Here is a 51,689-nt window from a genome sequence, read left to right on the forward strand (position 1 = left end):
CCAGCGGCTTTCACCTGCATGAGTACACCAGCGGCGAACTGTGTGCGTTGCTGCGCGAGTGCGGCTTCGTCGCGATCCGGCAACTGGTCGGCGCTCGGGGGCGCTATGTGCCGTTGCCGCCGTGGCTCGGCGGCGCCCTGGAGCGCCTGCTAGCACCACTGCCGATGCAATGGCGAAGACGGCTCGGCGAGCTGCCGATCCTGCGCATGATGCTCCATCGCCTGATGGTCATCGCACGCACGCCTGCCTGACATGTTCACCCGTCGCCCACGGGGCGTGTCAACTCGGCGAGATGGCTTTCGAGGGCGGCGATGATCGCCGGCCAGGCATAGGCCTGCACATCGCTGCGCGCGCGTTGACGCAGTCGGGCGCGCAACTCGGCGTCTTCACTCACCGCCTGGATCGCCTGCGCCAAGGCGCGGCTGTCGCCAGGCTCGACCAGCAGGCCGTTTTCGCCGTCCCGTACCAGGTCGGGTATGCCGGCGTTGCGGCTGGCAATGACGACCAACCCCGCCGCCATCGCCTCCAGCAGTACGTTCGGCAGTCCTTCGTTACGCAGCGAGGGCAAAACCACGATGCCGGCTTGCGCCAGCCACGCGGGCACCTGCTCGGGCGCCGTTCGCCCCGCGAATTGAATACACGCAATACCTCGCGCCGCGGCTTGCAGTCGCTCGCGCTCCGGACCGTCGCCGACGATGGTCAAGCGCGCACCGGGACAACAACGCATCGCCTCGAGCAGATGGATGACGCCCTTGTCGGCGGCCAGACGACCGACGTAGAGCAACTCCGTGCGGTCGCCCGTCGCGGATGGCGCGGCGAGCTCGACGCCGTTGCCGATAACGCAGGATTTTGCCGCCACGTCGGCGGCGAGCCGGGCATGGCCGGCACTGCGCAGCGCCGCCTGCATTTGCTCGCCGAGGCGCGCGGTCTGCACGGCGATGCGATCGGCCCGGCGATAGACCCACGGCGCCAGCCAGCGTGCCTGTCGGCTGCCGACGAAATCGAATTCAACCTCGGAACGGATCCACACCAGCGTCGGTAGCGACCACCAGCGACCGGCGATGACCGCGATCAAGCCGTCGATGACGCTCTGGTAGGCAACGAGCACGTCGAGTGCATGGCGGCGCGCAGCCAATGCGCGCAGCGACCCGACCAGGTCGGCCACGAACCGCAGACCGCGGCGTCGCGCCGTGCAGCGTCTTACCACCAGGCAGCGTGGACGGTTCCGCAGTGACTCCGGCACGGTGGCGCTGCGGGTGAACAGCGTCACCTCGTGACGCTCGGCGAGACGTGCGGCGGCGCCCATGGCCTGGGTCTCGGCGCCTCCGAGCACCTCCGGAGGCAGGCCCGCGACGAGAATTCCAATTTTCATGAAGCTGCTGACTGGTTCACAATTATTAACGCCCGGATGACGGCCGGTCGTGCTGAAATCTTCAAACTTCAGGCCGCGCCTGATCGCGCGTGTTGGCAACTCCACGGCACTGACCAAGTATGGACGATAGCGCTATGAGCAAGAAATCGGATGTTGCGCGGTCATGGCGCCTGTCGGCGCTCGCCGCCCTCTTCCTGTTCGCCGCCCCGTCGACCTTCGCCGCCCCGGTCGGCATCGGCTTCAAAGGCCTGCTCGAAGATGGCGGCAAGTTCCTTGGTTACATCATCTACGGTGATCAGGACGTCGACAGCATCACCCCCGCCACCCCCACCGGCGTGGACGGCCGCGGACGTTACACGGGCGGCTTCTGGCAGGTCGACGTGAAGGGTGGCAGCACGACGGTCGACGCCAGCTTGAGCAATCTGAGCGGAGGGCGGGCGCCGGTGGAAACCGTGCAATCGGCCGCCTTGATCTCGTTGCTGACCCTCGGGCCGGAAAGCGGCGAACTACCGCGCCTGGAATTGTTGTTCGAGGCACGGCCCGATTACGACGCTGATGTGCAACCCACCGTGCTCGACATCGTCGACTTTTATGCATCGTTCACCGACGGCTTGCACGTCGCCTTCAGCCGTTACCAGGACCGCTTCGGCGTATCGAGCAACGTGGTGGCTGACAGCATCGAGATTTTTGACGCGACTCACCTGTTGCCCACGACCAGCGTTCCGCTGCCGGCGCCGCTGGCGCTGCTGGCCGCGGCGTGCGGCTTGCTCGCGCCCCTGGGCGCCCGCCGCAAGCCGGGCCGCGCGCACGCCTGAACGATACGGCGGCGCCGACGCACCGAGCCGAGCGACGGCAGTCCGTCACTCGCGCCACGCGCCTCGGCTTCGCAGCCCGCTCCACGCACTCATAGCATGCGCCCCGCCGGCAAAACCACGCGGCTGCTGTGGGTCACCTACGATTTTCCGCCGCGCCAGGCGGCCGGCGCATTTCGCCCGGTCAAGCTATACAAGTACCTCGACAAGTCCCGCCTCAGCATCGACTTCCTGACCAGCCGCGCCGAGTCCTTCGCCAGCGGCGAGCAGCTGCTGGAGGATCTCGAGCCCGCACCGACGGTGTGGCGCGCCGGTGGCCTGCCACTCGATCGCTTGTTCGAGAAACCGAAGCGCGTGCTGGCACGTGTGGGACTGGCGCGCGCCGAGGGGCGCAGCCTGTGGGAACGCATTGCCTATCGCGTGGTATTGGCCTGCGCGTTTCCGGACAAGCACGCATGGTGGGGCCTGCGTGCGGCCGTACGCGCCGTGATGCTGCACGCGCGGCGACGCTTCGATGCGGTTTACACGACCTCCCATCCCGAAAGTGCTCATCTGCCAGGCCTGTTGCTCAAGCGCCTGGGAGTGCCGTGGATTGTCGATTACCGCTATGGCGGCCCGCTGTGGACGACCACGCTCACCGTCGGTCGCCGCTCGGTATGGGGTGCGGCCCGTGAGATAGCCTACCAGCGCCGGGTACTCGAGCGCGCCGATTTCGTCATCGTGCAAAGCGACACCATCCGCAACGATTTCATCGCCCGCTTCGGGCTCGCTCCCGAGCGCATCGTGGCGCTGCCCAATGGTTACGATGAAGAGGGCTTCCGCGAGTACGGCACACAACAAGCGCCGTTTGCGCGCGCGCCGGGCGAACTGCATCTGTTGCATGTGGGCGGCGACTGGTACCCCGACGCCGGGCACGTCGCCAACCTGCTCGATCTATGCCGACGACTGGCGGCCGACATCGGCGCGGACGTGGTAATACACGCGGTAGGTGTCGATATCCTGCGCGATGACCTGCCGCCGCCCGGCAGTGGCTGCCGTTACGTTCATCACGGCCACCGCCCGCACCGCGAGGTGATTGGCTATCTCGCGGCCTGCGACGCCTTCATTCTCTCGACCATGGCCGACACCGACAGCGGCCGCTCGATCACCGGTTTTCTACCCGCCAAGCTGTGGGAATACCTGCGCGCTGGCAAGGCCATCCTGTGGATGGGCCCGCAGGATGACGCCTGGCGTTACGCCGAGGAGTGTGGCGCGGTAATCTACCTGGGCTCGCTCGGCAGTCCGCGCGTGTTGCCGGCAACCGAGGTCCGCGCGGCGATCGCGGCGGGCGCTCGCAATCAGCAACGAGCCCATGAGCATGATTGGCGCTCGCGCGCGGCGGCGTTCGATGACATCGTGGCGCGGGTGTTGTTTTGATGCACGGGCATTGCCCCGGAGGACTGCCATGCTCGACACATCACCGCCGCTGTCCGCGAGCCTTGCCACGGGTGCGCGCCTGACAATGCTGCTGTGCATGGCGCTGCTCGGGGCGACGCCGGTGCAGGCGGACTCGAGCAACGCGGGCACCGAAGCGGCGCTGCCGGTGTTCCCTGGCGCGGTGGGATTCGGCACCCATACGCGCGCCGGCCGCGGCGGGCGCGTGATCGCCGTGACCTCGCTCGCCAACGATGGCCCCGGCACTCTGCGCGCCGCACTCGAAGCCAGCGGTCCACGCATCGTGGTGTTCAGGGTCGGCGGCGTGATCACCTTGACCGACAAGCTGTATATCCGCTCGCCTTTCGTCACGGTCGCCGGCCAGACGGCGCCGGGGGACGGCATTACCTTGCGCAACTTCGGCCTGGTCATCGTCACCAACGATGTGCTGATTCGCCACCTGCGTATCCGACCGGGGGATGAAGGCGATATCGACGCCTCGGCCAATGACGCCGTCGAGATCCTGGGCAATCGCGACAACGATGATGTCAGCGGCGCCTATAACGTGGTGCTCGACCATGTATCGTTGAGCTGGGCAGAGGACGAAGTGGTCAGCACCTGGTTTGGCGCGCATGACATCACGCTGTCGTGGTCCATCGTCAGCGAAGGCTTGAACCGCTCGCGCCATCACAAGGGCGAGCACAGCAGCGGCATGGTGATTGGCTATTACTCCGAGCGGGTCTCGGTCCACCACAACCTGTTCGCGCACAACCATTCGCGTAACCCGCTGTACAAGTTCGGCGGCCTGCACGAGTTCACCGACAACGTGGTTTACAACTGGGGGGCGCTCTCGACCGACATCCTGGAAGGTGGGCCGGTCGCACGCATCAATGTTCTACGCAATACCTACCTGCCGGGGCCGGCCACCACCTTGCGCCAGGAAATGCTGATCGAAACGCGCGACGAAGAATACGCGCCCAAGGTTCATGTCGCGGCGAATGTCGGCCCCAACCTGCCGGCGCCCGATGAACGCCCGTGGGACGGCATGTTCGCCAACTTCTCACGGCAGGTGGCCGCCGCGCACTACCGGGCCATCGAGCCCCATGCCACGCCGCTGCTCGACGCCGCGACCCATGCCGATGCCGGGCCGGTATTGACGGACGCCGGCGCCTCGCTGCCACGACGTGATGCGATCGACGCACGCATCATCGAGGACGTGAAGCAACAACGTGGCCGCATCATCGACTCACCGCGCCAGGTTGGAGGATATGCCAGCGTACAGCCGGCCGCCGCCGAGCCCGATGGCGATGACGATGGCATGCCGGACGCATGGGAAACCGCCCATGGGCTGGCGCCCGCCGACGCGTCCGATGGAAACGGCGACCGCGATGGCGATGGCTACACCAATGTCGAGGAATACCTGAACGCGTCGTCGCCGTGAGCGTCGCTCACCAGGCGAGCGTCTCGAGCACGGCATTCTGTCTGCTCGTGCTTTCGATGAGGCGTGCGGCGCGGCGCAGCAGGTCAGGCGCCGCCACGGCCGTCGGCCACACCGAACGGGCGTCAAGGGCGCGCGTGAATACCCGCGCGCCCTTGACGTGAACGTCTCGATAGAAATCCACGGTAAGCGCCTCTGACGGCGCGCCGCCCAGGTGCAAACGTCCCCAGCGCGGCAGGGCCTGGAACAAGATATCGGCGACCAGCGCACTGCCACTCACGTCGATGGCCGCGAATCCCGGTTTGTCCTGCTGGAGACTTTGAATGCGGCTGTGCGCCTCGCGCGGGTCGTGCGGCGACACCCATTCGCCACCGGCGAACCTCGGTGCGGCCGCCGCCAGGGTTACGACCGGCAGCGCGCCATGCCAATGCGCGGTGAGGGCAAGCAGCGCGGCAAACGGCGTGTCACCACTCACCACCGCCACCTCGCCGAGTTCGAGTTGCAAATCCTGCCAGGCGCCGAGCGCGGCCAGCAGCGGCGGCAGGGCCAGGGCCGCACCATCATCAAGATGCTCGGGCGGCGACAGGCAGTCCGCGGCAGCGACGCTGACAACCTGCCCTGGGGTGGCCTGTGCGACATCGCCGAGCGCCAGCACCCGCATGCCTGGCCGCCACTCGCTCGCGCCGTGCGCATCGACCACGCGCGCCAACGCGTAGTCACCAAAGCCGCTGGTCGCGCGGCACCGGCGCATCGTCTCCACGGGCGTGACGCGCACAGCAAGCGGCGCGCGACTGTCAGTCATGGGGATAGCGCGGCACCGGCAGCGCGCGCTGTTCGTCCATCGCACGCAGCACCGTGGTGATGAACGCGAGGTTGTCCCAGCCGTCCTGGGGAGTGATGGGCGGCGGCGCACCGGCGCGTACCGCCTGCGCAAAGCCTCGCACCCATTCACCGGTCCAGTTGACGGTCGGAAACTTGGTCAGCCGATGCCAGCGCCCGGGTTTGCGCCCGTCGATCACACGGCTCGAATAGACGTGCAGATCGTCGCCGTCCAGGCGCAGCGAACCATGCGTTCCCCAGATGCGGTCCTCGGCGACATTTCCGCCGCGGCGAATGGTGGTGCCGCAGATCGTGCCGATCGCGCCGTTGTCCATGCGACAACTGATACTGACGCTGTCCTCCACTTCGGTCGGCGAGCCGAGGGTCGCGTACTCGGCATAGGTTCTCGCCGCCTTGAGACCGGTGATGAAGTAGACGTAGTCGATGACGTGGCACAGGTTCATGAACAGAAAGCCGGCGCCGGCCTTTTCGCGGCTGGTGCGCCAGTCGTCGGGCGAATTGCTGCGCGCGCCGTACCAGTAACCGAACTCGCGATAGGAATGGGTGCTGAGTTCGATGCCGGTGATGTCACCCAGTGCGCCCTTCGCCACCAGTTCGCGCGCGGCACGAATGCGCGGCAGGTAGCGGAAACTGAAATTGACCGTGAGCGCGACGCCATGCTCGCGGCAGGCGGTGACGATGGCGTCGGCCTCCTCCATGGTGTTGGCGAAAGGCTTTTCCAACATCACGTGCTTGCCGGCGGCGGCCGCGGCCAGCGTCATGTCGCGATGAAGATGGTGCGGCACCGACAACAGCACCGCTTCCACGGACGGGTCGGCCAAGGCCTGCTCATAGCTGGCATAGGCCTGCGCGGAGACGCCGCTCGCCACCTCCTGGGCGACGCGCGGATTGGCGTCGAAAACGCCGACGATGCGGGCTTCGGCCATGCGCGCGGCGGACCGGGCATTGTGACTGCCGATCGCGCCTGCACCCACAATCGCTATCTTCAGGGGCTCCATGTTGCTGACCTCGATGATGGGCGTGGCCGGTACCACCGGCGGTGCAGGCCGAGAGCGCTGGCGCCAGTCGAATACAATTCCGACCGGCTTGCTCTTGCCGTGCACCAGTTCATCGTAAAACGTGTTGCAAGCGGCCGGCTCCCACCGTGCGGTGATGAGATCGGCGACCTTCAGGCGTTCGCGCGCCATGAGTTGCATCATCAGCCGGTATTCCTGGGCGAGTGTCCAACGACGCGGGCTGCCGTCGTCGAATGGCAGGAGGCTGACATGCGCTCCGACTATCGTCACGCGCTGACGGCGGGCGAGTTCGAGCCAGGCGTGATCCAGCGAGCGCGTGCTGCCGACCACGATCACGCGCGCTCCGGGCGCCGCGCAGCGCAATGCGGTGGTCATGGAGTCGGCGGTACCGGCGATCTCGATCACGACATCGGCACCGATGTCGGCCAGCGCCTGCACGCCGTCGCTGAGCGCCACGTAGCGGTCGGCGGCGCCCGCGGCGAGCGCATGGGACTGGCGCGAGCGTCCAGCGCCGACAGCGATGATTTCGGCCGGTGACAGCAGCCGTGCGAGGCGGTTGCTGAGTTGCCCGAGCAGACCCTGGCCGACCACCGCCACGCGCTCGCCCGGCAGGATCGCGGCCTTGCGTATCCCAAGTTGCGCGATCAGCACCATGCCGATGAAGGCCGCATCCTCGTCACTGACCGCCGTGGGCACCGGCGTCAGCATGTCTGCCTGCATGTTGACCGCCGCCATGTGCGGCAGCCCGCCGGCGACCCGCTCGCCGACCCGGAACGCCGTCACTCCCGCGCCCAGCGCGCGCACCACGCCAACGCCGGAATAGCCGGGCTGACTGGGAAAGCGACGCCGTGTGCCGGGCAGGCCGATGAGCACATTACGCTCGGTACCCGGGCTGACCACCGTCAACAGGTTGTCGACCAGCACCTGCCCTGGCGCGGGCCCCAGGAACTCGAACGGTTCGAGAAAGGCGATTTCGAAATCCAGGAACGTAATACGCTCGCTGGCGACCAGCGGCCGTTGACGCAACAAGGATTCGGCGCGCAGGCGGGTGCCGTGGTAGGCGCGTTTCAGGGGCGGACGCTTTTCCTCAGGCACCCTGAGGTAGAGACGACGAAGATGCTCTTCCAGACTGGCCACGTCCGAGGGTGCTCGTTGTTGTGCGTTGACCGGCTTGTGCATCTCGGCGGCAAGATGCGCGGCGCGCGGCCCGCGCGGTAGCGCGGACCACCTTTGTTAGAATGCCGCGATGATAACGCAGAACACCAGGACTCACATTGCAGCCATCGCCCTGGTGGCGCTGGCGGTGAGAGTGTGGGGCACCAATTTCGGTCTGCCTTACGATTTCACCGCTGACGAGCCCCATCAGATCGTGCAGGCGCTCAAGATCGGCGCGGGTGAAGGCGGTCCGCTGGTGCAGATGTGGCACACCATCGGCAAGGGCGGACTCGATTACCTGCTGTTCATCGAGTACGGCGTGCTGTTCTGCGTGCTGTGGCTGTTCGGCAAAGTGCAGAGCGCCCAGGATTTCGCCTTTCTGTACTTGAGCGACCCCAGCGTTTTCTACCAGGTCGGTCGCATCACGATTGCCAGCATGGGCGCCCTGACCTGCATCGCCGTGTACGGCGTCGGCCGGCGCATGTTCGCGCGGCGCACCGCACTGTTTGCGGCCCTCATCGGAGCCCTGGCGCTCGACCATGTCACCAACTCCCATTTGATCAACGTGCACATACCCATGGCCTGCGCGCTGTGGCTGGCCGTATGGTGCTACGTCGAATATGAACACCGGCCGCGCAGCGCCCTGTTGTGGGCAAGCGGCGCGCTCGCGGGCATCGCGATTTCCCTCGCCTATAACGCCGTGGTGGGATTGGCGATGCTGGCCGTCGCGCTGCTCACCAGCAGCGCTCCCGCTCGTCACGGCCTGCACCGTCGCACTGCCCTGCTGCGCTTGCTGGGCGGCGGCCTCGTGACCGTACTGCTGCTGGCTCCTGAACTGCTGACCAGCGGCGCGGCGCTGCTGGAGAATTTTCGCCAGGTGTTGGGAGATTCCGCCGCCACGCCCGCGCTCGACCACGACAGCCCGCGCGCGGCCATCGACGCGGTCACGATACTGCGCGCCCAGGGCTGGAGCGAATACCTGCCCATCCTGCTCGGCTGGCGCTACCTGCCGGTGACGCTCGCGGCGCTGGCTGGCGGCGTGGCCGGCATCCTGCGGCGTGAACGCTGGACCCTGCTGCTGACCGGCGGCATTGTCGTTCTGGTCATGCTGCTGTCGGCCTCCGACCGCGGCGCGAGCGAGCGCTACATGCTGCCCATGACCCCCGCGTTCTGGCTGGTGGCCGCGCGCGGCGTGACCGCCCTGAGTGGGCGGCGCGCGTGGCTCGCGGCCCTGTTGATGGTCGCGGTGACGGCGCCCAACGCCTATCACATCATCCGCATGGACTACACGCTGACACGCCCCGACAGCCGCGTGCTGGCCAAGCAGTGGATCGAAAGTCACGTGCCGGCCGGCGCGCGACTGCTGGTGGATGGCATGCGCTTTCGCTACATCCAGAGCCCGCCGCTCAAGCCGGCGCCAGCCGCGCTGGAAAGACAAATCGCCGCCCTGCAAGGCAGCGAGCTCAAATATCCCAAGCGCTTCATCGAACTCTACCGCTCCGCCAAGTCCAGTCTGCCCGGCCCGGCCTATGACCTGTATTCGACGATGTATGGTCTCGAGGTGCGCGAACTGGACTACTACGTCAGCGCCTGCTTCGACTACATCATCACCAGCAGCGACATCACCGATCGCTACGCGGCCGGTCCATTGCGCGTGCAGTACGCGCAAACCGCGCGCTTCTACGACGCGCTGCGGACACACCCGGCCTTCCGCGAGGTCTACCGCGCAAGCGGTGAACCGTGGCGGACCACCGGTCCGACCATCACTGTCTACCGGGTCGCATCGGCGTGCGGAAGTCCGGCCCAGCCCGCGACGGTCACGCCATCTCCTTAAAATTTCACCACTTCGTGCACCAGGCACGCTGTCAGTCGCAGGCAAATGACATAAACTCGGCCATGCAGCCATGGGGCGCGGTCACCACCAATGCGGGATTGGGCATTGCGGCGGCCGGCGCGGGAACAAGAACAAAGACTCACGAGTACGCCGCCGAGCAGGATTTCACTGCCCGAAATACCCTTGCAATGAATTTCCATCCTCCTTCAAGTCCGGCACGCTTGCGCGCGACGTGGCAGCTGCTCGTGCTGCTTGGCGTCATCCTGCTGTCGGGTTGCGCCAACGAGCTGAACCTGGGCAAGGATGCAAAGACCGTCGCTGAAAGCCGCACCGAGCTGGCCGCGCCGCTGAATGCCGAATACCGCATTCGAGCGGGCGACAAGCTGGACATCAAGTTCTTCTACGCACGCGAACTGAATGAAGCGCTGTTGGTGCGCACCGACGGTCGCATCTCCCTGCAGCTGGTGGGCGACCTGCAGGCCGCCGGCATCACCCCCAAGCAGCTGGCCGAGAACATATCCAAGGCCTATGCCAACGAGTTGCGGGCGCCGGACGCCACGGTGGTGGTGCGCGAATCCGCGGCACGCATATTCGTGGGCGGCGAAATCACCCGCCCGACCTTCGTCAAACTCGACATGCGTCTCACCGCCTTGCAGGCGATCTTCGCCGCCGGCGGCTTTACGCCGTTCGCGCAGCCGGCCAGCGTCATCCTGTTGCGCAAGGTCGAAGGTGAGGACCGCATCGCGGTACGTGTCGATTTGAGCGACACCGAAATGGAAGGCAAACAGGACCTGGTGCTGGCCGCGGACGACGTCATCTTCGTGCCCAAGTCGGCGATCGCCAAGTGGGACAAGGTGGTTGAGCAATACGTTCAGCAGGCCATCCCGATCCAGTTGGCCTATCGTCGCGACCCGTTCACCACCACCATCGGCAGCTTCCGTTGAGCTGCTCCATGCGCTCAATCCCCGCACAGCCCGACGCCGCCAGGCGGCCCCACGAGGATGACCGGCATGGATGAACTGGTCAGCGGCTCCGGCGGCTTCTCCAAACGCGACCTTGCCTATCTGCTGTACAAGCGCAAGAGCCAGATCGTCGCGGTGCTGGTGGTTTCAATCTTGATGACCACCGTGCTCACCTACATCAAGTCGCGGACCTGGCAGGCGTTCGCATCGATATACGTTGAACGCGGAGAGCCCGCCGTCGCGACGGGCGGCCCGCCTGCGCCGCGGGTGGTGCTCGATCGCAAGGAAACGCTCAATTCCGAAATCGACTTCATGATGTCCCGCGCGGTGCTGAGCAAGGCGGCCGACGAGCTGCTGGCGCCGGATCCGAACCGCAAGGCCAAGCCGAAGCGCCAACCTGGCGTGATGCTCGGAGCGGTGAAGGCGGCGGTCGACGGCCTGCGCGCGACCCTGGTCGGCATCGGCTTGATCGACAAGGTCGGCCCGCGCGAAGGACTCATCAACGGGCTGTTGTCGAACCTCGAAGCCAAGCCCGCCTTGATGTCCAACATCATCACCCTGAGCTACGAGGACGACAACGGCGCCAATGCCGCGCGGGTCGTCAACACGGTTACACGGATATATCTGCAGGAGCGCTTGAGCCTGGTCAAACGGCCGGGCCTGTACGACTTCTATCAACAGCAGATCGACATCAGTCGCGAGCAACTCGGCAAACTCGAAGAGCAAGAACGCGCGCTGAAAGAAAGCAGCAAGCTCGTGGTCGGTGACGAGGAAATCCGCCTGCGCCTGGCGCAGCTGCGCGACCTGGACACCGATCTCAAACGTGCCCAGGCCACGCGCACCGAACTCTCGCACAGGGTCGAAACCATCAAGGCCCAGTTGACCGGCATGCCGGAAAAGGTCACTTCGGCGGTGCTGCTCGGCCAGAATCCCCAGGTCGTGGAACTGAGTGCCAAGCTCGGCGTGCTCCGTGACGAGCGCGCCCGAGCCGTGCAGGTGTACCGCAACGAGAGCCAGAAGATCGTCAATCTCGACAGGTCGATCGCGAGTCTCGAGGCCCACCTCGCCGCGATTCCGCCCACCGTGACGGTTTCGGAAACCATCATCGAGAACAACACGCGGCAGAATCTCGAAAGCGCCCTGCGTCAGACCGAAGTCGATTTACAGGCCGCGATCAGCCGCGAACAAACCTTGCTGGCCCAACTCGACGGCTTGCACCAGGACGTCCAGCGCATCGATGCGCGCAGCGCCGAACTGAACAACATCACCAGCGCGCGCGCGGCGGCGGAGAAATCCTACCGGCGTTACGTCGAATTGCAGGAAGAAGCGCGCGTGGCCGCGGCGACCGAAGTCAACATGACCAACGTCGACGTCATTCACTACGCCGCCGTGCCCGAACGCCCCAAGCGTCCGCGCATACTCGATATCCTGATTGGCGCGACCCTCGGCCTGTTGATGGGCATCGCGCTGGCCTTCGCCGCTGAATTCTTCGATCACACCCTTGAAAACAAGGAAGACGTCGAGAAGGCGCTCAAGCTGCCCCTGCTCGCCTCGCTGCCGGATCTCGACCCGCCCGAGAGCCCGCTGCGGTTACTGGTACGCAGCCTGTTCGGCGGCAAGCGTCGCCTGCGACGGTCGGCGTGAGCAGTTCGCCGCCGCCGGTGCGGGCAGTTCACACCGCGGCCCTCGCCTGGGCATTTCTCAAACGCGACATCCTCATTGCCGCCAGCTACAAGACCGCCTTCTTCGGCGAGGCGCTGGCGGTCCTGTTCAAGGTCATCACCTTCTACTACATCAGCGCCGTGTTCGGCGGCGTGTTGACGCCCAATCTCGCCCAATTACAACAACGATTACTTCGCCTATCTCATGATCGGCGTCGCGCTCATGGACTTCATGTACACGAGCCTGGAGACCTTCGACAACAACATCCGCGAAAGCCAGCTCATGGGAACCCTCGAGATCGTACTTCTCGCTCCCATCAAGCTCACCCACATGCTGCTGTTCTCGTCGCTTTGGCCGTACCTGTTCACCACCTTCAGTTTCCTTACCTACCTGTTGTTCGGGGTCGTGTTGTTCGACCTCCAGCTGGGTAACAGCAATCCGCTGGCGGCAGCCGTCATACTGCTGCTGGCAATCCTGAATTTCGCGCCGCTCGGCATCATTTCCGCCACCGTGGTCCTGGTATTCAAGCGCGGTTCCGGCCTGCGCAAGGTGTTCAGTGCCACATCCGCCTTGCTGGGCGGCACTTTCTATCCAACCTCGGTGCTGCCGGACTGGGTCGAGTCGGTGTGCTACTTCGTGCCCATGACGCACGCGGCCAACGGACTGCGCGCCGCACTGATATCCAACGCCTCACTGCGCGAACTGTCCGGTGAAATCTTGTTTCTTTGCGTATTTGCCGCGATTTCCCTGCCGCTCAGTTTGCTACTGTTCAAGGTGGGCGTAGTACACACAAAGCGCGCCGGAACCCTGACACAATACTGACCGGCATAGGGGCTGGCGCCCGGCCCCAACGCTTGCGCGCCGCTCTGCATAGGCGTTGCGAATCCCGTCCGCGGCAACAGCGAGCATAAAACCATGACCGATGTGTTGTTTATCACTCAGGATTCGGCCTATCCGCAGATGGGCGTGCTGTACCTGGTCGATGCGCTGCGCAAGCAAGGCATCAGTTCCGCCATCGTTGCCAGCGGCATCACCACCGACGCGCTCGCGGCGGTGCTCGATCAAATGCGACCACGGGTGGTCGGCATGTCGGTGATGACCGCCCCGGAAGTTTCCGACTTCGAACGCCATTCCCTGTTCATCAAGGGCAATTACCCCCAGATTTCCGTGGTATGGGGCGGGGTGCACCCCACCCTGCTCAGCGACGTGTGCGCCAATACGCCCTATATCGATCATGTCTTCGTCGGCCAGGGCGAGGAAGTATTCCCGCGCTTCGTGACCGATCTGGTGGACGGCATAAAGAAGCCCGGTCGCATCGTGCACGGCCACGCGCCCACCGACATCGACGCGTTCGAACCCGCCTGGGACGTCGATGACGTCGGGCGCTACCTGTTTTCCGAACGACATTCGGTGCGCTCGCCGGACGTGCGCATTCGCGACCAGTTGTCCCGCAGTTTTGACCAGGTGCGTCAACTGCTGAACGAACGCCAGATCAATGCCGAGGATCTGTCGCCGGAAACCCGCCTGACCATCGAACAGATGCAACGTTGGGACGTCGGCCTCTATAACAGCGATCACCGCTTGTTCTACTACCTGCTCACCAGCCGCGGTTGCCCCTACAAGTGCACCTTCTGCTCCGAACCGCTGCAGGTCATGCACGGCGATCAGAACAATCGTTTCAAATGGAACGCCCACAGTCCCGAGTGGGTGGCGCGGCAGATCACCACCATCCGCGCGCAACTGCACGGCCGAGGCCTCGAAATGGACGGCGTCGGCATCTGGGACGACATGTTCTGGATCGGCCACCGCAAGGATCCACGTGCCTACGCCATCCTCGATTATTTCCAGAGCCAGGGGCTGCGCTTCCTCATCGAGGCGCGCGCCGACCAGTTGCTGCGCGACAACTCCTCGCTGCTGCGTCGCATTGCCGATGCGGGCTGCATCCAGGTGTTCGTCGGCGCCGAATCCGCCTCGCAGGACACCCTCAATCTCATGAAGAAGGGTACGCGCGTAGCGGACTACTACAAGCTCATGCACCTCGCCCAGGAGTTCCAGGTCACGCTGCGCATGTCCTTCATCGTCGGATTCCCACAGGAAACCGATCGCAGCATCAACGAAACCATCGACATGTGCGAAGCCATCCAGAATGGCGACTTCGGCCCCTGGGTCAACGTCAGCGGGCCGAAGATATTCACGCCCTACCCTGGCACGGTCGAGTTCAAGCGCGCGGTGGATAACGGCTTCGAATCGCCCCTGACCAACGTCGAATGGGGCGGCATCAATCGTTCGACCGAAGAGTACCTTCGGCATTTTCCCTGGCTGGAGCGTACCTGCAGCGCGGCCACCTTGCGCCGGCTGGAGAAATATTTCGGCAAGGGCTACAAGACGCTGCGCGTGCACTGAAGGGACGCAGCGCCGATTACCGGGCCGACGGTGCCACGTGGACGATAAACCCGGCTCGGCGCTCACCTCGGCGGATCGCGAGCCGTCGGATTTCAAGCTCGATGCGGCCATCTGGCGCGCTCTCGCGGCCGGCCCGCCCGTCCACGTCGTGGTGCTCGGTGCCGGTCGTTGGGGCCGCATATTGAGCAGCGTGCTGGCGGAACTCGGCCCACCGCTTGGCAGCGTGCAACTCGTCGCCGCGCGCAATCCCACGGCGGCGCGTGAATGGCTGGCCTCGCGCCACGCGCGCGGCGAGCTGACCAGTGTCTCGATTGCGACGTCGCTCGAGGCTGCGCTCGTACGCCACCCGGTGCAGGTGGCGGTGGTTGCGAGGCTTGCCTGCGATCATTACGCGACCACCATGCAGCTGCTGGAACGCGGTCTGCACGTGTTGACGGAGAAGCCCTTCACGGCCACCGCCGCCGAGGCGCGTCACCTGCTGGAAGTCGCCCGCGGCCGCGGCCTCGCACTCGCGGTCGGCTACGAATTCATGTACTCGCCGAGTCTGCACCGATTGCGTGCAGCCATGCGTCGCGCCCTCGGTACGGTGCAACGCGTTCGGTTTGTCTGGCACGACTGCCGTGGGGTGGAGAAATGGGGCATCCGCAAGGATCCCGACCCGAGCCTCAACGTGGTCAGTGACGTGCTTCCGCACATCCTGAGCGAATTCGTATTATTGTTCGGCAGCGCTCCGTCGACGCTAGGGATGTTGACCACGCGTGATGGCTGTCGCGACGCCAGGCTGGCCATGCGTGGCGGCGCTATCGACATCGAGATTTCGCTGGACAAGCACGCGGCCGCCGCCTGCCGCAGCGTCAGCGTGGAAGATGCCGCGGGCCACTGCCTGGTACTCGATTACACCAGCGAGCCGGGCTGGCTGACGCTCGACGGCGAGCGACTCACGGACGACGCACAGGCCGGGGACCACATGCCCTCGCTCAACGCCGAGTTGTCTTACTTCATCGCGCATACACGGGATCCGAATGTGAAAATTCCGAACACCGCCGCCGACACCTTGCCAGTGGTCGAAGTCACCGAACGCAGTGAACACGCGCTGGTTGACGAGCAGGTCACGATGTTGCGCCCGTTCCTTTATCAAGCCCTGCCGAAGACCTTGCCGCCGAATGCCGTCGCCATGCTGCGCCCGCACCTGGTCGGGTCCCTGCTGCGTCACCGTGTCGTCGACAATCCCAAGGACGCCGCGCAGCTCGATGCGTGGGTCGAACGCGTGCTGCGTATCACGCACACCCTCAGCCGCGAGCCGTGGACCACGCAGCGCGATGTGCTGCGCAGCGAGGGACTGGACCGCGAGCGACTCGTGCACTTGAATGCCGCCATGCGCGACACCGACCTGGTGCAGAAGCTGATCGTCGAGGTCGGCCTGGCGCAGAAGTACTGGCAGACCATCCTTCCGCTGGTGACGTCCGGCTCGATCGAAGACGTGCTTCGCGATCGTTACGGTTTCCCGGTGCGCATCGGCATATATGCCGCGCTATCGTGCATGTTCCACTGCTCGTTCTGCGGGCGCGAAGCCAACGCGCGTTACGATCACGCCGCCCTCGGCAACGGCAATGCGGTGTTCGACGACATCTTCGCCGCCATGGCCGCCGACGGCCGCTCGACGTTGTCGCTGGGTGGCGGCCTGGAACCCTTGACCAATTCCAAGATAGATGACGTCATACACGGCGCAAAGAGCCGCGGATTGCGTGTGCCGTTGGTCACCAATGGCTACATGCTCACGCCCAAGTACCAGGAACTGCACCCCGGCCTGTTCGATCTCGACATCTTTCGCGTGTCGCTATACGGCGTCGATGACGCTTCCTATCAGCAGGTCACGGGCCGCAAACAGGCCTTCGAGCCGGTCAAGGCCAATGTCATCTCGTTTCTCAAGGAACGCAATCGCCGCGGGTCGCGCACCAAGTTCGGTTTCAATTTCATCGTGCTGATGAACACCACGGACCAGGTGCTGCGGGTGCTCGACGTCATTCGCGATATTAATTCACAAGTCGACAACGGCCCCGGCGTCGACTTCCTGACCTTGCGTGAAGATTTCAGCGTGCCGGAAGAAGGCGGATTGTCCAGCGCGGAGCGGCAGGCACTGGTCGATATTTTCGCGCGTTTTCGCGCCAAGCAGCGCAACGAGTGCCCGCGCCTCGAAGTCGATTACGGTTATGCGCTGCATGCGCTCTCCGAAGGCGTGATGTGGAAACCGTTGGCAATGGTCAAGGCGGCCGACATGTATCCGAAGGTCTATCCGCAGGTCTCGGTCGCGGTCGACATACTCGGCGATGTCTATCTCTACCGGGATGCGGCCTTTCTGAACCGGCCCGGCGCCGACCGCTATATCATCGGACGCGTGAGCTCCGAGCGCAGTCTCGAACAGGTGATCCGCGGGTATCTCGACACCACCACGGGCATAGAGCCACGGCCCGACGATCCGGCGCTCATGGACGCTTTCGACCACGTCGTGAGCAAGACCGTGTGGCAAGGCCTGGCGGATATCGAGGCGGGTATCGCCTTCAACGACGGCCCGGTGCGCGCGCGCGTATTCCATCCCGACGCGCAGTCCGCTGCGCGTTTGAACTACTGGGAACGGCTGGACGGCATGCGTACCGGCGCGTGAGCGCCGTCGCTCACAGCCAGCGATACAAGGCCTCGGGAATGTAGTAACGCCGGCGGTTCAACACCACGCCGGCAACTTTTGCACCCGCTTGCTCGAGGCGGCGCTTGGCGTCGATCACGATCTCCCGTCGCGTACGCCCCGAACGCACCACCAACACCGTCGCGGTGCAGGCTGCGGCGATCTCGGCCGCGTCGGGATAGGCATTCACCGGCGGGCAGTCGAACAACACCCAGTCGAAGCTTGGCGCGAGCTCCGCCAGACGCGCCGAGAGCGCGTCACTGCGCAGCAAGCGCACCGGCGGTTCCACGGCGCCACCGGCGGTAAGCACGGTCGGCCCTGCCGCGCGCGCGTGGCCCGCGCCCTGCCAGGTGCTGCCTTCCTCCAACAGTTCCGACAATCCCGGCGCCTGCGCCACGCCGGCAAGGTGATGCAGCGCCGGTGCGCGCAAGTTGGCATCCACCAGCAGCACACGCAGGCCGTGCTCGCAGACCAGGCTCGCGGCCAGCGCCATGGCCGTGGTCGAAACGCCTTCGTCGCGTACCGCGCTGGTCAGCGCCAGTGCACGTGGCCGTCCGGCTTCGACATCGATATCACGGACCAGGCCGCCCAGCTGCTGGAGGGAGTCGGAGGGAAACTTCAATGGCATGTGCATGGTGTCGGAGTTTGGAATGGGGACCGGCCGCGCGTCATCTTGCCCGCCGCGGCGCGCTTCGTCACGTCCTGTGGTTGCCGCCATCCGGCGCACGACGGGCACGCAGCGCGGCCAGCGAAGCGCGCCCTTGGTTCAAGCGCTCTACACGCTCCGTCACCGCGTCGTCGGACCTCGACGCGCTCGGCGACGAGTCCGGCGCGCCACTCCCGCGCAAATGCTCGGCAAGACTGGCCACCGTCGTAAAGCGGAAATGCTCGATGAGCGGAATGTCGCGGCCGAGGCGCGCCTGCAACTCGGCATTGACCTTGGCGACCTTCAGCGAGTGGCCGCCAATATCGAAAAAATTGGCGTGGTAGTCGACCTCTTCGCAGGCCAGCACTTCACACCATACCGCCGCGATCCGGGCTTCCAGTGACGCGCCGTCGAGCGGCGCCTGGCCGGCGGCGGCGCGCACCAGCGGCGGCAGGCCACGCTCCAGCGCGCGCCGGTCGGCCTTGCCGCTGCTGGTGACCGGGATGGCGGCGACGAAGTGATAGCGGGCCGGGATCATGGCGACCGGCAACAATGCCGCAAGGCCGGCGCGCAAACCTTCGGAATGGACCGGCACGCTGCCGTCGGCAACCACGAAGGCCACCAGTTCGCTGCCCGCCACGCGCGGGTCCGGCGCGACCACCGCCGCCGCCACGCCGGCCAGGCGCGCGAGCGCGGCCTCTATTTCGCCGATCTCGATGCGCACGCCGCGCAGCTTGAGCTGATCGTCGCGACGCCCGACGAAGGCGAGCCGACCATCGGCGCGCCAGCGCGCGAAGTCACCGCTGCGGAACAAGCGACCGTGGCCGCCGGCGTCGAAGGGATCGGGCAGGAAGCGTTCGGCCGTGAGATCGGCGCGGCCATGGTAACCGCGCGCGACGCTCGGGCCGGCGATGCACAGTTCGCCGTCGACGCCTATCGGCACCGGCGCCAGGTGCTCATCGAGCACGTACACGCGGTAATTCGGGATCGGCGCGCCGATGTCCGGCGCCGCTTGCACGTCCGCCGGCACGCGCCCCAGCGTCGTGCACACCGAGGCCTCGGTCGGGCCGTAGGCATTCCACAGCGCGCAGCGATGCGCCCACTGGCGGGCGAGTTCGAGGCTGAGCGCTTCGCCTGCGCTCACCAGGATGCGTAGATCGGGCAGCGCGTCGGCGGGCAGGACCTGCAGCACCGACGGCACCAGCACCGCCATGCTGACCCGCCGCGTGCGCATGAAGTCGAGCAAGGGCGGTCCCGGCAGCAAGGCCTCGCGCGTGCCGAGGATCAGCGCGGCGCCGGCCAACAGCGCGTTGAAGGTTTCGAACACCACCGCGTCGAAGCCGATGGACGAGAACTGCAGCACGCGATCGTCGGCGCGGATGCCCAAGGTGTGAATCACGCCGCCCGCCATGTTCGCAAGGCCGCGATGATCGATCAGCACGCCCTTCGGCCGCCCGGTCGAACCCGAGGTGTAGATGAGGTAGGCAAGGTCGTCACCCTCCACCGCGCAGGGCGTCGGCGTGGCGCCGAGCGCGATGGCGTTTGCCACGCGCACTTCGGGCAGGCGCGCGCTCACCGGCAGATCGATGTCAGCGCGCAGCACGGCGCGACAATCGGCGTCACCGAGGATGTAGTCGATGCGGTCGGCCGGGTAGCTCACGTCGATGGGCACGAAGGCCGCGCCGGCACGCAGGATGCCGAGCATGGCGATGATCATCTCGGCGCTGCGCGGCACGGCCAGCGCAACGCGATCGCCGCGCACCACGCCGACGCTTTGCAGCGCCGCCGCCACGCTGCCGCTATCGCGCTCGAGTTGCGCGTAGTCGACGCGCGTGGATTCGAATTCCAGCGCCAACGCGGCGCCCTGGCGCTGCGCCAGCGCGGCGATCTGCCGGTACGCGCAGTCACTGTTCAAGCTCAGTGCGCTGGCATTGAAGTCCGTCACCACCTGCTGGCGCGCGGCCGCCGTCATGAGTGGCAGCAGCGCGCAGGCGGTGGTGGGCGACGCGGCGGCGGCGGTGGCGAGCTGCAGGAAGGCGTCGGCCAGGCGCTGCACCGTGGCGAGCTCGTACAGGTCGGTGTTGTAGCTCCACAGCGCCACCATGCCGTCGGCGCCGGGCTCCATGGTCAGGTGCAGGTCGTACTGCACGCGCCCGATATCGCGTTCCATCACCGCCAGTTCCAGCTCGGGACTGCCGCTGTCACGCAGGCGCGCGTCGCGTACATCGAAGGCAATCTGGAACAGCGGCGCGAACTGCGGGTCACGGTAGCTGCCGCATTGCTCGACCACCATCTCGTAGGGCACCACCGAGTGTTCGTGCAGGCGCAGGACCGTGTCCTTGAGCGCCGCGCACAACTGCGCGAAATTGGCGGCGTCGTCGCACAGGTGACGCACGATGGCGAGATTGGCGAACATGCCGATCAAGCCGTGGGTGGCGGGTGCGTCGCGATGCGCGACCACCGTGCCGAGCGTCACGTCACGATCGCCGCTCCAGCGCCGCAGCAGCACCACGAAGCACGCCAGCATCCACACCGTCTGGCTGACGCCGAGTCGCTGGCGCGAGGTCTCGCTGGCCACCAGCAGCGCGGCCGGCAGCGGCACGCGCAACTGTTGCCCGCGCGAACCGCGCAGCGCCGGACGCGGATGATCGCTGCGCAACACCGTGCCGGTGCTGACGCCGTCGAGCTGCGCGCGCCAGTAGGCGAGATGCTCGGCGAAATATTCCGGCGCGTAATGGCGCTGCTGCCACAGCGCGTAATCGGCATATTGAATGGCGAGGGCCGGCAGCTCGAGCGGCGTGCCGGCGAGCTCGGCGTCGTACAGCGCACGCAGCTCATCGAACAGGATGCGCATCGACCATCCGTCACCGATGACGTGGTGGGTGGTCAGCAGCAACTCGTAATGACGGTCGCTGAACTTCAGCAGCTGCGCGCGCAGCAGCGGCCCCTCGCCGAGATCGAAACGCCAGCGTGCCTCGCTGTCGGCGATACGCGCGGCGGCCGCCGCGCGCTGCGCTTCGGGCACCGCGCCGAGATCGGTAACGGTGAGAAAGGTCGCGGGCGCATCCGCGATGAGCTGCCGCGGTTCGCCGTCGACCAGCGCGAAACGGGTGCGCAGGGTCTCGTGTCGTTCGCACAGACGCCACAGCGCGCGGCCCAGCGCGGCGCTGTCGACGTCACGCTGCCAGGTCACGCGCGCATGGATGTTCCACAGCGGGTCGCCGCGTTCGAGTTGATCGGAAAACCAGATGCGGCGCTGCGCGGAGGACAAGGGCAACGCCGCGAGGTCGGCCGGACGGGGAGGAATGTCGTCGGCGACGCCGTCGCCCACCGCTTGGCGCAACAGCTCGGCCTGCGCCGCGATGGTGACCGCCGCGAACACGTCACGCATGGTCCAGCGACAGCCGAACTCCGCTTCCACCGCGCCCAGCAACTGGGTGGCGAGCAGCGAGCTGCCGCCGACGTCGAAGAAGCTGTCTTCGACGCTGATCCGCTCGATGCCGAGCAAGGCCTGCCACAGGGTCTTGAGCCGCGCTTCGGTCGAATCGCGCGGTTCGACGTGGGCATGCTGATCGGATTCCAGCACGCGCAGCAGCGCGGCGCCGTCGAGCGCACCGTCGGCATCGCGCGGAAATTCCACCATCGGCACCACTTCGACAGCGACCGTGACACCGCTGTCATCGGTCAGCGTGAGGTCCGCCGGCGTGCCGTCAGGGCGACAGGCGGCCACCACCACGCGCTCCAGCGGCAGCGCGCGCGGCGCGCGGCGCGCGATGCTCATCACCTCGGGATTCAGACCGATGAGCCAGGTGCCGGGCGCCTGGCCCAGTACCGCCAGCAGCGCGTTGCCGGCCTGGCGCGCGTCGAGGGCGACGATGCCGCGCGCGCCCAAGGCCACCGCGCTGTCCTGGCCACGGCTCATGCCGACGCCGCGCCAGCTGCCCCAGGCCAGGCAATAGCGTCGCGGTCCGTCGCCCGCTTGAAGACCATCGAAGGCGTGTTCGAGGGCGCGACTCGCGGCCGCGTAGGCGCCGACCTCGGCGCCGACCAGTTCGGACAACAGCGACGAGAAACTCACGAACACCGCGTCGGCGCGTCGCGCCACCCGCGCTTCGAGCACGCGTGCGCCGTCGAGCTTGATGGCAATCGCGTCCGCCACCGCCGCCGCGCTTTCCGCTTCGACGCGCGCTTCGTGATAGTCGGCGGCGAGATGGAATGCGCCGTCCAGCGGTGCGCACCAGGCTAGGCCAAGCCCGGCGAGGGCGGCCTCGACCGCCGCGCCATCGCGCACGTCGGCGGCGGCATAGACGATGCTGCCCTGCGCGCGCGGCTTGGCCAGCCAGGCCTGCGCGACCTCGTCGAGCTCGGCCGCGGATCGTCGCCCCAGCAAGGCGACCTCGGCCGCGTAGTCCTGCACCAGGCGCTCGGCCAGCAGCTGGCCGATGCCGCCCAGGCCGCCGCTGAGCAGGTAGCGCCCGCCACGACGCAGCGGCGCGTCGCTGAGCGGCCGCAGCGATGCGTCGGCGAGCAGCGGCACCAGGCGCCGCCCGCCACGCCATGCGATCTCGGCGTCGTCACCGTGCGCGAGCGCATCGAGCACCGCCGGCAGCGGCGCATCACTGTCGATATGGGTGACGCTGATGCCGGGCAGTTCCTGGGCGATGGCGCGTGCCAATACCGCCGCCGCCGCAAGCCGTGGCCGCGCCGCTTCCACGGCATCGACCGCGAGGCCGCCCCGCGTGGTGATCAATACGCGACACGCCGCGTTGCCCGCGGCCAGCGCACCGGCGAGCTCGATGACCGCGGACAACGCCGCGTGCTCGTCGTCGAGCGCCATGCACACCAGCGCCGGGCGTTGCGCCGCGCACAAGGCGCGCAGCCTCGCGCCATCGACGGCCAACACTTCGCGCCCGCCCGCCAGCGCCTCGCGCAAACGCGCGATGTCGTCATCGGCCCAGTACAGACACGCCACCGCGCCGTCGCGCAGGCGTGCTTCGCCGCGCGCGGCCTTGGCGTGCCACTCGCGACGATGGAACCAGCGCGGCAGGCTCTCGCCGCTGCCGGTGAGGATTTCGAAGCGACGTCGCGCTTCATCGTATTCACCGGCGGCGAAGGCGTTCTGCATCTGTCGCCGCTGGATCTTGCCTATCGAGGTCTTGGGCACCTGCGCACGCGTCAAGGGCAGCAGCAGGTCGGCCGCCACGCCGAGCTGCGCACCGATGCGACGACGGATGGCCGGCAGCAGCACGCGCAGCGTCGCGTCGCGGTCGTACTCCGGTACGAAGGCCACCGCCAGGCGCTCGGCGCCATCGCCGCCGTCCTGCACCGCCAGCGCCGCGCTGAAACTCGACGCCACGCCGGGCACGGTATCGACCGCCGCTTCGATGGCCGGCCCCGGGTACTTGATGCCGCCGATGTTGATGGTGTCTTTCTCGCGGCCGGTGATGAACAGGCGGCCCGCTTCGACGTAGGCCAGGTCGCCGGTGCGGAACCAGCCGTCGTCGGTGAAGACGGGTTCATCGGTGGGCTGCCAATAGCCGGCGAAGGTGGTCGCGCCCTGGATCTGCAGGCGCCCTTCCACGCCTTCCGCCACCACCTTGTCATGTTCATCGACGATGCGCGCGCGGGTGCCGGGTATCGGTCGACCGACGGCCACGTGGCGATCCTCGTCGCGCACCCGATCCAGGTCGAATTCGAGGTTGTAGGTGATGCCGGAAGACACCTCGGCCATGCCCCAGGCCGGGATCATGGCGGTGCGCGACAGGCCGTGGGGCGTCAACAGCTGCATGAATTCGCGCGCGGTGCGCGCGACGATCGCTTCGGCGCCGTTCAGCACGCGACGCAGGCGCGACAGGTCCCAGCGTCGACGCACGATATCGGTGCCGCGCGCATTGATGAGCCCGAAGGCGAAATTCGGCGCGAAGGTGATATCGGCCTGGTAACGCTCGCACAGATCCAGCCAGCGCAGCGGGTCGCGCAGCACGGTGGCGGTCGGCACGTGGACCTGGGTGGCGCCCAGCAACACGTCACGCAGGTGGAAGTAGATGAGACCTGCGACGTGATCGAGCGGCATCCAGTTGAGCGAACGCAACTCGGATGTGAAGCCATGCACCAGCTGGCTGCCGCGCCCGCGACTCAGGAGATTGCGATGGCTCAAGCGCACCGCTTTCGGCGTACCGGTGCTGCCCGAGGTCAGCATCATGAGCGCGGTGTCGTCGGGCGCGGCGGCGCACGGCGTCGCTGCCGGCGTGGCGGCATCGCGCCGGAGCACCATCACGCGCGGCGCGGCGTCGGGCGTGGCCAGCGCGGTGCCCAACGCGGCGCGCAGCGAATCCTGGGTCAGCACGCACGGCCGATCGAGACTTTCCCAAATCGCCGTCAGACGTTCGGCGGCGCCGCGCTGCTCGAGTTGCAGCGTGGCCGACGGCACCGGGATGAGGCCGGCCGCGATACAGGCCCAGAAGGCTTCGAAGAAGTCGCGCAGATCCTCGAACTGCAGCAGCACCGGCGAGCCGGCGATCAAGCCCGCGGCCTGCAACTCGGCGGCGCCGGCGCGCGCGCGCGTCAGCAGCTCCGCGTACTCGAGACGCTGTTCATGATCGTCGGCGCCGATCGCGATCAACGCGCCGCTGGCGCGCGCGGCGGCGGATTCGAGGCAGGCCAATAACGTGCCGGGCGCATTCGCGTCCCGCGGCAGTTCGCCGCCGTCCAGCAGCGACGGCGGACCGTCGCCACGGGCGCTGGCGGTGAAAGCCTCGCGCTTGTGCGCCTGGCCCGCGCGCGGCGCGGGCGGCTTGGGCAGCAGCAGGCTGGCGTGGTAAGGCGTGTCGGCAAGGCTGCTGCCGACCACGAAGGCCGCGCATTCCACCGCGAAGCTGCGTGACGCCAGCTCGGCGGCGCGACCCGCGAACGCGGCGTCGACCAGCGGCACGCGCGCCAGGGCATCGACGTCGATGGCGCCATCCGCCGCCAGCGGCAGGGCACTGAGCAGCACCACCCGGCCGCGGGCGGGTGGTGCGGCGAGCAGGCTCTCGGCCGCCGGCCGCCACGCGTGCTCGGCGTGGGCACGGCTCGGCACCACGTACAACACCTCGACGGGCATGCCATCGTCGCCATGGCGTGACACGCAAATCCAGTCCGCCACCAAGGGCTCGTCGTCCAGCAGCGCGTGCAGGGTCCGCTCGCGCTCGGCGCGCGGCTCGTTCATCGACAGATCACGGCACTGACCAACACTCGCACAGCGTTCGCGCCAGGCATCGTGCGGCGACAGCATTGCGCCTTCATGCCGGTGGCAAAACGGATCGCGTTGGTGTGGGACATGTTGTTGTTCGCGTAGCGGACCGGGACGCCAGTCCCTGGCTAGACTAGCGAACCAGGTCAGGGAAGTCATGCGCGACACCGGGTAAAAAACGGAACGGTGTCCAGATTGACAAAACTTATAACAGTTACCGTGCGCGCGGCTCGTGCGTGTCCGTGGCCTCACCCTATACTTGCGCCCTGGTGGCAGTGATTACCGCGGAGTCGTTGACTGTTTCCTGGCAGCAAGCCGCCAGGCACGACGAACTACCCCGTCGCCTGCAAACGCTGACGGGCGGACTTGAAACATTGTGAGCAATACGCAAAGCGATGACACGCTGACCGGCCTCGAGGTGGCGGTGATCGGTATGGCCGGCCGCTTCCCCGGCGCGACCGACACCGACAGCTATTGGCGCAACCTGTGTGAGGGTCGCGAATGCCTGACGCGCTTCAGCGACGCCGAGCTCATCGCTGCCGGCGTGCCGGCGGCGCGGCTGGCCGACCCGGCCTACGTGAAAGTGGCGGGCGTGCTGGACGGCATGGAAGATTTCGATGCCGCGTTCTTCGGCTACAGCCCGCGCGAAGCCGCCAGCATCGACCCGCAACAGCGCGTGTTCCTGGAGACCGCCTGGACGGCGCTGGAACACGCGGGCTACGACGCCTCGCGCAGCGGCGCCGGCATCGGCGTGTACGCCGGCGTCGGGCGCAATTCCTATCTCAACGAAAACGTGCTGGCCGACACCGAGGACGCCGCCGAACGCCTGTGGCATCCGGCCGTGATCGGCAACGACAAGGACTTCCTCGCCACGCGCGTGTCGTACAAGCTCAACCTCGAAGGGCCGAGCGTGGTGGTGCAGACCGCCTGTTCGACATCGCTGGTGGCCATACACGTCGCGGTGCAGGCCTTGCTCGGCGGCGAGTGCGACATGGCGCTGGCCGGTGGCGCCACCATCCGCCTGCCGCAAGTGGCGGGCTATCACTACCAGCAGGACGGCATCCTGTCGCCGGACGGCCATTGCCGCGCCTTCGATGCCGATGCCAACGGATGCGTGCCGGGCAACGGCGTCGGCGTGGTGGTATTGAAACGCCTGGCCGATGCCCTCAAGGACGGCGACACCGTGCATGCCGTGGTCAAGGGCAGCGCCATCAACAACGACGGCGCCGGCAAGGCCGGTTACACCGCGCCGCGCATCGACGGCCAGGCGGCGGTGATCCGCGCCGCGCAGCAGGTCGCCGACGTCGAGCCGCGCAGCATCGGCTATGTCGAGGCCCACGGCACCGGCACCGTGATGGGCGATCCGATAGAACTCGCGGCCTTGAGCCAGGCCTTCGCCGATGCTGGCGAGCAGCGGCAGTACTGCGCCATCGGCGCGGTCAAGACCAACATCGGCCATCTCGATACCGCCGCCGGCGTGGCCGGCTTCATCAAGGCGGTGCTCGCCGTCCGGCATGGCGTGTTGCCGCCCAGTCTCAATTTCAAGGCGCCCAATCCCAAGTTCGATTTCAGCGCGTCGCCGTTCTTCGTCAACGACCGCCTGCGTGACTGGCCGGCGCACGGCGACGGCCCGCGCCGCGCCGCCGTCAGCGCCTTCGGCATCGGCGGCACCAACGCCCACGTCATCCTCGAACAGGCGCCGCCGGTGGCGGCGTCGAGCGCGCGCCACGCGTACACGGTGCTGGTGAACTCGGCGCGCAGCGCCGCCGCCGCCGACGCCGGCAGCGCGGCGCTCGCGCGGCATTTGCGCGAGCCCGCCCACGCCACGCTGGCCTTGGCCGATCTTGCCTACACCAGCCAGTTGGGCCGCCGCGCATTCAATCATCGCCGCGCGCTGGTGTGCGCCGATCGCGACCAGGCGCTGCAGGCGTTGGATGGTGCGGGCTCGATGGTCAGCGGCATCGCGCCGCGCGAGGCGCCGCGCGTGGTGCACGTGTTCCCCGGCCAGGGCTCGCAACACCTCGGCATGGGGCGCGGCCTATACGCCAGCGAGCCGGTGTTTCGCGACTGTATCGACGGCTGCGCGCGGTGGCTGCGCACGCATGCCGACATCGACCTCGGCGCGCTGCTGTTCGATACCGACGACGAGTCCGCGCTGCGTGACACGCGGCTCGCGCAGCCGGCCCTGTTCGCGCTCGAGTACGCGCTCGCCGAACTGTTGAGCGCCAGCGGCCTCGGCGCCGACGCCATGCTCGGCCACAGCCTCGGTGAATATGTCGCCGCCTGCCGTGCCGGCGTGTTCTCGCTGGAAGACGGCCTGCGCCTGGTGGCGGCACGCGGGCGCCTGATGAGCAGCGTGCCGGCGGGCGCCATGCTGGCGGTACCGATGGCGCGCGACGCGCTCGCGGCGCTGCTCGGCGCCGAGCTCGACATCGCCGCCATCAACACCGACGCGCTGTGCGTGGTGTCGGGCCCGGGCGCCGCGATCGGCGCCTTGCAGGCGACGCTCGCGGCGCGCGACATCGAAGCGCGCATGCTGGTCACCTCCCACGCCTTTCACTCGCGCATGCTCGACCCGATCCTGCCGGCCTTCGCGGCGTGCTTCGACGACATCCGGCTCGCGCCACCGCAACGCCCCTACGTGTCCAACCTGACCGGCACCTGGATCACCGCCGAGCAGGCCACCTCGCGCCAGTACTGGGTCGATCATCTGCGCCGGCCCGTGGCCTTCGCGGCCGGGGTACGCACGCTGCTGGGCATGGCCGACAGCGTGTTCCTGGAAGTCGGGCCGGGCCAGGCCATGAGCGCGCTGGCGCGACGCAACGGCGCGTCGGCGACGACCGTCATCCCGCTCATGCCGGCCGCCGACCAGGGCGCGCAAGGCGACGAAGCGCGCGTGTTCGCCACCGCGCTGGCGCGTGCCTGGGTCAACGGCGCGCCGCTGGACTGGGCGAGTCGCCATGGCGGTGAACGGCGCCGGCGCGTGCCGCTGCCCACCTATCCGTTCGAGCGCCAGCGTCATTGGCTGGAAGCCGCGCGCCAGCGTGACGCGCGCGCCGACCGCCAGCGCAAGCTCGCCAATCTCGCCGACTGGTTCCAGGTGCCGTCGTGGAAACGCGCCGCGCCGCTCGGCGGCCCGCGCGGCGACGCCACCGCGACGCCGCGGCACTGGTTGATCTTCGCCGACAACCTGGGCCTCGGCGCGCGCCTCGGTGGTCTGCTGCGTGAACGCGGTCACCAGGTCAGCACGGTGGTGGCCGAGCAGGAATTGAACCAGGTGGTGGCCGGCTTCTATACCCTGCGCGCCGGCCACGCCGCTGACATGGATGGTCTCATGCACCTGTTGCGTGCCCATCAAGGCCTGCCGACCGGCGTGGTGCATTGCTGGGGTGTGAATCCCTGCGCGATGTCGCTGGCGAGCATGGCGCAGGGCCTCGATCAGAATTTCTACAGCCTGCTCGACATCATGCAGGCGCTCGATCGCGCCGGCGCCGACGCGCTGACGCGGCTGGTGGTGGTGGGCAGCGGCGTGCATGACGTCACCGGCGGCGAACCGCGTTCGCCGCTGGCGGCGGCGGCGCTGGGCGCGGTGCGCGTGTTGCCGCGCGAATGGCCGCAGCTCGAATGCATGCATGTCGATGTGGCCCTGGACGGCGCCGACATCGACACGCTGGCGGCGCAACTGCTGGCCGAGATCGAACAGGGTGATGGCGCCGGCGTGATGGCCCTGCGCCGCGGTCAACGTTGGCGCGAATGCTTCGAGCCGGTAGCGCTCGCGGCCGGCAATGCACCGGCGCCTTATCTGCGCGAACGCGGTACCTATCTCATCACCGGCGGTCTCGGCGGTGTGGGACTCGCCACCGCCAAATACCTGGCCGAAACGCTGCGCGCGCGCCTGGTGCTGTGTTCACGCCGCGGTTTCCCGCCGCGCGCCGAATGGCAGGCGCTGGCCAGCAACGCGACGCTTGCGCCGCTGCCGGTGCTGGGCGACTTCCTCGGCGAGCGCCAGCGCGAGGTGCTCGCCGCGCAGCCGCTGACCGAACTGGCCACCGTGCCAGGACTCGCGGATGGGCTGCTCGCGCTGTGCGCGGCCCACGCCTGGCACATCCTCGAAGCCCTGCACGGCCGCGCGCTCAGCGCCCAAACCATCGCGCGTCAGACCTGGCGCAATGCCATCGCCGCGCCCTATCGGCGCCAGTTCGACATGCTGCTGGCCTGTCTCGCGCACCGCGGCCTGCTGCACGCGACAAGCGGCGATGCCCTGCGTTTCAGCGCCACGCCGCCGCCGGCCGCCGCCACGCTGCACGACGCCCTGCGCGCCGCTCACCCGCAACTCGCGCCGCTGTTCGATTTGCTCGCGCACTGCGCGGCGCGCACGCCGCAGGTATTGCGCGGCGACAGCGCCGGGCTGGAAGTCCTGTTCGGCGAAGACGCCCTGGCGCTGTTCCGTGCCGGCAGCGCGGTGATCCTCGAGCACTCGTCGATGCGCATCCAGCATCAACTGCTGCGCGCGCTGGTCCAGCAATGGCTCCACGCGCGCGGCGTCGATGGGCGGCGCACGCCGCTGCGCGTTCTCGAGGTCGGCGGCGGCGAAGGTCACCTGGCCTGGACCCTGGCGCCGGTGCTGGCGGGCGAAAACGTCGAATATCACTACACCGATATCGCGCCGAGCTTCGTCGCCAACGCGGCGCGCGAAGCGCGTCGACGCGACATCGACTTCATGCGCTTCGCGACGCTCGACATCGAGCAGGATCTGCCCGCGCAAGGCTATGGCCATGACGGCGTCGACCTGGTGCTGGCCTTCAACGTCGTGCATGCCACGCGTGACGTCACGGCCGCGCTCACGCGTCTCGCGCGCGCGCTGAAACCGGGCGGCGCGCTGATCCTCATCGAGTCCCTGCGCAGCACGCCGTGGGTGGACCTGGTGTGGGGCCTGACCGAGGGCTGGTGGCATTACGAAGACGAGGCCCTGCGCGGCGCCTCGCCACTGCTCGAGGCCGACACCTGGCAGACGGTCATGCAGGCGGCCGGCCTGACCGACATCGAAGTGTGGCCGCATGACAGCCACGCGGTCGATGCCGCGCTGCTGGTGGCGCGCAAGCCGCTGCCGGCCGGGCAGGTCAACGCCGACACCGACACGGCGCGCACCATCGCCGAGCTGCGGCGCATCGAAGCGCTGGGCAGCGAAGTGATGATCGCGCGCTGCGACATCACCGATGCAGCCGCGGTGCAGCGTTTGCTCGGCGACATCGAGCAAGGATTCGGCGTCCTCGACGGCGTGTTCCATTCCGCGCTGGTGCTGAACGACAGTGCCGCGGTACTGAAGACCCGTGAGCAAGCGGCGGCGGTGCTGGCGCCCAAGGTACAGGGCAGCCTGACCCTGGCGGCGGCGCTGCGCGGTCGTCCGCTCGATTGCTTCGTCGCGTTCTCGTCGCTGGCGGCGGTAATCGGCGTGGCGGGCCAGTTCGATTATTCGGCCGCGAGCAATGTGCTCGATGCGTGGATAGAAGCCGAGGCGGCCTCCGCCTCGCCGCTCGCCAAGGTCATGATGAGCATAGACTGGGGCGTGTGGCGCGATACCGGCATGGCGGCGCGACTCGCCGGCCAGCGCGGCGAACGCCAGCTCGCGGCGCTGCGCGAAGGCATGAGTTCGGATGAAGGCATGGACGCGCTGGCGCGCGCGCTCGGCCGTGCCCTGCCACGCATCGCGGTCTCGTCCCAGGATCTGGCCGCGATAATGGCGCCGCCTGCGCCCCCCACGGCCACCGCCGACGGCACGGACAGCGCGGTGTCGAGCGCCGCGACGTCACAGGACGGCGCCCATACCGCGCCGCGCAACGCCGGCGAACGACTCATCGCCGAACTCTGGCAGGCGCTGCTCGGCGTGCCACGCATCGGCGCCGACGACAATTTCTTCGAGCTCGGCGGCGATTCGGTGATCGGCCTGCAGTTCATCGCGCGCGCGCGACGCGCCGGCCTCGAAGTCAACAACAAGGACTTGTTCCAGCACCAGACGGTCGCGGCGCTGGCCGCCGCCTGTGCCGCGCCGGCTTGCGCCGACGAGGTCGCGCCGGGCGCTGCGCGCGACGCCGCGCCCACGCAGGACGACGCCGGCGTGGCACGCCTGCGCGCCAGGCTCGAGAGCGACGGCGCGCTGCTCGACGACATCTACCCACTGGCGCCCATGCAGCAGGGCATGCTGTTCCATACGCTCGACGCGCCGGCCAGCGGCGTGTATTGCAGCCGCCTCGCCTACGCACTCAACGGCGCGCTGGATGTCGCGGCCTTCGCGCAAGCCTGGCAGGACATGCTGGCGCGCCACCCGATACTACGCACGTCTTTTCATTACGAAGACCTCGACGAGCCCTTGCAGGCGGTGCACCGCGAGGTGAACTTCGCCATCGAACAACACGACTGGCGCATGTGCGATGCCGCCGAGCGCGAGCGCCGCCTCGATGCGCTGCTGGACACCGAAGGCCGCCGCGGCTTCGCCCTCGACGCAGCGCCGCTGCTGCGCGTGATCCTGGTGCGGTGGGACGTCGAGCGCTGGCAGTTCGTACTGGTGCATCATCACCTGTTGATGGACGGCTGGTGCCGCGCGCAATTGTTCGACGAACTGTTCGCCTGTTACCGCGCGCGCCGCGATGGTCACGCCGCCACGCTCGCGCCGGCGCCCGCCTACCGGCTGTTCATCGACTGGCTGCGCGCCCAGGACCTCGATGCCCCGCAAGTCTATTGGCGGCGGCTGTTGGAAGATTTTCGCGAGCCGACGCCCGTGCTCGGCGATCTGCCCGCCGCCGCGCCGGGCGAAGTGCTCGAACACCGTTTCGAACTCGATGCCGATGCGAGCGCGGCGCTCGTCGCCGAACTCAGGCGCCGCCGCCTGACCTTGAGCACGCTGGTCAGCGGCGCGTGGGCACTGTGGCTGGCCGGTCAGGCGCAACGTCAGGACGTTGTATTCGGCGCGACCATCGCCGGCCGTCCCGCCAGCCTGCCGGAAGCCGAACGCATCATCGGCCTTTTCATCAACACCCTCGCGGTGCGCGCGCGCATCGCCGTCGAGCAGCCCTGCGCCGCGTGGCTGGCGGCGCTGCAGGTGGCGCAGGCCGAGTCGCGCCAATATGAACAGACGCCGCTGGCACGGGTGCAGGACTGGGCCGAGACACCGCGCTCGCTGCGCCTGTTCGAAAGCCTGGTGGTGATCGAGAACAGCGCCGGTTTCCACGGCGGCCCGGAGCGTCACGGCGATATCGAGATCGCCGCTACGCGGCCGGTGATCCGCAACAGCTATCCCTTGACCCTGCGTGGCGTGCCAGGCGAGCGTCTCGAGCTGCAGCTCCTGTACGACAGCGCGCGTTTCAGCGGCGAGGCGGTGGCGGGCATCGCCGCGCAGGTGATGCACGCCATGCAGGCGCTCGTCGCCGACGACAGCCTCACCGTCGGCGCGCTGCTGCAACAGTTGCACGAGCTGCGTCGTCAGCGTGAAGAAACGCGCCTGCTGGCGTTCAAGGATGCCAGCCGTCAACGATTGCAATCGATCAGGCGTCGCCCGGCGTGACGCACGAGGGAAGTCCGGCCCATGAGTGAGCATCCCGACAAACCGGTGCGCGCGGCGCGACGCGCGGTGCGCATCGAGCCGCAACGGCTGGTGAACTTCAGCGCGCTGGACGCCGCGCGCAGCCTGCCGACGCTGGTCACGCCGCAGCTCGCCGGTCTCAGCCTGCCGCAATGGCTGGCCGAGCATCGCGACGATTGCGCGGCCCGCTTGCGCGTCAGCGGCGCGCTGCTGTTCCGCGGTTTCCAGCCGCCCGCCATCAACGAGTTCGAAGCGCTGCTCAGCGATTTTTCCGGCCAGCTCCTGCATTACGAATACGGCTCGACGCCGCGCACCCTGGTCGACGGCAAGGTCTACACCTCGACCGAATACCCACCGGAGCTGCGCATCCCCTTGCACAACGAGATGTGTTACGCGCGCCAGTGGCCGATGAAGCTCGCCCTCATGTGCGTGGTGCCGGCCGCCAGCGGCGGTGAAACGCCCATCGCCGACAGCCGTCGCATCCACGATCGCATGCCGGCCGACATCCGCGCGCGCTTCGCCGAGCGCGGCGTCATGTACGTGCGCAACTACGGCGCCGGGCTCGACGTCAGCTGGCAGGACAGCTTTCGCACGCCCCATCGCCACGAAGTCGAGGCCTTCTGCCGCGCGGCCGGCATCGAATGGCAATGGCAGGGCGAGGACGGCCTGCGCACGCGCCAGGTGTGCCAGGGCGTGGCCCGCCATCCCGAGACCGGCGAGTGGGTGTGGTTCAACCAGGCCCACCTCTTCCATGTCTCCAATCTCGACCCCGACACGCGCCGCCTGTTGACCGAAAATGTCAGCGTCGAGCACTTGCCGCGCAATGCCCTGTACGGCGATGGCAGTGTCATTGCCGATGAAGATCTCGACGCAGTGCGCCGTGTGCTCGACGCCGAAGCAGTATGCTTCCCCTGGCAGCGCGGTGACGTGCTGCTGCTCGACAACATGCTGGCCGCCCACGGTCGCGAAGCCTTCAGCGGCGCGCGGCGGGTGGTGGTCGGCATGAACCAGCCCTACGCCTTGAATGCCGGATAACACGATGGACGGATACAGAATGTCACCCCAGCAGGCGCGCCTGTGGGGTCTTGCGACACAGGCTGCGCCAGCGGCCTACCGCGCCGAGTGCGTGGTGCTGATCGAAGGCGCCCTCGAGCGTACGCGCTTCGAGGCGGCGCTGGCGGCCTGCGTCGCGCGCCACGAGCTGCTGCGCACTTCGCTGCTGCGCGTGTCGGCCATGACCGTGCCCCTGCAGGTGATCGGCGAGCAAGGGCGTGTGGAATTGAGCTGGCACGATCTCGGCGGCCAGGACGATGCGGCGCTCGACGCGCTGCTCGCTCGCCAGCGCGAACAAGTGTGCGCGGTCGACGAAGGTCCCATGATGCGACTGGCCATGGCGCGGCTCGCCGCTGATCGCCACGCGCTCATGATCGGCTGCCCGAGCCTGTTCAGTGACAGCCAGGGGCTGCGCAACCTGGTCGCGGCGCTCGCCCAGGCCTACGCCGGTCAGGACGGCGCCGAGCCCCTGCAATACGCCGACCTCGCCGAATGGCAATGCGAAATGCTGGAGTCACCCAACGCCGAAGTGGGACGCGACTATTGGCGACGCCTCAATCTCGCCGAAGCCTTGCGCGCGCGCCTGCCGCAGGTGACCGACGCGCGCCGCGCCGCGCCGTTCGCGCCGCAACGCCACGCCGTCGCGTGCACGGCGCTGGCGGCCGCGCTCGACGCATTTGCCGAGCGCCACGGCGTCGCACCCGCCGCGGTGATGCTGGCAGCCTGGCAGACCTACCTCGCGCGCCTGTGCGGCGCGCCGGAAATGGTGATAGCCCACGGCTGCGAAGGTCGCGGCTACGACGAACTGAAGGATGCGCTGGGCCTGGTGGCGCGCAACGTGCCGGCCCACTCCGCCTACGACGGCGGCCTCGATTTCGCGACGCTGGTCAAACGCGTGGATGCCGCGCTGGTTGCCCTGGAGCGCTGGCAGGAATGTCATGCCCCGCAGGGCGCCGAAGGCGCCGCCGCCGACGATCTGCTGCGCCTGCCTTTCGGCTTCGAATTCCGCGCCGCCGCCGCGCCGCTCGCGAGTGGCGGACTGCGCTTTACGCCGCGCGATGAATACTGCTGCTTCGACGAGTTCGAGTTGAAGCTGGTGGTGACGGCCGGCGCCGCGCCGGCGCTGCATTGCGAATGGCAGTACGACCCGGCACGCCTCGACGCGCGGCGCGTGGCGTTCATCGCCGACGGCTACCTCGCCCTGCTTGCCGATGCGCTGACGCGCGGCGACGCGGCGCTTGCGACGCTGGCCATGGTCGGCGCCGCTGAACGCGCCTTCATCGAAGAAGCCTTGAACGGCGCCGTCGACAACCGCGAAGCACAGTGCGTGCACGACATGATCGCGTGCCATGCCGAACACAGGCCGCACGCCGTCGCACTGGTCGATGAACACCGGCAGCTCGATTACGCACGGTTCGTCGGTCGCGCCACGCAGCTCGCGGCGCGCCTGCAGGCGGCGGGCGTCGGCCCCGAAGTGCGCGTGGCGCTGTGCGTGCCGCGCGGTGTCGAGCTCATGGTCGGCATGCTCGGCATCCTGCTCGCGGGCGGCGCCTACGTGCCGATCGATCCGCAGCTGCCGGCGGCGCGCCAGCGCTACATCGCCGATGACAGCGACGCGCGCATCGTGGTCGGCATGGCCAGCCTCGCCGACAGCGAGCTGCTCGCCGCGCGCACGCTGGTGGCGCTGGATGACGGTGATGCGGCCGGCGCCGCATTGCAATCCGTCGCGGTAACCCCTGCCAACGCCGCCTACGTGCTCTACACCAGCGGTTCGACCGGCGAGCCCAAGGGCGTCGTCATCGAGCATCGCCAGCTGTGCAATTACATCCGCGGCGTCAGCGCGCGACTCGCGCTCGACGGACCGACCAGCTTTGCCTTGATCTCGACCTTCGGCGCCGACCTCGGCAACACCGCGGTGTTCTGCGCCTTGGCGAGCGGCGGCGCGCTGCACCTGCCGAGCGCCGATCTCGGCGCCGATCCCGAAGCGCTCGCCGATTACTTCGATGCCCATGCCATCGATGGCCTCAAGGTGGTGCCGTCCCATCTGCACGCGCTGCTGGCCTCGCCGGCCGCGGCGCGCCTCTTGCCGCGTCGCTACCTGGTGCTGGGCGGCGAAGCGCTGCGCGCGACGTTGCTCGAGGAAATCGCCGCGCTGGCGCCGCGCTGCGCGGTGTTCAATCACTACGGGCCGACCGAGACCACCGTCGGCTGCATCTGCGGACGGGTCGACGCGAGCAGCGTGCAGGGCGCGAGTGCGGCGCTCGGCACGCCGCTCGCCAATGTCAGCCTCGCGCTGCTCGACGAGCATGGTCATGCGGTGCCGGTGGGCGTGGCGGGCGAGCTCATGATCGGCGGCGCCGGCGTGGCGCGCGGTTACCTCGGGCGGCCGACCCTCGACGCGGAGCGCTTCACGACGGGTGAGCAACGCCGCTATCGCAGCGGCGACCTGGTGCTGCTGCGCGACGACGGGCAATTGCAGTTCGTCGCGCGCGCCGACGACCAGCTCAAGGTCCGCGGCTTTCGCGTCGAGCCCGGCGAAGTGGCGGCGGCGCTCGCCAGGCACGCCGAAGTGCGCGAATGCGTGGTGTTGGCCGAGCGCTACGCCGATGACGATGCGCGCCTCACCGCTTACCTGGTGCCGGCCACGCTCGACACCGCGCGCCTGCGCTGCTGGCTGGCGGAACAATTGCCCGAATACATGCTGCCGGGCCAGTTCGTGGCGCTCGCGGCCCTGCCGCTCACCGCCAATGGCAAGGTCGATCGCAAGGCGCTCGCCGCGCTCGGCCAGCGCACTGTCGACCACGGCGCGCCGCGCGTGGCGCTCGCCGGCACGCAGGCCGACATCGCCGCCATCTGGTGCGAACTGCTGCACATCGACGACGTGCGCGCGGAAGACAAGTTCTTCGACCTCGGCGGCAATTCTCTCGGCGCCCTGCAGGCGGTCGGTCGCTTGAAGAAAGCCACCGGCGTGCGTGTCACGCCGCGCGACCTGCTGCTGCAGACGCTCGCCCAGCTCGCCACGCTCATCGACGAGCGTAGTGCCGGCAAACGCGCGAGCGCTTGAGGAGCGGCGGCACCATGTTTCTCACCGAACCACAGTCCCGGCATTTCGATGCCGCGCGCTTTGCCGGCGCGGCGCGCCACGCCAATCATTTCGACTGGGAGCTGTATTACCGCTACAAGGACGAACGCGACCTCTACTGGATGGAACAGCTCGGCAGCAATGCCGAGTTCCAGCGCGAGGCGCGCGCGCATTTCGCGGCTTTCGAGACTTCGATAGAGCGCACCCGCAAGCTGCTGCTGGGCGTGGCACGGCCGCGCATCCTCGACATCGGACTGTCGTCGGACAAGCTCGATGCCGTGCTCATCGACGAACTGCGAGCACGCCTGACGGTGGTCGATGTCGAACCCGCCGCCGAGGACTATCTCGCCACCTTCGACGACGACAGCCGTTTCGTCATCAGCGATGTCATCTCGCTGTCGCGCCAGCCGGCGCATGCCGGCCAGTACGACCTGGTCTACAGCGTCGGTCTCATCGAACACTTTCCGGACAAGCGCGAGATCCTGCGCGCCCACATCGAACTCGCGGCCATGGGCGGCCTGGTGTTGATCTACGTTCCGATAGACACGCCGCTCAACCGGCGTCTGACCAGCACCATTCCCGAACTCGAGAACTTCGGCTATCGCGAGCTGCTTACACCCGCGGAACTCGCCGAGGCGGTGGCCTGCGATGCGCTCGACATCGTCGCCACCGACAGCGTGGGTCTGTTCAGCGCGGTGTGGGCGCGGCGCGTCGCCTGACGCGTCCTGGTCCGCGATGCAGGATCGGCCCGGCGAAGCACTGTACTTTGGCGCCAGCGATGCGCCGCTGTTCGGCTGTCTGCACGCCCCGGCAGGCGCCGACATCGCCCACGCGGCGCTGTTGCTGCCGCCGGCCGGACACGAGTACCTCGGCGCGCACCGCAGCCTGCGGCAGCTGGCGCTGCGCCTTGCCGAGCATGGCTGCCTGGCCTTGCGCATGGACTTTCACGGCTGCGGCGATTCCAGCGGCGCCAAGGACAGCGGCAACCTGGCGCAGTGGTGCGACGACGCCGACCAGGGTCTCGCGCTGTTGCGCGCGCGTGCGCCGCATGCCGCCCTGCACCTGGTCGGTGTACGCCTCGGCGCGAGCGTGGCGGCGCGCGTCGCCGCGCGGCGCGCGAACACGGCCGCGGCGCTGGCTTCCGTCGCGCTGTGGGACCCGGTGAGCGATGGCAACGACTACCTGCGCGCCGCGCTCGAACTGCACAGGGCGCGTCACGGACAGCGCCAGGCCGCGCAGGACAGCGGCCCTTTCGAAGTGCTGGGGCATGGCTTGTCGCGCCAACTGGTCAGCGAACTTCATGCCTGGCAACTGGCCGACGTCACACCCGCACCGGCCGCGCGGGTGCTGCTGCTCGATACACGTGGCACGCTCGACGCCGCGCCGGCCGCGCAGTGGCTGGCCCTCGGCGCGCAGGTCACCCAGCACACCGTGAGCGCGCCCGACCTGTGGTCCGGGGATGGCCAGGTCGCCCTCATCCCGACCAACGTGGTGCAGGCCATCGCCGCTTGGACGCCCGCGCCTTGAACCACCGCGAACGGCCTCTCGCCTTCGGCGCCGATGGCGCGCTGCTCGGCGTGCTGACGCGCCCGCTGTCGGCCGAATCCGCCGGCGATGCCGCGGTGATCTTTTTCAATGCCGGTCTCGTGCATCGTGTCGGTCCCGGCCGGCTGTACGTCGAACTGGCGCGCGATCTCGCCGGCCTGGGTTGGACCTCGCTGCGCTTCGACCATGCCGGCATCGGTGACAGTCCGGCACGCAGCGATCCATTGCCGGCGGAAAAGGCCGCGGTGCTCGAAGCACTCGAAGCGATGGATGCACTCGCGCGCGAATGCGGCTGCACGCGCTTCGTGCTGGTGGGCATGTGCGCCGGCGCGCCGACCGCATTTCGCGCGGCCGCCGTCGATCGACGCGTGCAGGCGCTGGTGCTGATGAATGCGCCACTCGGCGAGCGCGCCAATGTCGATGAGCAGGCGCTGGCCGAGATGACGGCGCGCAAGATTGCCCACAGTTACTGGACCGACAAGCTGTTCCGGCCCAAGAGCTGGTTGCGCCTGTTGTCGGGCAAGACCAGTCCGCTGCGCATCCTGTCGACGCTGCTGCGCGCGCGACAGTCGAGCAGCGCCCGCGCGGCGGCGCCGCTGGACGACAACGACGGCGCGGTGCTGCGCGACCTCGCCGCGCTGTCGACGCGCGGCACGCGGGTGTTGCTGCTGTTCGGTGAGCGCACCGGCGTGCGCCATTATTTCGGCATGAAATTCGAATCACGGCTGGCCGGTTTGCCCGCCGCGCACGAGCTCACGCTGGACATCGTCGCCGGCGGCGATCATTCCTTCACCACCCTCGCCCTGCAGGACACGGTGCGTGCGCGCGTGCTCAGCTGGCTGGGCGCAGCGCCGCATCGAGACCCGGCGGCACCGCCGGCCAGCACAGGCGCGGCGCCGGCAGGTGGCTACACAGTGCCGCGACGACGTCCGCGTTCGAACTGAGCGATTGCACGTACCAGGGCGCCGCGCCCGGCGTCAGTTCATCGACTTCGCACACGCCGCCCTGCGCGGGCCGCACATCGAAACTCGCGAGCCCGCGCGACAGGCCCTCGCCGGTGGCCTTGATGAAGGCCTCCTTGCGCGTCCACACCGTGAAGAAGCGCGCCATGCGCTGATCGCCCTCGGCCGCCTGCATCCACGCCAATTCACGCGGGCCGAAATGACGCGCGGCAATGGCAAGGGCGTCCTTGATGTCACGACGCCGTTCGACATCCACGCCGACGGCGGAGTCGCGGCACAGCGCGCATAGCGCATGGCGATCGCTGTGGGAGAGATTGAATTCGAGGCCGACGGCGCCGGCAGGCAGGCTCAGCACCGGCTTGTCGTTGGCCACCGCGCCGAAGCACAGCGCGTGTGGTGCCACGTCGAGATACAGCGCGAGCACGCGCCGCAGCCAGGCACGGTGGGTGATGAAGCGGCGACGGTGATGGTCGAAGCGGAAGCGCGCGGCGCGCGCCGCCTCCTCGGCGTTCAACAGCGACAGGTCGAGCGTATCGACATGCTGGTCGAGATCCCGCGCCCACAGGTGCACCGTGCCGGACGCGAGCTCCAGCACGGCGGACGACGCGCTCAGGACGCGGCCAGGGTCTTGAAGCGCTGCGTGAGACTCATGCACACCGTGTGTTCGATGGCCATGTGCACGTCTTCGACGATCTGGATGCACTCGGCGCCGACGATCACGCTGTGATCGGCCAGGTCCTTGATCTTGCCGCCGGCGAAACCGGTGAGCGCGATGGTCTTGCCGCCATGGGCGCGCGCGTACTCGACGGCCTTCAACACGTTCGGCGAATTGCCGCTGCCGGAGATCGCGATCAAGAGGTCGCCGGCATTCATGAGATTGGCGAGCTGCTCGGCGAAGATGTCCGAGTAGTCGCTGTCGTTGCCCCACGCGGTCATCATCGGGATGGCATCGGACAGGGACAGCGCGCGCATGCGCTTCAAACCCGGCGTGATGGTGCCCTTGCCGAGATCGCACACGAAGTGCGAGGCCGTCGCGGCGCTGCCGCCGTTGCCGCAGATGAAGACCTGGGCATCGCGACGCCAGGCGTCGAGCAGGCTGTCGACGATGAACTCGAGTTCCTCATGACGCAGCCGCGCGAGCGCCGCCTGCAGTCGCGAGAGGTAGCCGTCGACGGTGCCGAGCGCGGGAGTCTGTGCCAGTGCGTCCATGGGTCATGCCTTGAGGTGCAGGGCAAGGATAGCGGGCGGCTGTGGCCTTGGCCATGGCGCTATCCGTATCCATTGCACATTTTCACAAGCCGCTGCGTCGCCGCGGCCAGTCGCGCTCGGCCGAGGCCAGCGCGGCCGGCGTGCCGATGTCCTGGAGATACTCGCTGACGGCATAGCCGTGCATGCGGCCGACCAGTCGCGGCAGCACGTGGAAACCGAAATCGAAAGGCCTGGGCTGCGGGCCGTCGAGCAGCGCGAACAGGCGCGGCCCCGCGATATAGATGCCGGCATTGGCGAGATTGGAACGCGGCAGGGCCGGCTTCTCGGTGAAGTCGACCACCACGCCCTGCGCATCCAGCGTCAGGATGCCCTTCTCGCGCGGCGTGTCGGTGGGCGCGAGCGCGATGGTGAATTCCGCATGGCGGGTGTGGTGAAAAGCGAGCATGCGGCTCAAGTCGACGTCGGTGAGATTGTCGGCGTAGAGAATGAAGAAGGCCTGTTCGCCGGCCACGAAGGCGCGCTGCGCGCTGACGGTGCCGGCGCTGCCGAGCAGCTCCGCCTCGAACACGGTGGTGATGCGCGGCGCTCCGCGCCAGGCCGCGACGTAATCGCGCACCTGTTCGGGCAGGTGATGCAGGTTGACCAGCACCTCGCGGATGCCGTGCCGCGCGCACAGTTCGAACCAGATGCCGAGCAGCGGCTGTCCGGCTATCGGCACCAGGCATTTCGGCGTGTGATCCGTCAGCGGCTTCAAGCGCGTGCCGAGCCCGGCGGCGAGCAGGAACGCTTTCATCGGCCGCCCCGGGCGGCGACGCTGTCGTAGAGCGCCAGCAGCTGGGCGAGATGCGCGCCGATGCTGTAATGCGCTTCGACCTTGGCGCGTGCCTTGCGGCCCAGCTCGGCAATCAAGGTGTCGTCGTCGTGCAGGCGCAGGATGGCGTCACGCAGTGCGTCGATGGAAAACGCCTCGAAGGTCAGCCCCGTCACGCCGTCCTCGACCATGTCGGGAATGCCGCCGATGCGCGCGCCTATCACCGGCGTGCCGCAGGCCATGGCCTCGATGGCCGAGCGCGGGCAATTCTCGTACCACTCCGACGGCACCACCACGAAGCGCGCGGCGCGGATGAGTTCGACGAGCTCGGCGCCGGACTTCATGCCCACCAGTTCGACGTTGTCGACGCGCTGGGCGCGCAGCAGTGCCTCGATCGGCGCCTGCATCGGACCTTCACCGGCAATCAGCAAACGCTTGCCCGGCATGCCCGCCGCGGCGCGCACCAGCGACATGATGCCCTTCTCTTCCGACAGGCGGCCGAGAAAGAGAAAGTAATCGCCCTTGTCGTAGCGCGGCGTGTATTCGTCGGGGTGCACGAAGCTGGCCAGCGTCACCAGCTGGGTGGCGGGCACGCCGGCCTCGATGAGCTTGCGCCGGTAGAACTCGCTGGGCGTCACGAACATGTCGACGTTGTCGAGATAGACGCGCGTCCAGCGCGCGAGGTAGGCCTCCAGCGCGCACAGCGCGCTCTTCAAGCGCGAGTCCTGCACGCAGCGATGCACCACCGCCTGGAAGAAACTCCCCGACAGGCAGCGCTCGCACACCTGGCCCTCGGTACGCATCTTGTAATTCGGGCAGGCCAGTTTCAGATCGTGCAGGGTCATCAGCACCGGCACGCCATGGCGCTTCAGCACTGGCAGTATCGACGGCGAGATCTGGTGATAGATGTTGTGCAGGTGGGCGAGATGCGGGCGCGTGTCGCGCAGCAGCCGCTCCATGTTGTCGCGCGCCTGGCGCGAATACAAGAGGCGCATCGCGGCGCGCGCCTCGCTCGCGAGCGAGCCGTGCTCGTGGTAATCGACACGGTCGACGAAGTACGGCGCGTAGGGCGTCGCCTCGTTGCGTTCGTGCTGCATGGAGAACTGCACGAGGTCCCAGCCGCGCGCCGGCAGTTCGTCGAACAGGTCGAACAAATAGGTTTCGGCGCCGCCCTTGCGAAAGAAGTACTTGTTGCCGATCAGCAGACGGCGCTGTACCGGCGCCACGCTCACGCCGGGTTGGCCTTGTACCATTCGACCGTGCGCGCGATGCCTTCGCGGTAGCCGAGCGTCGGCTGCCAGCCGCGCGCGGCGCGGATGCGGCTCGCGTCGAGGGCGATACGCGACACTTCGCCCGGCCGCACCTCGCCGAAGCGCGGCTCGACCTTCACACCGAGCGCGTCGCGTACCGCGTCGAAGATCATGCGGTCCGTGACTTCGAGGCCGAAGCCCAAGTTGAACACGCTGCCTTCATCGCCATAGGCCACCAGCATGCGCGTGGCGGCGGCCACGTCCGACACGTGCACGTAATCGCGCGACTTCGAACCGTCGCCGAAGATGATCGGCTGTTCGCCGGCCAGCATCTGGCGCGTGAATATCGCCACCACGCCCGCTTCGCCATGGGGGTCCTGGCGCGGACCATAGACGTTCGGGTAACGCAGCGCCACGTAGGCCATGCCGTAGAGACGGCGATAGAGGCCGAGGTACTGCTCGAAGGTGTACTTGGTCAGGCCATAGGGCGACATCGGCGCGATTGGATGGCTCTCCTCCACCGGCACGTGTTCGGGCTCACCGTACACTGCGCCGCCGGTCGAGGCGAACAGGATTTTCTGCACGCCGCTGTGGCGCGCGCTTTCCAGCACGTTGAGCGCGCCGATGACGTTCACCGAGGCATCGAAGGCCGGCTCGCGCACCGCGCGCCGCACGTCCATCTGCGCCGCCTGGTGACTCACCACGTCGGGCTTCTCGCGCGCGAACAGCGCCGGCAGCTCCGGCGAGCGGATGTCCATCTCGTAGAAGCGCGCATGGGGATTGAGATTGGCGCGCTTGCCGGTCGACAGATCATCGACCACCACCACTTCATGGCCGGCCTCGAACAGGGCGTCGACAATATGCGAACCAATGAAGCCGGCGCCGCCGGTGACCAGGCATTTCATGTTGCGTCCTCGTCAGGTACTGAAGATTATCTTGCTGCCTTCCGGCTCGAGCTGGAACGGCACTTCGCGCAGGCCCTTGAGCGCCGCGCGTACCGAGGCCTGGCTGCCGCGCTCGCACAAGAGCAGGATGAAGCCGCCACCGCCGGCGCCGGTGATCTTGCCGCCGAGGGCGCCGGCATTGCGCGCCCGCGCGTAGATGTCGTCGATGGCGGCATTGCTGATCAGCGAGGCGAGGCCGCGCTTCAACTGCCAACCATGGTGCAGGGCGCGACCGAATTCCTTGAGGTCGCCCGCCAGCAGCGCGTTCTCCATCACGTCGACCAGCGCCACCATCTCGCCGAGGGTCGAGGCATTGGCCTCGACGCGAGCCTTCTGCTCGGTCAGCACCGCGCCGGCGTCGCGGCCCTGGCCACTGTAATAGAGCAGCAGCGCGTCGTTGAGGTTGTGCAGCACCTCGGGCGCGATCACCACCGGCCGCACTTCGACGCGGTCATCGCTACGGAACGTGATGCGCGACAGGCCGCCGAAGGCGGCGATGTATTGATCCTGCTTGCCGATGGGCTTGCCGAGCACGTCGATTTCGATGGCCGAGGCCTCGGCGCCCAGGGTGTCCTTGGTCTGCGGCCGGCCGAGGTAGTGGTACATGGCATTCAAGAGTCCGACCGTGACGCTCGACGATGAGCCGAGACCGGTGCCGGTGGACGGCACGTCGGCCATGGTCGAGATCTCCAGCGCACCGCTGATGCCGGTCAGGCGCATGCTCTCGCGCACCAGCTCGTGCTGCAGTTCGTCGATGCTGTCGACCAGTTCCGTGCGCGAATAGCCGACCCGGATGCGTTCGTCGAAGCGCCGCTGCAGGATGACGTGGATGTACTTGTCGATGGCGGTCGACAGCACCGCGCCGCCGTGACGGCGGTAATAGTCTGGGAAATCGCTGCCGCCGCCGGCGAAACTGACGCGTAGAGGTGTGCGCGTGATGAGCATGGCGAATCAATGTCCTCGCTGTTGCGCCAAGGCCTGGCGATAGCTCGCTTCCATGCGGTCGACCACCGCGTCCCAATTGTATTCCCGCGTCACGCGTTCGCGGCCGCCGGCGGCGAGGCTCGCCACCCGCGCCGGATCCGCCAGCAGGCCGGCCAGCGTGTCGCGCAGATGGCCGACGTCGCCGCGCCGGAACGTGACGCCACATTCGCCCAGCGCCTCGCGGTTGGCTTCGATGTCGCTGGCCAGCACGCACTTGCCGAAGCTCAAGGCATGCAGCAGCGAATGCGGCAGACCTTCGAGATCCGAGGGCAGCACGTAGAGGTAGGCGTGGTTGTACAACTCCTCGAGCAGGCGACCGCCGACCGCGCCGGTGAAGATCACGTTCGGGCCGGCCATGCGCGCGAGACTCGCGGCATAGTCTTCGCTGTGACTGGCGGGCCCGGCCATCACCAGCTTGCGCGGGGTAGCGAGCGCGGCATAGGCCTCGAGCAGGTAATGACAGCCCTTCTCCGGCACCAGGCGGCCGAGGAACAGGATGTACTGGTCGGGCTCGAGACCGAGTTCGGTAATGAGCCGTGGCTCGTGGTCCACGCCCGGCAGCACACCGGTCGGCACGTAGTCGACGCTGCGCCCGTAGCGTGCGGCGAAGTAGCGCACCAGCGCCTGCGAGATGACCATGGTGCGGTGAGGAAAATACAGCGCCGCGTATTCGGCCGCGCGCAAACAGGCGCGCGCGAAGCGCCCCCACTTCTCACGCTCCCAATCCAGCCCGTGCACCTGCGACACGGTCGCGCGCCCGCACAATCGCGGCAGCCAGGAGAACACCGACGGCCCGAGCGCATGGAAGTGCACCACGTCGGCATCGCTGCCGGCCGCGTGACAGGCCGCCAGCAGGGTGTGGGTGATGGCGTCGAGATGCTTGGTGTTGATGGACGGCAGGTGCACGATGCGCATGCCCTTGAACTCGTCGCCGACCTCGACATAGGGCCTGACGTAGACCGTCACCCGGTGCCCCCGCGCGGCGAGTCGCGCACCCACTTCCTCGGTGAAATTCTCGATGCCGGCCGGAAAAGGAATACCCTTCAGGCCGACGAACGCAATCTTCAAGGGCGCGTGGCGGGCGACCTCGGCGGCTGCGCTCATGGCGACTTGAGTCGCGAGAAGGCCAGCGCCGCGATGCAGTAGATGCCGAGCGCAATCAGGATCGTGACCTTGAAGCCGAACCACAGCGCCAGCAGCACGCTGGCCAGCGAACCGATGACGGTGAACAGGCCATTCAAAGCCCACGCCCACGCCACCGCGCCGGTCGCGCGGCCGCTGATGGCGAGGATGCCGAGCGGGAACGGCATGCCTAGGCAGAACGCCAGCGGCAAAATCAACAGCGCCGCCACCAGCGCGCGCAGCGCGACGTCGGCGGCGAGGAAATGCTGGAACACCGCTTCGTGGCAGGCGAGCAGGGCCTCCCCACAGGCCAGCGCGCCAACGAAGGGCCACCACCAGCGACGCGTCGGATCGATGCCGAGCAGGCCCGAGCACAGGCTGCCGATACCGGCGCCCAACAGCAGCGTGAATATCACCGTCGCATAGGTATACAGCGGTACGCCCACCAGCTTCATGAAGATCTGCACGAATACCAGTTCGATGATGATGAAGCCGGCGCCGAGACTGGCGAAATACACCACCAGCGCGGCGCGATGGGCAAAGCCCTCGCGACCGACCGGCGCGAAGCGCAAGGGCACGATGACGAAGCCCAGCGCGAACAGCAGCGACACCAGCGCCGTCACCTGCAAATGCACGGTATCCATGGCGATGTGATTGCCGCGCATCTGCGAGTTCATGATGGCGGCGATGGCGAAACTCACGAACTGCGAGTCATCGGGCGTGACGCGTTTGACCTCCTTGCGCAACATGCTGAAGAACGGCCGGTCATCGGTGGTGGGGTTGAGCCGGTAGGGCGCACGCGCCGCCAGCGTCTCGTCGAAGCTGCCACTGAAGAACGCCGGTTCGAGAAAGCCGTTGGCGGGCTCGAGCGGGTTCTGTGTCATGCGCATCTCGAAGTCGTGGTCACCGACGTCGCGCGCGTCGTCGAACAGGCCCTTCAGTTCGGCGCGTTCCAGCGCATTCCACGGCCGGGTCATGAAATCGCGCGCCGCCGCCACCTGCTCCGCGGTCCACGGCGTCATCTTGATGAGGATGGTCGGCAAGGTGTCGGCCACGCCGTGCATTTCGAAAATCAACACGTGGCGCTGGAAATCGCCGCGCCCCAATTGCTTCCAGGCCAGCGCCGCAGTGGTGATGACGCGCGGGTAGGTGTGATGGTTGACGTGCAGCAGGCCGTCGGGCTTGAGCTTGGTGAAATACTCGCGGTAGGCATCGGCGGTCTGCAGGTATTCCGGCGACAGCGCGCCGGTGCCGGCGGCAATGCTGGAACTGGTCTGGTTGCTGTGGATCTGGATGATGTCGTAGGTGTGCGGGCTCGCGCGCAGGTAGGCACGACCCTCGTTGCTGCCGAGCGACACGCGCGGGTCCTTGAACAGGCCGCCATTGAACTCGGCATAACGCGTGAGGCCCAGTTCGACCACCGTCGGCACCAGTTCGATGGCATCGACATGACCGGCGCCGTACATGAGCGCGGCCTTGGTCTCCTGGCCGCCCGCCGCGCCGACCACCAGCACGTCGGCACCGCTGTCGCGCTTCAGGTAATGCGAGACCAGCACACCGCGATGCCAGAAGTGCTGGAACACCGAGCGACTGCCGTCCTCGAGGCCGGCGCGCAGGGCGGCGAAATTGCCGTCGAAGGCAAAGATGTGACTGCTCTGGTTACCGCCGTCATAGGCGACATGCTTGCGCTCGACCGCGCCGGGCACGTCGATGACATCGATCTTGGACACCGTGTCCCAGCGGCTGAACTCGATGTCGCCGTGCTCGCGCGCTTCGCGCACGCCGCGCTTGTGCAAATGATCGGTGAAGTCGAAATAGGCGGGCGCGTGCAGCGCCGGTACCGCCACCAGCACCAGCGCCACCACCGCCAGCGCCGCGCGCAGGCGCGTATCGCCGATGAACAGCGCCGCCGCCAGCAGGTTCATGGCCGCCGCCACCATCAGCAGGCCGCCCGGACCTATCGGCGGCAGCATCGGGATCATCACCACGCAGCCGAGCGCGGCGCCGGTCAGATCCCAGCAATACAGGCGCTGGATGGCGCGCGCGTGGGCCGAGAACAGCAGCGTGAAGATGAGGCCCGACAGGAAGAACGGCACCACCATGGCGAGGTACATGCCGGCGAACGCCGCCAACTGCGTGAGCGGCTGGCGCGGCAGCAGGTCGTAATCGAAGGGCAGCACGTTCAAGGCGGGACGCAGGGCCAGGGTGGCCACCGCCAGCCCCATCGACAGTTGGCCAAGGCGTCGATGCACGTCGACATGCGCCGGCAGCGGGCGCAAGGTCGCGTAGATGCCGGCCAGACCGAAAGAGAACAGCGTGCAGGCGATGACCATGTAGGCCATGTTCGGCGTCAGCACCACGTCGAACACCCGCGTCAGCGCCAGTTCCAGCATGAGCGTGGTCAGGGCGGTCAGGAACAGGGCAACGGCAATGCGCAGCGGCGGCTTGGCAGCGGTCGACATGGATGACGTCATGGGCAGGAACGGGGCGCTTTATGGATGGTACGCGAACACCCCGCGCAGGGGCCCGTCCGTGGTGCTGCCGCCGCGCGGCCGCGTGACGAGCGGCATGCGGTCAGGCCGTTCAGGCGCGATGATATTCAATCCCGCGCGCATAGATCCAACCGCGTTTCTCGGCCAGCACCAGCGCGCCCAGGGCGCCGCCACAGATGAGCGCATAGGCGGTCAGCAGCACCGCATCGGACTGCTGGTGCAGCAGGTAGCCGCTCGTCACCAGCAGCGCCTGCATGCCGTACAACACGCCGACCGCCGCATAGTGGCTGAAGCCGCGATCCAGCAGGCGATGATGGATGTGGTTACGGCTGCCGGCAAACCACGACATGCCGCTGCGTATGCGCAGGCCGAGCGTGACCAGGATGTCGAACACCGGCATGCCGATCAGGAGCAGCGCCACGCTCGGCGTCACGCCACGCTCGGCGAACTGGCTGAGGTGGATGACCAGCACGCCGAGCGTGAAGCCCAGGAACTGGCTGCCGGTGTCGCCCATGAACACGCGCGCCGGATGACGGTTGTAGCGCAGGAACGCGAACGTGCTGCCGAGCGTCGCGCAGGCCAGCACGGCCATCGCGTCATGCGCGCCGCCGAGCGGCAGCAGCAAGGCCAGCAGCGCGCCGAGGCTGAGCAGGCATTCGCCGCCGGCAAGGCCATCCAGCCCGTCGGAGTGATTGACGGCGTTGATGACGCCGACCAGCGCGAATATCGAAAACGGCCGCGCCAGCCATTCGGGCAACAGCGCGCCGTCCATGAACGGCAGGCGACTGACGTAGATATCGCCCCACAGCACCACGGTGCTGGCGGCGATGATCTGACCGACGAACTTGATGCGGTGGTTGAGATTGGCGGCGTCGTCCCACAGCCCGAACACGAACAGCACCAGCACCGCCACCAGGCACGACGCCAGCTGCGCATCGAACGACAGCCCGTAGAACATCGGGACCATCGCGCCGGCCACGATGCCCCAGCCGCCGGTGCGCGGGATCGGTGCGAGATGCACCTTGCGGTTGGTCGGCTGGTCGAGCAGGCCGAGCCGCCCGGCCAGGCGCGTGGCGGGTGGGATCAGCGCCAGGCTGACGCCGGCGGCGATGATGAAGACGAGTAGCAGGTTCATCGTTGTTCTTTGTCTGGGGAACCGCGCAGGCGCCGTGCTGCCACGTGGTCCTGAAGCTGCATGGTAGTGGCTTGCGACATACAATGCAGACTGTGCCGCCGCCAAGCTGTGAACTACGCCTCGCTAGATTGTGTAAACGATCGTGGCCATGGCGGCGCGCGCGTCGGCCGCGGTCCGGGCCGTGCGTCGAGCCCCGCCGCGACAGGTATCCACAGGGTGCGGGCGAAAAGAGCGCCCGCGTGAGGGCCCGTTCCGCTGCCCGTATCGTCAACGCCGTGTTCACCACCCGCATCATGTCACTGTCCTTCAAATCCCTGTGCCGCGTGTTCGTCGCTCTCACGGTGACGGGGCTGGCCGTGGCGCCCGGCGCGGCGCCGGCCGCCGACACCGCGCTGGTCGAGCTCGGCCGCGCGCTGTTTTTCGATGTGAACCTGTCGGCCACCCGCCAGCAGTCCTGCGCGACCTGCCACGACCCGGCCCGCGGTTTTGTCGATCCGCGCGACAACGGCGTGGGCGGCGCACTGTCGCTGGGCAGCGATGGGCGGGCACTCGGCGACCGCAACGCGCCGACCGCCGCCTACGCGGCCCTGGTGCCGCCGCTCACGCGCGACAAGGCGGGCGAATACCGCGGCGGCCTGTTCCACGATGGCCGCGCGCGCGACCTCGTCGAACAGGCCGGCCAGCCGATGCTGAACCCGCTGGAAATGCAGATGCCCGACGCCGCGGCGGTGGTGGCACGGGTGCGCGAGAATCCCGCCTACGTGGCCGCCCTCACCCGCCATTTCGGCGCCGCGTTGTTCGAAGACGATGCCGCCGCGTTCAAGGCGGTCAGCCAGGCCATTGCCAGCTTCGAGCGTTCGCCGGCGCTGGTCGCCTTCGATTCACGCTACGACCGCTACCTGCGCGGTGAAGTGAAGCTCACGGCCGAAGAAGACCAGGGCCGCGTGCTGTTCTTCTCCTCGCTGACCAACTGCACGAGCTGCCATCTCCTCGAGACCACCCATCTCGCCGCGCGCGAAACCTTCACCAACCACCGCTATTTCAACATCGGCCTGCCGGCCAATGCCGCCGCGCGCGCCGCCAACGGCAAGGCGGGCAGCATCGACCATGGCCTCGCCGCCAACCCGGCGGTTGCCGGGCACGGGCAGGACGGCAAGTTCCGCGTACCGACCCTGCGCAACGTCGCGGTCAGCGCGCCCTACATGCACAACGGCGTGTTCAAGCAATTGTCGACCGCGATCTTCTTCTACAACCAGCACCTGGTGAAGAACGCCCACAACGCCATCAACCCCGAGACCGGCCAGCCCTGGGGTCCGCCCGAAGTGCCGGCCACCGTCGAGCACGACCAGCTCGCGCTCGGCCAGCCGCTGGACGACGAACGCATCGCGCTCATCGTCGCGTTCCTCGCCACCCTCACCGACCAACGCTTCGAGCCCTTGTTGAAAAAATGATGCGGCCAAGGCACCTTGGGCCGTCCCGCCCACGCCCCTACGGCCACTACAGGAGTCCGCCATGAGCAAAGTGAAGAAGTACCGCATCAAGGTGCACAAGAGCGCGCTGACCGATCTCAAGCGTCGCTTGAGCAATGTGCGCTGGCCGGAACGCGAGACCGTGGGCGGCTGGAGCCAGGGCATACCGCTGTCGTACATGCGCGAGCTGGTCGACTACTGGCGTGACGAGTACGACTGGAACCGCTGCCAGGAACAGTTGAACGCGCTGCCGCAGTTCATGACCGAGATCGACGGGCTGGACATCCATTTCCTGCACATCAGGTCGCCGCACAAGAACGCCATGCCGATGGTCATGACCCATGGCTGGCCGGGCTCGATACTCGAATTCATGAAGGTCATCGGTCCGCTCACCGATCCGGAAGCGTTTGGCGGACGCGGCGAGGACGCCTTCCACCTCGTCATTCCGACCCTGCCGGGCTTCGGCTGGTCGGGCAAGCCGGACCAGCCGGGCTGGGGCATCGAACGCATCGCGCGCGCCTGGGGCCAGTTGATGGCGCGCCTCGGCTACAAGAAGTGGGTGGCCCAGGGTGGTGACTGGGGCTCGGCCGT

Annotated in this window: 32 protein-coding genes (1 of these 32 only partly in view); 18 read left to right on the top strand and 14 right to left on the bottom strand. The window is 67.7% G+C overall.

The window, feature by feature from the left end; translation table 11 throughout:
- Positions 1-251 carry the 3' portion of a class I SAM-dependent methyltransferase gene (locus tag IPM80_18475; protein ID MBK8960340.1) on the top strand. 457 nt of this gene lie to the left of the window's left edge, so the window shows 251 of its 708 coding nt (coding positions 458-708); the start codon falls outside the window, past its left edge; its stop codon occupies positions 249-251.
- A gap of 5 nt (positions 252-256) precedes the next feature.
- On the opposite strand, the gene IPM80_18480 is transcribed toward IPM80_18475, so the two are convergent.
- Positions 257-1,372: a glycosyltransferase family 4 protein gene (locus IPM80_18480; GenBank protein MBK8960341.1), complete on the bottom strand. Its 1,116-nt coding sequence runs from the start codon at positions 1,370-1,372 to the stop codon at positions 257-259.
- A gap of 134 nt (positions 1,373-1,506) precedes the next feature.
- Between IPM80_18480 and IPM80_18485 the strand changes: the two genes are divergently transcribed.
- The 3 genes from IPM80_18485 to IPM80_18495 all read left to right on the top strand — a co-directional run bounded on the left by IPM80_18485 (position 1,507) and on the right by IPM80_18495 (position 5,038).
- The gene (locus IPM80_18485) at positions 1,507-2,187 is read left to right on the top strand and encodes a hypothetical protein (GenBank protein MBK8960342.1); all 681 of its coding nucleotides are present in this window, start codon (positions 1,507-1,509) and stop codon (positions 2,185-2,187) included.
- Between the two features lie 96 nt (positions 2,188-2,283).
- Positions 2,284-3,600 (top strand): glycosyltransferase, encoded by a 1,317-nt coding sequence (locus IPM80_18490; GenBank protein ID MBK8960343.1) that lies wholly within the window; start codon positions 2,284-2,286, stop codon positions 3,598-3,600.
- 28 nt (positions 3,601-3,628) lie between these two features.
- Positions 3,629-5,038, top strand: coding sequence for a pectate lyase (locus tag IPM80_18495; protein MBK8960344.1), 1,410 nt, complete (start codon positions 3,629-3,631; stop codon positions 5,036-5,038).
- 7 nt (positions 5,039-5,045) lie between these two features.
- Here the strand turns inward: IPM80_18495 and IPM80_18500 are convergent, their stop codons facing one another.
- Positions 5,046-5,690 (bottom strand): hypothetical protein, encoded by a 645-nt coding sequence (locus IPM80_18500; GenBank protein MBK8960345.1) that lies wholly within the window; start codon positions 5,688-5,690, stop codon positions 5,046-5,048.
- A gap of 139 nt (positions 5,691-5,829) precedes the next feature.
- Positions 5,830-8,028: a bi-domain-containing oxidoreductase gene (locus tag IPM80_18505; protein ID MBK8960346.1), complete on the bottom strand. Its 2,199-nt coding sequence runs from the start codon at positions 8,026-8,028 to the stop codon at positions 5,830-5,832.
- 109 nt (positions 8,029-8,137) lie between these two features.
- On the opposite strand from IPM80_18505, the gene IPM80_18510 reads away from it, so the two are divergent.
- The 6 genes from IPM80_18510 (at position 8,138) to IPM80_18535 (ending at position 17,569) form a co-directional block, all read left to right on the top strand.
- Positions 8,138-9,880: a glycosyltransferase family 39 protein gene (locus tag IPM80_18510; protein ID MBK8960347.1), complete on the top strand. Its 1,743-nt coding sequence runs from the start codon at positions 8,138-8,140 to the stop codon at positions 9,878-9,880.
- Positions 9,787-10,824, top strand: a complete 1,038-nt coding sequence (locus IPM80_18515; GenBank protein ID MBK8960348.1) for a polysaccharide biosynthesis/export family protein — start codon at positions 9,787-9,789, stop codon at positions 10,822-10,824. The genes IPM80_18510 and IPM80_18515 overlap by 94 nt, the downstream gene beginning before the upstream one ends.
- Positions 10,825-10,890: 66 nt before the next feature.
- Complete coding sequence (locus IPM80_18520; protein MBK8960349.1) at positions 10,891-12,486, top strand: hypothetical protein; 1,596 nt, start codon at positions 10,891-10,893, stop codon at positions 12,484-12,486.
- A gap of 222 nt (positions 12,487-12,708) precedes the next feature.
- Positions 12,709-13,326, top strand: a complete 618-nt coding sequence (locus IPM80_18525) for an ABC transporter permease (protein MBK8960350.1) — start codon at positions 12,709-12,711, stop codon at positions 13,324-13,326.
- A gap of 93 nt (positions 13,327-13,419) precedes the next feature.
- A complete protein-coding gene (locus IPM80_18530) occupies positions 13,420-14,907 on the top strand; it encodes a B12-binding domain-containing radical SAM protein (protein MBK8960351.1) in 1,488 nt (495 codons plus the stop codon).
- A gap of 37 nt (positions 14,908-14,944) precedes the next feature.
- Entirely contained in the window at positions 14,945-17,569 is a 2,625-nt protein-coding gene (locus tag IPM80_18535; protein ID MBK8960352.1) for a Gfo/Idh/MocA family oxidoreductase, read from the top strand.
- 10 nt (positions 17,570-17,579) lie between these two features.
- On the opposite strand, the gene IPM80_18540 is transcribed toward IPM80_18535, so the two are convergent.
- Together IPM80_18540 and IPM80_18545 are read right to left on the bottom strand one after the other, a co-directional pair.
- The gene (locus tag IPM80_18540; protein MBK8960353.1) at positions 17,580-18,209 is read right to left on the bottom strand and encodes a CpsD/CapB family tyrosine-protein kinase; all 630 of its coding nucleotides are present in this window, start codon (positions 18,207-18,209) and stop codon (positions 17,580-17,582) included.
- A 73-nt stretch (positions 18,210-18,282) separates the two neighbouring features.
- Complete coding sequence (locus IPM80_18545; GenBank protein MBK8960354.1) at positions 18,283-25,440, bottom strand: amino acid adenylation domain-containing protein; 7,158 nt, start codon at positions 25,438-25,440, stop codon at positions 18,283-18,285.
- A gap of 400 nt (positions 25,441-25,840) precedes the next feature.
- Here IPM80_18545 and IPM80_18550 point away from each other — a divergent pair, with 400 nt between their 5' ends.
- Genes IPM80_18550 through IPM80_18575 form a run of 6 tightly spaced genes read left to right on the top strand, consistent with a single transcriptional unit; the run spans position 25,841 to position 39,664 of the window.
- A complete protein-coding gene (locus IPM80_18550) occupies positions 25,841-33,022 on the top strand; it encodes an SDR family oxidoreductase (protein ID MBK8960355.1) in 7,182 nt (2,393 codons plus the stop codon).
- A gap of 21 nt (positions 33,023-33,043) precedes the next feature.
- Entirely contained in the window at positions 33,044-34,075 is a 1,032-nt protein-coding gene (locus IPM80_18555) for a TauD/TfdA family dioxygenase (protein ID MBK8960356.1), read from the top strand.
- Positions 34,076-34,079: 4 nt separating this feature from the next.
- Positions 34,080-37,157 carry an amino acid adenylation domain-containing protein gene (locus IPM80_18560; GenBank protein MBK8960357.1) on the top strand — a complete coding sequence of 1,026 codons (3,078 nt, stop codon included), beginning with the start codon at positions 34,080-34,082 and terminating at the stop codon, positions 37,155-37,157.
- 14 nt (positions 37,158-37,171) lie between these two features.
- Positions 37,172-37,894 (top strand): methyltransferase domain-containing protein, encoded by a 723-nt coding sequence (locus IPM80_18565; GenBank protein ID MBK8960358.1) that lies wholly within the window; start codon positions 37,172-37,174, stop codon positions 37,892-37,894.
- A 16-nt stretch (positions 37,895-37,910) separates the two neighbouring features.
- A complete protein-coding gene (locus IPM80_18570; protein ID MBK8960359.1) occupies positions 37,911-38,702 on the top strand; it encodes an alpha/beta hydrolase in 792 nt (263 codons plus the stop codon).
- A complete protein-coding gene (locus tag IPM80_18575; protein ID MBK8960360.1) occupies positions 38,699-39,664 on the top strand; it encodes an alpha/beta fold hydrolase in 966 nt (321 codons plus the stop codon). Before IPM80_18570 ends, IPM80_18575 begins: the two co-directional genes overlap by 4 nt.
- Here IPM80_18575 and IPM80_18580 read toward each other — a convergent pair.
- The 9 genes from IPM80_18580 to IPM80_18620 form a co-directional block, all read right to left on the bottom strand.
- Positions 39,552-40,277, bottom strand: coding sequence for a 4'-phosphopantetheinyl transferase superfamily protein (locus tag IPM80_18580; protein ID MBK8960361.1), 726 nt, complete (start codon positions 40,275-40,277; stop codon positions 39,552-39,554). The genes IPM80_18575 and IPM80_18580 overlap by 113 nt on opposite strands.
- Positions 40,278-40,291: 14 nt before the next feature.
- Positions 40,292-40,891, bottom strand: a complete 600-nt coding sequence (locus tag IPM80_18585; protein ID MBK8960362.1) for an SIS domain-containing protein — start codon at positions 40,889-40,891, stop codon at positions 40,292-40,294.
- Between the two features lie 82 nt (positions 40,892-40,973).
- The gene (locus tag IPM80_18590) at positions 40,974-41,684 is read right to left on the bottom strand and encodes a nucleotidyltransferase family protein (protein MBK8960363.1); all 711 of its coding nucleotides are present in this window, start codon (positions 41,682-41,684) and stop codon (positions 40,974-40,976) included.
- Positions 41,681-42,934, bottom strand: a complete 1,254-nt coding sequence (locus IPM80_18595) for a glycosyltransferase family 4 protein (GenBank protein ID MBK8960364.1) — start codon at positions 42,932-42,934, stop codon at positions 41,681-41,683. Before IPM80_18595 ends, IPM80_18590 begins: the two co-directional genes overlap by 4 nt.
- Positions 42,931-43,857, bottom strand: coding sequence for an NAD-dependent epimerase/dehydratase family protein (locus tag IPM80_18600; protein MBK8960365.1), 927 nt, complete (start codon positions 43,855-43,857; stop codon positions 42,931-42,933). The genes IPM80_18595 and IPM80_18600 overlap by 4 nt, the downstream gene beginning before the upstream one ends.
- Before the next feature lie 12 nt (positions 43,858-43,869).
- Entirely contained in the window at positions 43,870-44,841 is a 972-nt protein-coding gene (locus IPM80_18605; protein ID MBK8960366.1) for a GHMP kinase, read from the bottom strand.
- Between the two features lie 6 nt (positions 44,842-44,847).
- Positions 44,848-45,984 carry a glycosyltransferase family 4 protein gene (locus tag IPM80_18610; GenBank protein ID MBK8960367.1) on the bottom strand — a complete coding sequence of 379 codons (1,137 nt, stop codon included), beginning with the start codon at positions 45,982-45,984 and terminating at the stop codon, positions 44,848-44,850.
- A complete protein-coding gene (locus IPM80_18615; protein MBK8960368.1) occupies positions 45,981-48,464 on the bottom strand; it encodes a hypothetical protein in 2,484 nt (827 codons plus the stop codon). Before IPM80_18615 ends, IPM80_18610 begins: the two co-directional genes overlap by 4 nt.
- 121 nt (positions 48,465-48,585) lie before the next feature.
- Positions 48,586-49,629 (bottom strand): undecaprenyl/decaprenyl-phosphate alpha-N-acetylglucosaminyl 1-phosphate transferase, encoded by a 1,044-nt coding sequence (locus IPM80_18620; protein ID MBK8960369.1) that lies wholly within the window; start codon positions 49,627-49,629, stop codon positions 48,586-48,588.
- Positions 49,630-49,922: 293 nt separating this feature from the next.
- Here IPM80_18620 and IPM80_18625 point away from each other — a divergent pair, with 293 nt between their 5' ends.
- Positions 49,923-51,080, top strand: coding sequence for a methylamine utilization protein MauG (locus IPM80_18625; GenBank protein ID MBK8960370.1), 1,158 nt, complete (start codon positions 49,923-49,925; stop codon positions 51,078-51,080).
- Positions 51,081-51,141: 61 nt separating this feature from the next.
- Positions 51,142-51,689, top strand: a 548-nt coding sequence (locus IPM80_18630; protein MBK8960371.1) for an alpha/beta fold hydrolase, incomplete at its 3' end; no start/stop codon positions are given.

Source organism: Pseudomonadota bacterium (assembly GCA_016719885.1).
Lineage (GTDB): Bacteria > Pseudomonadota > Gammaproteobacteria.

What these genes read in the sequence shown, in the direction of transcription:
- IPM80_18480 (MBK8960341.1), bottom strand. Translation starts at nt 1,372, where the DNA reads ATGAAAATTGGAATTCTCGTCGCGGGCCTGCCTCCGGAGGTGCTCGGA.
- IPM80_18485 (MBK8960342.1), top strand. Translation starts at nt 1,507, where the DNA reads ATGAGCAAGAAATCGGATGTTGCGCGGTCATGGCGCCTGTCGGCGCTC.
- IPM80_18490 (MBK8960343.1), top strand. Translation starts at nt 2,284, where the DNA reads ATGCGCCCCGCCGGCAAAACCACGCGGCTGCTGTGGGTCACCTACGAT.
- IPM80_18495 (MBK8960344.1), top strand. Translation starts at nt 3,629, where the DNA reads ATGCTCGACACATCACCGCCGCTGTCCGCGAGCCTTGCCACGGGTGCG.
- IPM80_18510 (MBK8960347.1), top strand. Translation starts at nt 8,138, where the DNA reads ATGATAACGCAGAACACCAGGACTCACATTGCAGCCATCGCCCTGGTG.
- IPM80_18520 (MBK8960349.1), top strand. Translation starts at nt 10,891, where the DNA reads ATGGATGAACTGGTCAGCGGCTCCGGCGGCTTCTCCAAACGCGACCTT.
- IPM80_18525 (MBK8960350.1), top strand. Translation starts at nt 12,709, where the DNA reads ATGATCGGCGTCGCGCTCATGGACTTCATGTACACGAGCCTGGAGACC.
- IPM80_18530 (MBK8960351.1), top strand. Translation starts at nt 13,420, where the DNA reads ATGACCGATGTGTTGTTTATCACTCAGGATTCGGCCTATCCGCAGATG.
- IPM80_18545 (MBK8960354.1), bottom strand. Translation starts at nt 25,440, where the DNA reads ATGAACGAGCCGCGCGCCGAGCGCGAGCGGACCCTGCACGCGCTGCTG.
- IPM80_18555 (MBK8960356.1), top strand. Translation starts at nt 33,044, where the DNA reads ATGAGTGAGCATCCCGACAAACCGGTGCGCGCGGCGCGACGCGCGGTG.
- IPM80_18560 (MBK8960357.1), top strand. Translation starts at nt 34,080, where the DNA reads ATGGACGGATACAGAATGTCACCCCAGCAGGCGCGCCTGTGGGGTCTT.
- IPM80_18565 (MBK8960358.1), top strand. Translation starts at nt 37,172, where the DNA reads ATGTTTCTCACCGAACCACAGTCCCGGCATTTCGATGCCGCGCGCTTT.
- IPM80_18570 (MBK8960359.1), top strand. Translation starts at nt 37,911, where the DNA reads ATGCAGGATCGGCCCGGCGAAGCACTGTACTTTGGCGCCAGCGATGCG.
- IPM80_18585 (MBK8960362.1), bottom strand. Translation starts at nt 40,891, where the DNA reads ATGGACGCACTGGCACAGACTCCCGCGCTCGGCACCGTCGACGGCTAC.
- IPM80_18590 (MBK8960363.1), bottom strand. Translation starts at nt 41,684, where the DNA reads ATGAAAGCGTTCCTGCTCGCCGCCGGGCTCGGCACGCGCTTGAAGCCG.
- IPM80_18600 (MBK8960365.1), bottom strand. Translation starts at nt 43,857, where the DNA reads ATGAAATGCCTGGTCACCGGCGGCGCCGGCTTCATTGGTTCGCATATT.
- IPM80_18605 (MBK8960366.1), bottom strand. Translation starts at nt 44,841, where the DNA reads ATGCTCATCACGCGCACACCTCTACGCGTCAGTTTCGCCGGCGGCGGC.
- IPM80_18610 (MBK8960367.1), bottom strand. Translation starts at nt 45,984, where the DNA reads ATGAGCGCAGCCGCCGAGGTCGCCCGCCACGCGCCCTTGAAGATTGCG.
- IPM80_18615 (MBK8960368.1), bottom strand. Translation starts at nt 48,464, where the DNA reads ATGTCGACCGCTGCCAAGCCGCCGCTGCGCATTGCCGTTGCCCTGTTC.
- IPM80_18620 (MBK8960369.1), bottom strand. Translation starts at nt 49,629, where the DNA reads ATGAACCTGCTACTCGTCTTCATCATCGCCGCCGGCGTCAGCCTGGCG.
- IPM80_18625 (MBK8960370.1), top strand. Translation starts at nt 49,923, where the DNA reads ATGTCACTGTCCTTCAAATCCCTGTGCCGCGTGTTCGTCGCTCTCACG.